Genomic DNA, 57,545 nt, shown 5'->3' with positions numbered 1-57,545 from the left:
TGGCAACCGTTTTATCAGGCGGTAAGCCTTGCGAGGCGCGTCGTCCACGAGTGCGCGCTAAAAATGCTTCGTCCTCTTTAGCGAAACACGCTTTGGTTCGCGCAACGTTCACGTAAGCGAATCTTTATATGTGTGACGGGCAAGCTTAAAGTCCGGCGCCGCGTCATGGACTTTATGAAGCGAGCTTTTATGCGTCCCGATTTGATGGCATAGTTCAGCACAAACATTCCAAAGGAACTGCGCCATGACGACCATCAAGCAGATTCAATCGAGAATACAAAAGCTGCAAAAGCAGGCCGATGCCATCATCGCAAAGCAGGCGCAGAAGGTGGTCGACCAGATTCGCAATCTCATGCTCGAGCATGGGCTCACTACGTCCGACATTGAAAACGCCGCGCGCAAACGCAGACAGGGCACGGCGCTCGCATCGAAGGACACGGGCGATCAAACCGGGTCGGCTGGCAATAGCAAAGTCGCGGTCAAATATCGCAATCCGAAAACCGGCGAAACATGGAGCGGCCGCGCAAGACCGCCGAAATGGATTGCGAGCGTGAAGAATCGCAGCAAATTTCTGATTGATAAGAGCGAGGCTTTAGCGAGCAGCGTCGTCAAGACGGGCGCCAAAAAGCGCGCTTCCAGCAAAAACGCAGGCGTCGCGCAATATAGAGATCCCGAGAGCGGCGCGACTTGGACCGGACATGGCCGCGCACCTGGCTGGATCGCAAGCGCAAGCGATAGTTCTGTTTATCTAATCGGCAAAGCGGCTAAGACTGCTAAAAAAGCCGTGGGAAAGAAAGCGGTCGTCAAGAAAACCGCAGCAAAGAAAGCGGCTGTTAGACAAACCGCCGTAAAGAAAACAGCGGCAAAGAAAACAGCGGCAAAGAAAACAGCGGCAAAGAAAACCAAAGCCAACGCGGCAAGCAAGACGGCACGCAAGGCACCGACCGCGACAAAGCGCGTCGCGGTACCGCGAAAGAAATCGGCCGCGAGTAAACCAACTGGCGCGCTCGATCCGCAGAACGGCGCCGCATCGTCCACGCCCGAGAGCAACCAGGCGTCCGCGGCCTGAAGTCAACGAGCATCGCTGTCGCGCAATAGCGGCGCGTAATCACTAAAGAACTGAAATTGTTTGCCGATAAGCAGTGCTGGTGCTGCATCGGCAAATTGCGTCGCGACACCGCAGCCGATCCAGTCCAACAACAAACACAAACATAACGAGCGAAGCGCAAGTGCGACGAATCGGGCTTGCTTCCCTGCTGGCGGGTTTCTTGAGCCTGATACTGCTGTCCTTCGCGGGCTGCCGTCAGGACGACCGCGCCACGTCCGCTGATTCCGCGAATAACGCGGCGGCCGCGCACGAGGTCACGACGATCTCCACGCTCGTCTGGGCGCCCGACTGGACGGAAGAAATGCTCCAGATCGCGGCGCAATTCAGCAAGTTGAATCCGGATATCCGCGTGAACGTGCAGTTCATGATCGGCAATTCGGTTGAAGAAAATATCAAGCCGCGCGTGGCATCGGGCAATCTGCCGGATTTCGTGAGCGTCAATCCAAACGCTTACGCCGCCGAACTGGCCGATCAAGGCATTCTCGCGGATGTCGGGAATACGGCGGCTTGGAAAGCCATGCTCACGCCGCTCAAGAGCGATTGGACGAGCCGTCAAGGCCGGCACTTCGGCATATCCGGCGGCGTGGCGACGACGCTCATCTATTACAACGAGGCGATGTTCGCACTCGCCGGCATAAAACAGGCGCCGACAAATTTCCGCGAGTTTCTCGCCGCCTGCGCGCAACTCAAGCGCGCGGGATTCACACCGATCATGTGGAACGGCGGTTTTCCGAACATGCTCGGTAATGGTCCTTTCGGCTCCGGCTTCGCGGATAACGTCGTAGCCCGCGATCCGGCATGGAAAGCGAGAATCGCGGACGGTACGCTCGATCTGAATACGCCCGAAGTCGCCGATATCTTCTCGAAGATTCTTTTATTGCCCGCGCGTCACTACGTGCAGGACGGTTATATGGCAACCGATTACGACGAAGGCATCCGTCTATTCAAGGACGGCGAAGTTGCAATGGCGTTTCACGGAAGCTGGGCCGCCGGTCTTTTGCTGCACGGCAATCCCTTCGAAGTCGGCGTTTTCGTGCCGCCGTGGAATGCGCCGGGCAAGGAAGCGGTGCCGGTCGTCGGCAGCGAGACGGGCTTCGCGGTTTGCGAAACGGCCAATAAGGCGGCTGCCACGCGTTTCCTGGATTTCATCGCGGGCAAGGGCTTTTCGGTGATGCAGAGAAAACGCCGCAATATCGCGCCATTCACGCAGGCGTCGGACGCCAGTCTGAGCGATCCGAAAATCGCCGAGTACACCGTCATGGTCAGTCATTACCCCGTGACATCCAGCCCGTATTATTCGGTGCTGCCGTCCAATTCGATCGAGCGGCTGCATCGTCTGATGCAGGATGTGCTGCTCGGAAAGATCACGCCCCGGCAGGCCGCGCGCCTCCTGGATGAGTCAGTAAAGAACGAAGCAAAGATGCATTACAAATGAGCTCAATCCTTGGTTCGCTACGACGCGCGTTCGAATTGCTGTCTCTAGATCTTCTGAGACGCGTCGAGATTCGCTATCGCCTGATCGCTGCATTCATTCTGGTTGCGCTGCTGCCCATTCTGATTTCGGGCTATATCTCCTACGTGGAATCGACGGCCGCGATCAAACAGAATGCGGAGATGTTTTCGAAGGAAGTGGTGAAGCAGGTATCGCGCAATATCGCGCTGCGCATGGAGCAACTGGAAACGGAAAGTGCATTGCTCGTGTTGTCGGATCGCGTGCAGGGTGCATTGACCAAGGCTGCGAATGGCAGCCCAAAGGAACGCAGCGAAGCGCGGCAGGACATGACGCGCCTCTTGCTGGATCACTATGGTTCGCTCGGTTATATCAACCAGAAGTATTTGCTGGATCAGCATAACCGCATCATGGATACACAGGCGTTCGCGCAATTGTCGCGCGGCGTCACGCGTCTCGTCGCTCAGGTGCCCGATCGTAACGGACGCCCTTATTGGGGCAGTTATGACGACGGCGTCGGCCAGCAAAATCTCGGCATGGTGCGCGCGATCTTTGGCAAGAACAATAATCGGCAAATCGGGAATCTCGTGCTGGTGATTCGCCCCGAGCATTTCTCGACGATCTTCTCCGACGTCGCGCTCGGCAACAAGACCGAAATCTATGTACTCGATGCCGGCAACAACAAGGTGATCGTCCGCGCGGAAGGCGGCGCGAGCACCGATGCATCCGCCGCAAAAGACCTCGTCGAGAAAATCGCGCACACGCGGGATGGCGCGCAGCCGAACGGCTTCGTGCCCTTCGAAGGCACGCGGCAGGACCGCTATTTCGCGGCTTACACGCGCATTCCCGGCACCAACTGGTTCGTGGTCAGCACCATTCCCGAGGAGAAACTGACCGCGCAAGTGCAGTCCGTGCGCAACCAGATCATGCTGGTCGGTATCTCGGGCTTTCTGCTTTCGATCATCCTCGCGTACTTCATCTCTTACAGCATCTCGGCGCCGCTCAAGGACCTCGTGCGCAAGATGAACGATGCCGGCACCGACGCAGGCGCGCCTTCGCAAGACCATACGGACGACGCGAAAGACGAACTCGGCCGGCTCGCGCAACGCTTCGAGAAAATGCGCGAAGCGATCAAGCAGAAGATCCAGAAGATCAACGAGATCAACACGACGCTCGAACAGGCTGTCATCGAACGCACGGCGGAACTGGTGACGCGCGAACAGGAATCGCGCACGCTCATCACGAACTCGCCCGACACGATCACGCGATACGACCGCAATTTGAGGCGTATCTATGCCAATCCGGCGTTCTGTGCGTGGACCGGGCGCAATCCTGGCGAACTGCTCGGCAGGCGGCCTTCCGAGATTCCGGGCGGTCCGAACGCGCAACTCTACGAGGAACGCGTACGCGAAGTGATTGCGAGCGCACGAAGCGCGCAATTCGAACTGCGCGCGGTGACGAGCGACGGCGAGGAGCAGTGCACGCACTTTCGCCTGACGCCGGAAATCGACTGGTCGGGCAAGGTAATCTCCGTGCTCGTGGTGGGCCGCGATATCTCCGAGCGCGTGGCTTTCGAAGCGACCATCTGGAAGCAGGCCAATTTCGATGCGCTCACGCATCTTCCCAACCGGCAGATGTTCCTGAGCCGGCTGGAATACGAAGCGCGCATGTCGCGTCTGTCGGGGCGGCGCATGGCGCTGATGTTGATCGACCTCGACCGCTTCAAGGAAGTGAACGACTCGCTTGGTCACGACACGGGCGATGTCCTGCTGATCGAAGCCGCGCGCCGCATCACGTCCTGCGTGCGCGGCACCGATACGGTCGCCCGTCTGGGCGGCGACGAATTCACGGTAATCGTGCCGAACGTGGATGACGACAGCGAAAGCATCGAAGAGATGGCGCGCACGATCATCGACACCTTGGCGGAGCCGTTCACGCTCGGTCCCGACGAGGCGTTCATTTCCGCAAGCGTGGGCGTGACGTTTTATCCGGACGACGCGGGCGAACTCGACGTGCTCTTCAAGAATGCCGATCAGGCGATGTACGCGGCCAAGAACGCCGGGCGCAATCGCTTCAGCTACTTCACGCCCGACCTGCAAGTGGCAGCGGAAAAGCGCCTGCGGCTTACGAGCGATCTGCGCACCGCCTTGGCCGAAGAGCAATTCCGCGTCTACTATCAACCGATCGTCGATCTCGCGACCGGGGAAATTCATAAGGCCGAGGCGCTGATTCGCTGGCTGCATCCGGAACGCGGCACCATCAGCCCGCTGGAGTTCATTCCGCTTGCCGAGGATACGGGGCTGATCGTGCCCATCGGCGACTGGGTGTTCAGGCAGGCGGCGCATCAGGCGCGCGACTGGCGCGAGCGCTTTCATCAAGACTTCCAGATCAGTATCAACATGTCGCCGGTGCAGATTCGGCACGACAGCCAGATTTGCACGGAGTGGTCCGACTATCTCGCCCGCCACGGCATGTCCGCGCAAAGCGTCGCGGTGGAGATCACCGAAGGTCTGTTGCTGCATGCCGAAGCAAACATCGACGAAAAGCTGCTGGCTTTCCGCGATGCGGGCATCCGCATTTCCATCGACGACTTCGGCACCGGCTATTCATCGCTGGCTTACCTGACGCGCTTCGACATCGATTATCTGAAGATCGACCGCTCGTTCGTGCACAACCTCGATTCCGACCGCGACAACCAGGCGCTTTGCGAAGCGATGGTCGGACTCGCGCACAAGCTCGGCCTGAAGGTGATTGCCGAAGGCGTGGAGACGATCGAGCAACGCGATTTCCTCGCGGCCGTGGGCTGCGATTTCGCGCAAGGTTTCCTATATTCGGAGCCCGTGCCGCCCGCGCAGTTCGAGCTGCTGATGTGGCCCGACGCGGTGATCGTCGACGTTTGAACTTCACGAAGCGCCGGATAAACGGCGTGAAAAAGCCCCTAATCGGCGAATTGGTTTTCATTCGAGAACGTTAGAGTGCGATGCAAGAAACCCCCGTTGCGTCGCCAGACAGCGCAACGGTTCATCGCAACCGTAACGAGCATTCGACCGATCGTGAATACATGGCATGTAGCGCCGCTGCCCGCGAACGAAAAAAAGAGGCTGCGATTATTGCGGAGTATCGACGTGCTCGATACGCCGCCAGAAGAAGTATTCGACCGCATTACGCGCGTCGTCGCGGAGCTGTTGCAGGTGCCTATCGTGCTGGTGTCGCTCGTCGATGAACACCGGCAGTGGTTCAAGTCGCGAGTAGGGCTCGACGTGTGCGAAACCGCGCGCGACGTATCGTTCTGTTCGCATGCGGTGCATTCCGAGGCGCTTCTCGTCGTCGATGATGCCCTCGCGGATGAACGCTTCGCGAGCAATCCGCTCGTCACGGGCGAGCCCTTCGTGCGCTTTTATGCGGGCGTGCCGCTGCGTTCGGCCGAAGGTCTCGTGCTCGGCACACTCTGCGCCATCGATACGAAGCCGCGCACGTTGTCCGCCAATCTGCGTGCCGCGCTGTGCGATCTGGCGGCGACAGTCGAGCGCGAACTCGTGCAACGCGAAGCGGCCCGCGATACGCGCGAAGTCCAGGAGAACGACCGCCGCCGTTTGAGGCTTTCGGAAACGCGCTTCCATACGATCTTCCAGCAGACGCCGACGGGCAAGGCTATCGTCGATCTCGACGGACGCTTCATCGAAGTGAATCCGAAGCTGTGCGAGATCACCGGCTACAGCGCGAGCGAACTCGTGCACATGACCTTCCAGGAGATCACGGAAGAAGCGGATCTTGCCGCCGACTTGCAACTCGTCGCGGAACTGCTGAGTGGTGCGCGTCAAACGTATTCGCTTGAAAAACGCTATCGCAAACGAGATGGCGGCACCGTGTGGATTCACCTGAGCGTCGCGCTATTGCGTGATCACGACGGCACGCCGAGCCACTTCGTGAGTGTCATGCAGGACATCACGAGCCGCAAACATAGTGAGCAGCTTTTGCGCGACTATCAGCAGGAACTCGAACGCCGCGTACTCGAACGCACCTGCGAACTGACGAGCAGCCGCATGGCGTTGCAGACGATCACGGACAACCTGCCGATTCTGATCGCTCACGTCGATGCGAATCTCTGCTACCGCTTCAACAACGAGGTGTATCGCGATGTATTCGGCTTCGATCCCATGGCGCTGCGCGGCAAGTCTGTTCGCGAGACCGTGGGCGATGAAGTTTTCGAGCGCAGTTATCCGCTGTTCCAGCGCGTGCTGGCAGGCGAGCGCGTGACGCATGAGGATATCGTCTACAACGTGGAATCCGGACGTGTGTGGAGCGCGACTTATATTCCCGACATGGAGCGCGGCAAGGTGGTCGGCTTCTATGTGATGTCGCAGGACATCACGGAGCGCAAGCAGCGCGAGAATCAAATGCATTCGGAAATCATGCTCGATGCATTGACCGGCCTGCCGAACCGCCGCGCGTTACAAGAGCAGCTGTCGCTGGCGGTGCACTCCGCGCGCGATGAGGAAATTCCGTTTGCGCTCTTCTTCATGGACCTCGACGGTTTTAAAGCCATCAACGACCGGTACGGTCACGACGCGGGCGATGCCTTGCTGAGACAAGTCGCGCACCGCCTGAAGAAAGCGACGCGCGCGACCGATCTGGTCTGCCGCCTCGCGGGCGACGAGTTTGTTTTGCTGGCGCGCGACATTGCATCGGCGAGTGCTTGCAGCCGTATCGCGCAGGATATCTGCCGCGCTATCGGCAAGACGTTCGATCTGGGTCAGCGCGAGGCGCAGCTCGGCACGAGCGTGGGTATCGCGATGTGCGCGGCAGGTTATGCGACATCCACGGAAACGATGCTCGCGGAAGCCGACCGCGCCATGTACGAAGCGAAGCGCAAGGGCCGCAACGGCTTTCGCTTCGCGCCCATATCGGCCGAAGCCGAACTCGCGACGCCGCGCATGGCGGCCGTCAGCGCCGCGGCGTAGTTCCTCACAGCGCTGCGCTGGCCATGCTTGCCGGGCGATGCGAGCGCGCCGCATCCGCGACGCGTTTTGCATCGTCGGCAATAGCCTGCTGCGCGTTCGGCGAAAACTTCTGCTGCGTCATCAGGCTCTGCGCATTCGCGGCCTGACCGCTCGCGAGCAGATACAACGCCACATTGCTCATGGTCTTCGTGCTGTTCGGCGCGAGTTCGGACGCCTTCATCAGCGGCACGCGCGCGCCCTCCACATCGCCTGCACGCAGCAGTGCATAACCGAGATCGGAAAGAATCGGCGCATCGGTCGGGGCGAGATCGGAGGCGTGCGCGAATTGCGCGGCGGCCGCGTCGAAATCGCCTGACTGACCCGACAGCAAGCCCAGTCCACGATAGCCACGCGCGGCGAGCGGCGTCGACAAAAGCGCTTCGTACGCGGCGCGGCTCGCGGCCGCTTGTCCCGTCTGCCGCAATGCATCGGCGCGGCGCAAGGTGGAATCGGCGGAGCGGTTGAAGCGCTTCTCGTAAGCGTCGATATGCGCGAGCGATGCATAGAACATCCCTTCGCTCTGCATCTTGTCGATCAACGCCAGATACATACCAGGCGTGTCGGGCAACGCGCTCTCACGGTTCGTGCGTTCGAGCGTTGCTTCGTGCTCGGCCTGCGCGCCGAGACCATAGCCGCGATCCTGCTTCGAGGCGCATGCGCCAAGCAAGGCACAGAGAAGAATGGCGCCGATGCGCGCGTGGGTCGTGAAGTTCATGTCTGATCTCGTTGAAAAGGTTGGCCGCGTTACCTGTGCAAGCCGGCCAGCGAATGGAATACGGCGATGAAGCCCGGCCCCGCCGTCATGATGAGAAGCGCGGGCAAGAGCGTCAGCACCATCACGCCCGTCATCTTCACGGTCAATTTGCCGATGCGTTCGCGCAGGCCCGTGCGGCGCATTTCGCGCAGCCGGTCGCCGAATTGCCGCAGCGGTTCCTGCACCGCGCCGCCATGCTGTTCGATTTGAATCATGAGGCGCAGCACGGCGGCGAGATCGTCGCTTTCGTAGCTCGTGGCAAGGCGTTTCATGGCCTGCTCACGCGTGCGGCCCGTTGCGTATTGCCGTTGCGCGAGCGCGAGTTCCTGCGTGAGAATCGGCATCACCTTGGCGAAGTCGCTGACGATGACCGAGATGCTCTGATCGAGCGAAAGTCCCACGCCCTGAAGAATGCGCAACAGGTCGACGAACATTGGCAATTCACCGATGATCGACCGTTGCCGCTTCGTTGCCTTGCGCTTCACATACCACTTCGGCGCCATGAAGCCTACGAGGAGCGCGGCGAAGCACGTCAGCATGAAGCGCGAGCCGTGCACATTGCCGTGCGATGCGAACACGACGAAGGCCGGTAGCACGATCGATGCAACGAGCCGCGCGGCGAGAAAACGGGCGCGGGAGCTTGCATCGGTATGGCCGCAGCGGTCGAGCAGGCGGCGGTCTTCGTCGGCGACGATCATCCGTCCGAGCCGCGATTCGAGCCACTTCGAGCCGACGACATGAGCCATTCCCGTGAGCGAGAAAAAGCGCGGAAATGGTCGCCGATTTGCGTCGTCTTTTTGCACGGGCGCACTCTGACGGTCGAGCGCGCGTTCGAGCACGCCGGACGCGCGGCGCGAGCGTAAGGTCCGCGAGAACGCGTTCACGCCGATAAGCACGCAACCGAGTGCGGCGGCGACGGCGGCAAGCGCGATAACGAATTGAGCGGGCACGATGCTGTTGTCCATGTGTTGTTTCAATCGCGCAGACGCGCGAGGCGATACAGCAGGAACGCGCCGAGCGTCTGCAGAGCGAACGCGCCGTAGACGAGCTTCTTGCCGAGCACGTCCGTCCACATTGCATCGAAATAGGCGGGGTTCAGCAGGATGATCGCGGCGCCGAGTCCGACCGGCAGCGAGCCGAGTACCCACGACGAAAGCCGCGTCTCGGTGGATAGCGCGACGAGTTCACGATCCGCCTGTTCGAGATCGCGCATGAACGCGGCCATGCGTTCGAGCATTACGTCCGAGCGGCCACCGAATTTGACCGAGATGCGCAACACCGAGCCGATCAGTTCGAACTGCTCCACGCGATACATGCGCGCGACGGCCGTCAACGCCTGATCGATATCCGCGCCGCCCTTCAGACGCGGCATGACCTGTTCGAGGCACTCGCGCAATGGATCGTCGGCGGATGCGGCCGCGCCCTGAAAGGCCGCCGGAACGCTATTGCCGATGGTCACGAGCCGCACGATGCCTTCGAGAAACGAAGGCAACTGGCGCACGATGCGCTGATTGCGTTTCTGCGCGCGCCACGTGAGGATCGCGTAGAAGCCGACCGCCGACATCGCGATGGCAACGAGCGCCATCACCATGCCGATACGCGTCCAGCATACGAGCGCCGCCACGCCAGTGAACGCCGCCCACATGGTGAGCGCCGCGCGCGGCTTGCGCACGCTTGCGCGGTGAAAGAGCGCGCCGAGTTCGCCCATGACGCGCTCTATCGCGCGATGAACGTCGCTGCGCGGCGCGACGGCTTCACCCGCTTGCCGATGCTGCGCTTGCGCCACGCGCGCGGAAAGCGGCGGCAACGGTGTCTGCGTACCTGCCGTTTGCATCTGACGCGTGAAGAAATGCTGCGCGAGGCGTGCGTCGCGTTTTTGCAAGCCGCGCATCCACAGCAGCATGCCGCTTGCGGCGCACAGCACGGCGATCATGCAGACGAGTGCGATTCCGCTAGACACCGAAGCCTCCGCTGAAATTGAAGCGGCCTTCTTGCGGCGGGAAGTCTTCGGCGCGCGTCAAGGCGGCAAGCGACTGACGGAACTTCGCGAGCTTCGGTGAATGCGGTTGCAGTCCGAGCGAGGCCCAGTTGTCCGTATCGACGCCATCCGCCGACGTGACCGCTTCATAGTGATAAAGCTCTTGCGTCGCGATGATGTCGTCTGACAGGCCGGTCACTTCCGTCACCGAGAGAATGCGCCGCTTGCCGTTCGAGAGCCGCCCGATTTGCACGATTAAGTCGATGGCATTGGCGATCTGCCGGCGCAAGCTGGCTTCGGTGCCCTGAAAGCCGGCAAAACCCGCAAGCATCTCCAGTCGATAAAGACACTCGCGCGGCGAACTCGCGTGCACGGTTCCCATCGAGCCATCGTGGCCGGTGTTCATCGCCTGAAGCATTTCGAGCACTTCGCCGCCGCGCACTTCGCCCACGATGATGCGGTCCGGCCGCATCCGCAACGTATTGCGCAAGAGATCGCGGATAGCGACGACGCCCGCGCCATCGAAGCCGCCCGGACGGCTTTCGAGCCGCACCACATGCGGATGATTGAGCGACAACTCGGCCGTGTCCTCGATAGTCACGACGCGTTCGTGCTTCGGAATGAAGAACGCGAGCGCGTTGAGCAGCGATGTCTTGCCCGAACTCGTGCCGCCCGAGACCAAAATATTGCAGCGCGCTTCGACGGCAGCCTTCAGCACCGCCGAGATGTTTTCATCGAACGTGCCGTTGGCTAGCAGATCGTCGGGACGCAAAGGGTCGCGGCGAAACTTGCGGATGGAGATTACTGGTCCGTCTATCGACAACGGTTCGATGATCACGTTCAGGCGGCCGCCATCGGGCAGACGCGCGTCGACCATCGGGTTCGACTCGTCGAGCCGTCTGCCGATAGGCGCGAGAATGCGCCGCACGATACGCAGCAAATGCGCATTGTCCGCGAAACGCACGGGCACTTTTTCGAGCATGCCGTGACGCGAAACGTACACGTCGCTATAGCCGTTGATGAGGATGTCTTCCACGGCGGCATCGGCGAGCAAGTCTTCTATCGGGCCGAAACCTGCGAGCTCTTTAGTCAACGCGGCGGCGACCAGGCGCACTTCGCTTTCGTTGAGCGGTATGCGCCGTTGCCGCACGAAGCTGTCCATTTCCGTATCGACGAACTGTTGAATCGTCTGACGCGACCAGCGGCCGAACTCGGCGCCCAATTCCTCGATGCGCGTAAGCAGATGCTCGTGCGCGGCGCTCGCCACATCCTGGAACTGTTGCGAGTGAGCGAAGGCCACGGTTTCGGGGCCTGCTTCGCTCGCGAAGGCAACATCCTGATCGAAGGAAGAGATCATCGCTTAGGCTCGCTTGAAAAGTCTGGCCGATAAACGCGCGAGGCTTGCCGGCGCGACATCGTTCGACGCGCGCACGGGCTCTCCCGCGAGTTGCGCGGCAAGGGCATCGACGGCGCGGACGTAGGGATCGGCGGGCGCGGTATCGCCGAGCAATTGACCTTGATTCACCGCGCGCACGAGTGCTTGCGCACGCGCGGGCAACGTCGCCACGAGCGGCAGCCCAAGACGCGCGGCGAGCGCCTCGGGTCGGAGATTGCAGGCCGGATCGTGCTTGTTGACGATGAGTTCCGGCTTGCGATGACTCGTGCTTTCGGCATCGCGCGCGCTTTCGAGCGCCGTGCAAAGACTCGCCGCCGATACCGCCGACGCGATGTTGGCATCGCAGACGAGCCAGAGCGTGTCGGCGGCTTCGATCAGATGGCTCACGAATTCGAGATTCGAAAAGCCACCGAGATCGACGACCTGATGATCGAAGAACGCGCGCAAGCGTTCGAGCGTTTTGACGGCGGCCGCGTAAGAGACGGTGCGCATCTCGGCGAGATCGGCGGGCAGCGTCATCAACGCAAGGCCGCTCGCGTGACGCGCGAATGCGGTATGCACGAAGGTTTCATCGAAGCGGCGCAGGTTGTGCACCGCGTCGTGAAAATGCAGTTCGCTGCGCGTGTCGAGCAGCAGCGTGCTGTCGGCGGCGGGCAGGCCGAGGTCGAGCAGCGCCGCGCCCTGGTTGCGTTTGCCAAGGCGTTTTTGCAGCAGCACCGAAAGGTTCGCCGCAAGCGTGCTGACGCCCGCGCCCGTGCGTGCGCCGAGCAGTACCGTGAGCTTGCCGCGCCTTGCAGGCGCGCTCATTGCCGATGCTTGCGCCATGATGCGGCTCACCATGTCGAGCGCGCGCAAGGCGGCGATCTGCATGGCTTCGGGCGTCGCGTGGCGGGGTTCGATGTCGAGCAGATCGCGTGCGCCCGCGCGCATTGCGGCAAGCGCGATTTCACCGACGGCTTCCGAACCGAGCGCGATCACGGGCAGCAATGGAAACGCGCGATGAACCTCGGCGACGAGCATCGTGGCTTCCACGGGCGTATCGAAGTCGATGAACACGAGCGCGGGCGCGGCCGATGCAATCTCTTGCACGAGTTGCGCGGCAACGGTCGAGGCGAGCATGACTTCGCCTACCGTGGCGAGCGCGGCGGCGAGACGCGCGATGCGTCCGGGTTGCGCGCTTGCACACAGAAGTCGAGGGCGTGCGCGCTCATCCGCCGATACGGCTTCAGGCGCGAAGCTTTGCGTGGCTGCGGTCATTTGGAGAACCCCGGTGCTTCGTCATCGGATGCCGCGCCTGCCGCGAAGCTGCGCCACACGTTGCCGTCGCGTTGCTCGGACGCGCCCGGCAACGGCGGCACGGCTGCGCCCTTCGCGATAGGCGTGACGAGATGCGGCGTGACGAGAATCACGAGTTCGCGATCCGTCTGCGAGTACTGCAAAGTCTTGAAAAACGTGCCGATGATCGGCAGATCGCCGAGCAGCGGCACCTTGCTCACGTTCGATGCGGTCTCGCGATCCACGAGTCCGCCGATCACGAAGCTCTCGCCATCGCCGAGTTCGACGGTGGTTTCGGCGCGGCGCGTGGTGAGCGCCGGCACCGAGACGCCATCCAGCGTGATGGCGTGTGCGAAGTCGAGCTGGCTTGCTTCGGGCGCGACCTTGAGCGCAATGCGATGCGGTCCGAGCACGGTCGGTGTCAACGTGAGACCCACGCCATACGGCTTGTATGTGATGGTCGTGGTGCCGAGCGACTGCGGCACCGGCACGGGAATTTCACCGCCTGCGAGGAAGTTGGCGCTTTGTCCGGAGAGCGCGACGAGCGTCGGTTGCGCGAGCACGCGCGCGAGATTATTGCTTTCCAGAAGGCTCAGATTGGCGAACAGACCACGCGAACTCGAATTGAGCAGCAGGTTGAACGCGGCGCCGATGGGCGAGGCGGACGTGACATCGAGCGTGCCGCCCGCATTGCGCGACGCGCTGCCGAGTGAACTCGGCGCGAACGTACCGAACGCGAAGCCGGCGTTGTTCTGCGAGAACAGGTTGAAGCCCGCTTCCTTCAACACCGACTTGCTGAACTCGACCACTTTGACATCGACCTGAACGACGCTCTTGGTGGCAACGATGGAGGTATCGACGACCGCGCCGTCCTTGCCCACCGACGCCTTCGCCGCCGCGACCGCGCGTTCATGCGTTTCCATCGTCGCGGCCGAGCCTTGCACGAGCGCCGTGTTGCCGAGCACGTTGACGGTGGGCGTCGCGCCATCGACGAGTGCCGCGCTTGCTTGAGACTCGACTTGCACATGCCAGGTGAGCGGCGTCTTGCGGCCTTGTTCCCACAGCATGACGTCGGTGTTGCCGGGCGCTTTGCCGACCAGCATCACGCCGTCGTTGCCCTTCAGTACGAGCACGTCCGCGACGGCTGGATCGCCCACGGCGACGCGTTGCAACGCGCGTCCCAGCATGAGCGGCTTTTGTGCGCCGCTGGTCAGTTTGATGGCTTCGGCTTGCGCGGGCGACTGGTTTGGCGTCGTCTGCGGCTTCTGTGCGTTCGGCTTCTTCGAGGACGCGTGCGAATGACGCGCTTCTGCGGGCATTGCCGCAAGCATCGAGAGTGCGCAGGCGAATGCGATACGACGCACGGCGCGGGAAAGAGGAAGTTGATACATGATCTCGATGGCCAATCAGGGGTTCGACACGGTTTCGCTATGCGAGCCGCGAATGACTTCGATGCCGCTCGCCGACGCGACCTTGCGCGACGCAACTGCACCGCCGGTTGCGAGCGCGGCGGGAAGCGGCGGGAGCATCGGCGCGGCGGCGAGCATCGCGGAAGCTGGTGGCGCAGGGCGCGATGTGCCGCCCGAAAGTGTCGCGAGCGAGACGCCCGCCGCGGCGCGCGCTATCGGCGACTGAGCGGATGCATTGCGTGCCTGCGAATCCGTGCTGGCCGTATCGGCGGGATTACGCAGCGCGAGCAAGAGACGGCCGCTGTTTTCTGCAAGCGTGAGCGTGTCGATGTCGTCGACGCGCACGCCGAGCACGGCGGTACGCGCGGCCGTTGCATGGTTCGTTGCGTTGGTGGCGTTAGCGGCATTAGTGGCCGCATCGCCCGCGATGACGCTGTCGCCAAAGCCGAGCACGCGCACTTTCGAAAGCAGCAAGCGTGCGTGGCTCGCGGGGATTTCTCCGTCCGTCACGGAATCGCGCTTGAGCACGACGAAGACATCGACGGCATCGCCCGGCTTCACGAGATTGTTCACCGCGTTCGATTCGTCGACGCGAATCGCGATTGCGCGCTCGCCCGGTTCGATAGCCGCCGTGAGTCCGCCCGCGAGCACACCATCGGTCAACGCGCTGCCAGCCGGAACGCGTACAACCGGCACACGGCCAAGCAATATGGATGCCGAACTAAATGCGTCCGTGGGCAGAACGGCTTGCGTCTGCATGGTGAGATCGTCGGCGGTGAGCGCCTTGCCGGGCAAGAGATCGTGCGCCGCGACGATCACCGTCACCGCAGGCGAACCGGCCGGCATGACGAGTGGCGCGCGTGACGCGGGCGCGGCGCGCGTCAACGTGACGGCATAGAGGCCGAGCAGTGCAGCCAGCGCGAACAGCGCGATTGCAATGATGCGGGAAACGTTGGCCATGACATCGGTTCTTCAAAAAAAGTCAGCGTTCAAAGCACGCTGTCGGGATTGAGTTGCACGCTCGCGTTCGCCGTGAGTTTCGCCGGCAACGCTAGCGATAAAAGCGGCAGCGTCGGTACGAGCGGATTCGATGCGTAGTCGTAAGACAGCGCGACGGCGACGCATTGCATCGTCGTGTCGTAGGTACACGGCGCGCGGCTTGCCGTACACGTCGATGCAGAGCCAAGCCAGTTTTTCAGGCCGTTAGCCGTGGTGCAGGTTGCAGCTGTGCGTAGATCGAGCGCTTGCGCCGCGTTGGTCGCGCCACGCTGATAACGCAACGCGGCGCGCGCACCTTCTTCCGCCGAGAGCGTGAGCGACTGCTGCGCGACGAAGATGAGGCTATAGGTGACGATCGCGTAGAAGATGAGAAAGAAGAGCGGAAACACGATCGCGAATTCGAGGGCCGTGGCGCCTTCTTCATCACGCGCGAAACGCGGCACGAAGCGACTTGCGGTCGATTCGTCGTGCGTGTTTCGGATCGTGGTGTCGTTCATGGTTCTCTGCTCGCCAATGCTCTGTTATGTTCGACTGCTAATAACTACTTAACGGTACTGAGTACCTGTCCTTGAGCGCGATAAACGCCGTAGAAACAGGCCTTATCGCTCAATTCAACTGGTACGAGAATGTCGCGTTGACACGCGGACTACGCGATGAACTTTCGATGGGCGCATCGCCTATGGCACGCGCCACCGAGAGGTCGATGTTGTAGTGCTTCGCATCCGAAATGCGGAAGCCGATGCCCACCGAAGACAAGCGACGCGGCGTCGGCGTACCGCCATGCAGGAAGATGCGCGCCATGTCGACGGATGCATACGGCGTGAGCGATTTCAAATACGCCCATTCGAGTGGCAGCGGCCGGTTCACTTCGAAGGACGCGCCCCAGCCCGAATCGCCCGACACTTCGCCCGGTTGATAGCCCAGCGCGAAGCGCTGTGCACCGAACGAAATCTGTTCGGAGGTCGGCAAGGTATCCGGCGAGAACTGCCCCGTCATGGCGACCACCGTGCCGATCTTGAACGGCCAGTCGTTGGTCTGCGTGTAGGTGGCGCCCGTGCGCAGGAAGGTCAGCGAAACCGGGTTCTGCAGTTGCAGGCCGACGATGTTGCTTTCCGCCGTCTTCGATGCGCCGAGCACATCGAATGCCTTCGCTATCTGAACATTCACACGACGCGTGACGCCTGTCTGAATGCCGGTGTAGTCGAGCGACAACTGCGCGACGCGAATTTGCGAACGTTGCGTAAGTTGCGGATTGCCCGCGACAATCATGTTCTTCAAGCGGTCTTCGTCATGCGTGGCATACACGGTCGCCGTGCCGAGCAGACTCTTCGAGTTGCTCAAAATGAACGGATAGATCGCCGACAGCGCGAGCTTGTCGTTCACCACGGTGCGCTCGATATACGAAGGCAGGCCGGGGTTATCGACTGGATGGCCGTAGTAATGCGAGGCATCGACTTTCATTGCGAAGCCGTCGGAACCGACGGGCGCCATCGCATTGATGCCGTAGTAAGTCGAATCGTTGCGGCCCTTCGGTGCGAGCGCGGATGCCGTGATCGATTCGCCGAGTCCCAGCAGCCCGTTCTCCGTCGCACTGAAAATGCCCTGCAGCCCCGGATGATTCACGTCGATACCCGTGCTCACGTTGAAGCGCTTGCGCGTGACGTTGAGCTCCATCGTCGTGGCGCCGTTGGTGTTCTGCGGCGGCGCGACGGTGGCATCGATCTTCGCGCCGGGAATCATGCCGAGCACGTTGATATAGCGCTCGAAGGTGGCTTGACGCAAGGGACGGTCGGCGGCAATGCGCTCTGCGATCGCACGAATGCGCTTCTCGAGATTGCCGGGCTCGCCCTTGATCTTGATGTCCGATACGTAGCCCTCGACGATCGTCACGCGCACGACGCCTTTCTCGAAGGTCTGCGCTGGCACGAACGCGAACGAGAGTGCGTAGCCGCGTTCCTTGTAGAGCGCGGTCACGCCGTTCGCGGTTTCCACCAGTTGCCCGATGGTGATGTCGGTGCCCACGAACGACGTGAAACGTTTGGCGACTTCATCGAAGGGAATCGACTTCACGCCTTCGATCTGAATCGACGATGGCGTGATGTGCCGCGCGAGCAGCTCCTGAAGCTGTTGTTGCGGCGCCTTGACTTCGACTTCGACCGAGGGCGGTCGCGCCGGAGCGTTCACTTGCGGTAAAGCGTCGAGCGGGTTGCTGCCGACGCTCGAGCGCGGCGCGGCGGCCGGTGTCTGGGCGTGCGCAATCTGCGTCATTGCGAGTGCGGCCACGAGTGCGGTCGTTTTCCAGGTACCCATTTCAGTTCCGATTCTCTTCGTATGTCGTCTGACTGTTGATCGCGCGACGCACGCCTCGCGAAGTTGCGGTGATTTGCAGCTTCGCGAGGCTGCGTGTCTTGCTTCGTGCTTCGTTGCTTCGACTTAGCGACGCAGGCCGCCGAGCGCGCCGCCGAGCGTCGTGGTGACGCCCGTCAGCAGGCCGCCCACGACGCCGCCGTTGGTCGAACCCGTGCTCGCCGTTGCGCCCACGCCAGCAGTGACAGTTGCCGTCGTGGTCGTGGCGGCGGCTGCGGGCGCGGTCGTCGTCGCGGGCGCGGTTCTTACGCCGCTTGCGACCGGCGCGAGCACCGTGCTGACCACGGTCGTGACCGGAGCCAGCAGCGAGGTCGTCGCAGGCGATGACGTCACGGTGTTGACGGTGCCCGCCACGGTGGATACGACACCGCTCACGACGCCCGCGACCGGTGTGGTGCCGGTTGCAGTCGTCACGCCGGTGACGGTGTTGCCAAGCGAAGTGCCGAGCGTCGTTGCCGGTTTGCCGCCGACGAGCGTGCCCGTGGTCGCGACCGTCGTGCCGACAGCCGAAACCAGCGTGCCCGTGCCGGACGTGACCGGATTCGAGCTCGCGGTCAGCTTCTGGCCGCCCGCGGCGAGGTTCGAACCGAGCGCAGTCAAAAGACCAGCGGCAGGTGCGCCGACACCGGTTGCCGTGCCGACGGTCTGCGTCGCGGTGCCGATCATCGAGGTGATCGGAGCGATGGCGGTCGTCGCTTGCGTCGTCAGTTGCTGGACAGGTGCGCTGGACAACGCGGCCGTCAGATTGCCGCCGGTTTGCGAGACCACGCCGCCGACACCGCTCGTGAGCGCGCCAACGGGCGTCGTGATGGCGGCGAGCGGAGCAAGCGGGCCGCTGCCGAGGCCCGTGACGGCGCTTCCGCCGCTCGTGACGGCATCGCCGAGTTTTTGCACCACGCCGCCGACGCTTGTCACGGTCGTGCCGACTGCGTTCGGGTTGGAGCCGAGCGAGCCGATGCCATTGCCCACGCCGTCGCCGAGCGTCGAGACCGCCGCGCCCACGTTTTGCACGACGCCGCCGAGGTTCTTGGTGGTGCCGTCGGAGAGGCCGGGCACTTTTGCACCGCCAACAGCCGTGCCGAGACCGGTGACGGTTTCGCCTGCGGCGGTCACGATGTTGCTAGCCTTGTCGACCACTTGCGCGACCGGCTGCGGCGTGACGGTGGGCGTGCCGCCGTTGCCACCATTGCCGCCGCCACCGCCTCCGCCGCCGTTACCACCACCGCCATTACCGTTACCGCCACCGCCGTTACCGCCGCCCGTACCGGTCTTGACCGTCGCGCCGACAGTACCGCCTGCGCTGGCTTCGATTGTCGTGGCGTTTGCGTCGGTGTTCGACGCGGTGCTGGTATCGCGTGCGCCCGTCGTGGGATGCTCCTGCTGCGTGCCGTCGGTCGAAGCGGTGGCAGCCGGATGGCTGGCTGCTCCGCCCGTCGATTTGTTGACCGAGCCCGAGCCCCCGCAGGCGCTCAACGCCAGAAGCAGGGCCACGGCCGCGGCTGCCCCGGTCATGCGAATGGTTTCGCCTTTGAGACTGGATGTCTTCATTTTTCTCTCAGATATATATTTTTGATTCGACGGCTATCCGAGGTAATTGCATCGAGCAAATACCGGTTTGAATGCCGCTTTTTAAAAGCACGTCATTTGCGCGCGGATGAAATCGGAGATTCGATTGCGCGTAAATAAACGCGCGCCGGCCTGCGGAATGGCTACAGGCGTGCACGGACCACCGCGACTTGTGATCGCGGTTCATCGACGGCAAGGCGCTTCCCGACGGAAATGGCGGGAGTACGACGTCCGGACTTAATGGACGGTCGCTAGCTTGGCCGTGATGCTGTTGAAAGTGGTCTCGAGTTGACCGGCAAGGCCGCCGACAGCGGTCATGATGCCAAGCGCAAGTACGCCGGCGATCAAGCCGTATTCGATGGCGGTAATGCCGCGCGTATCCTTGAGATAGCGCTTGAAGAAGTGCGTCATGATGATCCTCGGGTTCTACGTTTTGCTGTCTTCTGCCCGGTGCACGGGAGTCTTCGTCTGCATCGGTAGCCGCCTCTCTCAGTTGACGGATCCGAAGTTTGTGTGTGCGCAGACGCTTCGTCTAATGCCCAGGCCTCTCTAAGGCTCTGGTATTACTCTCGCCCGCTATGTCGGACGACTAGAAGTAACGGTTATCGAGTTCGGCATGCTGCTGGCGGAACCGCAACCTGACTTCATATTTTTGATTACGGCCGTCAACTTGAGGACATTAGGTTTTTTGTGGAAATTTTTGGACCGCATGGTTAACGCTTACTTCGTTTTTACCGATTAGCCGTTTTCAAAGACTTGTCTTGTTGTAAATCCTGTCTTTTGGCTTGAATCAGCCGATAAAACATATATCGGCGCGCGTTGATTTGGCACGTGCGTCCGAATTTTCTGTTTAACGCGGATATTCAAAAATGAAACGGCTTATATTCAGCTTGATGGGCGCTGCGCTGGTAACGAACGCAGGCGCTGTCTTTTCGGAAGAGCAAGAAGCGAGAATAGGCGATGCCGCCAGCGCGTGGTTTGCCATGCAGGCGCAGGGAAGCGCGTCGGCACCATATGAACCGATGCTCGGTGTGGAGGCGAGCGCCGCCCGTGCGCGCTACCTCAAAACCTTCGAAAAAGAGATTCCAGATCGGTTCGGATCGACGGTGAAAGACAGCAGCGCGTCGAACGGCGGAGGTTGAGCCTTATGGTTCACGGCGGGGAGAACCGGGCGGCGTCTCGTTGAGCACGGCCCAGAACATCCCCAGATCGCTGATCGCGCGGAAGAACTCGGCAAGCTCGACCGGCTTCACGACGTAGGCGTTCACGCCGAGTTCATAGCTGCGGATGAGATCGCGTTCTTCGCGCGACGAAGTCAGCATGACGACGGGAATGGTTTTCAGCGACGCGTTCGCGCGGATCAGCTGCAGCAATTCGAGTCCGTCGATTTTCGGCAGCTTCAGATCGAGCAGGATGACGGCGGGATTGCCCGGCACGCGTTCGCGCCACTCGCCATCGCCAAGAAGATAGTCGAGGCCTTCCTGGCCGTCACGCGCCACCACGATGTCGTTGGCGAGATGGGTCTTTGCAAGCGCAAGCAGCGTGAGTTCGAGATCATTCGGGTTGTCCTCGACGAGCAGGATCGGCTTGAACATCATGGTCTCTGCGGTGGCGGCTCGTGAGGGTGCGCGCATTATGGCGCAAGTGGCGTGTGCTTCAAACTGTTGTGCAACGTTCCGTCCGCCGTGTTTGCATAACAAGCGGCAAGACCCGGCAAATACGCCTCATATCAAGTTACTTTCGGTCAATATGACGGCCATAGCGGCGTCACGGATTGCATCGCATGCACGTTCTGCGTTAAAAGAAACGATGCCCGCCGAATCTGGAATCATTCTCAGACGAGCGCGGCCAAAGCAAGCATGCAAATCACGACTGGGAGACGGGGACAATGAGGGTTCGCGCAACTGTGCTGGTGGTCCGCCATGACGCGGTGTTGCTCGTCAGGCAACGCGGTGGCCCGTGGTATCTGCCGGGCGGTGAAGTAAGGCATAACGAGTTGGTGATGGCCGCGGCGATTCGCGAACTGCACGAGGGAACCGGCGCCGAGGCGAGCGCGGCGGCCTTTATGTGGCAGCACGTATCCGCGCAGCATCTGCACCACGTTTTTCGCGTCGCCATTCCAGCGGATGCTCGGCTGTTCACGAATCCGGGGCAGGGCGTCGACGAGGTGCGCTGGGTCAACATCCCCCTGCTGCACACCATGCCGGTTACGCCCGGCACCAAGGCGATCCTTGCACGCGCCGCCGGTATCAACGGCAGCGTGGGTCGTGCACCGCCGTGGGCGAACAAGGGTTTCGGCGCGGGCAGACCGGCCGACTTCTGAAGCCGGCGCGGTCCGCCCGCTCTCTGCATCACCTCGGGTTGCTCTGCACGAAGCTCCGGTAGGCCCAGTACGCGTCCTTCTGCGTCTTGCCGTCCGCTTGCAGCATGCCGTAGTTGCCTTCGCTGTCGTCGTATAGCTCGTACGCCTGGATCGACTGGATGTTGTACTTCGACGCCACGCTCACGAACTGCGCCATCATGTCGTTGCCCGTCAGATACGACGCGATCTGCTGATCCGAGCCATAGTTCGGACGCACGCCAAACTCGTTGATCCAGATCGGTTTGCCCATGTTGTGAAGCACGGCGAGCACATCGTGACAGCCCGTGCCGCCGCATGCGTTCGTGATGTCGCCTTCATTCGAATACCAGTGCCATGCGGTGATGTCCCAGCTAACCGTTGGATGGCCCCATGTGCCGTCAGGCTGCGAGCCGTCCGCGAGCATCTGGTAGAACGAGTAGTGCAGCCACGTTCCGCCAAGCACGATCTGTCCGCCGCTATCCACCGAGCGCACGCCCGCAATCAGGCCGCGAATGACACCGCGTGCAACTTGATACTGGTGGTTGTTGTACTGCTGCCAGAAAACGCCGTCGACGTTGCCATTCAGCGTATTGGCTTCGAGTTCGTTGGAGATCTCGTAGTACGGGTAGTGATACGCGTTGGCCGTTTGCTGGCCGAGCGTGAACGCGGCGTTGTAGGCGTCGTCTTCGCTGTTGAAGTCGATTCCCATCATCATCACGGGATACACCGTCACGCCGCCGTCGGCCATCGTCTTTGCAATGCCGGCGAGCTTCGTCGCGGATGCCTGGTTGTACACCTCGTTGCGATAAATCTTCGCGCCCAAATCCTGCAATTGCGACAACTGTTGCTGCGGGCTGGATGCGTCGTAGGCGCCGCCGCCGTTGTTGTGGCCGTTCATGCCGTAGAAAATAGAGCCATTGTTCGCGGCTTTCGACGTGGCTTTGAGCTCGGACGCGCTCTTGCCCGTGGCGGCATCCACCGCGCTGTCGCTGCTGCCGCCGCATGCCGCGAGCAACAGGTTCGTCGCGACGGCTGCAGCGATTACCGTGGCCTTAGGCGTGGCGAAGTAAGGAAAAACCGGAAGCGATGTAAGTTTCTTCATAAGAGTTCGGCGTACTAATGAAAGTATGGACGTCCATGCGCGAAAAGGCGCTTGCCGATGCTGCATGCGGCAGTATGGATGCCTCGACGACCGCCAACCACATGTCCCATTACTACGGGATGCGAACGGTCGTTAGCAGAACGAACGATTCGTTTCTGCAGTTGAAAAGGGGCTGACCTGCGCCAGACGGATAAACGTTGGCGGGCAACCGCGGCGGCAATACGTATGTGCTGATGCGGCTCATGCCTGCCGCTGCCCGACGGATGACAGCCTGTGAAGCGCATGTCTTCAAAGGCTCGTCGAAGGTCGTGCAAGACGGTCGAGGAGATACGCGCGAAGTCCGCCAGTCATGGCAGCCCGCCCGTGTACCGCACTGCAAACAGCAATGTTGCTGTTGAAGATTTACCGATTTTTCCGCTGCTTCGGCAAGGCTTGCCGAAACTCCTGCAGCGGTCGAAAGAGTACTGCCTCCAGAACTCGATGTAAACCGATGTCACATTTTTTACGCATTATTCCGTCACCGACCAGCCATTTTTGCTTGGTCATATCATCAGTTGGAAACTGTTAAATCCGGTAATTAATAAATCGGAAAACTAATCAATTTACCAAATGGCCGAGATGTATCGACATGGTTACATTTGAGAAACTGAATGATGCGGGAAAGAATCGTCATATTGCTTACATAAGCGACCGATAAGCTTCCCGGCGCTGTGAGACCTTCACGCGCTTTGCGGGAGCCAGATCATGTCGACTTCATCACGTCGCTACTTCAGCGTGGCGCGCTTCGCTATTTGCGCCTGCGCAATCGTTGGCCTGAGTGCCTGCGGCGATTCGAACTCGACCGACATCAAGCCGCCGGCATCCGTCTCAGCAGCCAGCAGCGAAGCGCCCACGACAAACGCAACGAGCAACCTTGAGGACTGGGCGAAACAAGCCACGTCCGGTGCTCCGGTGCAAGCCGAGCAAAGAGGTATTGCGCGGGCTTCATCGGAAGCGCTCGCAACCCCGGTGATCCATACGGTCGACTAGCATCCCTTCTACTTCCCCACTACTCAAATGACGAAGAACCGACGTGAATTTCTGCGCACGGCGATGGAGGCCGCAGGCGCAGCGGCAGCGCTCAACGTAATGCCGCTCGGCATTCGCCAGGCGCTTGCCATTCCAGCGAATCAGCGACATGGCTCGATCGAGGATATCGAGCATATCGTCGTGTTGATGCAGGAGAACCGCTCGTTCGATCATTACTTCGGAACCTTGCGCGGCGTGCGCGGATTCGGCGATAAAGCCGCCGTCACACTGCCGAATGGCAAGCCGGTTTATCACCAGCCTATCGCGGCGGGTGCGGGCGAAGTACTGCCGTTTCATCCGGGCGCATCGAATCTCGGCTTGCAGTTTCTGCAGGACTTGCCGCATGACTGGGTAAGCGGACAGGGCGCGTTCCATAACGGTCTTTACGATCAGTGGGTGCCATACAAAGGCACGACGACGATGGCGCATCTGCGTCGCGACGACATCCCGTTCCACTATCAACTCGCCGACGCCTTCACGATCTGCGACGCGTATCACTGCTCGACGAATACATCCACCGATCCGAATCGCTATTACATGTGGACCGGTTATGTGGGCAACGACGGCACGGGGGGCGGCCCGGTGGTCGATAACGCAGAAGCGGGCTACGGCTGGTCCACGTTTCCCGAAGTGCTGGAACGTGCGGGCATCTCGTGGAAGGTCTATCAGGATCAGGGCACGGGACTGGATTCGAAAGGTTCGTGGGGCTGGACCGACGACGCCTATATCGGCAACTACGGCGACAACTCGCTTCTCTACTTCACGCAATATCAGAACGCGCAGCCCGGCAATCCGCTCTATGAAAAGGCGCGGCGCGGCACGAATGCCGCCGCGGGCGACGACTATTTCTCCATTCTGAAAAACGACGTGCAGAGCGGCTCGCTGCCGCAAGTCTCGTGGATCGTCGCGCCCGAAGCCTTCTCCGAGCATCCAAACTGGCCCGCGAACTATGGTGCGTGGTACATCGATCAAGTGCTACAAGTGCTGACGTCGAATCCGGAGGTGTGGAGCAAGACGGCGCTGCTCATCAACTACGACGAGAACGATGGTTTCTTCGACCATATCGTGCCGCCGTTCCCGCCTTCATCGAACGCGAACGGTCTTTCCACTGTCGATACGAGTCTCGAGATTTTCCCCGGCAGCGCGAAGTATGCGAGCGGCCCGTATGGCCTCGGCGCACGCGTGCCGATGCTCGTCGTCTCGCCGTGGTCCAGAGGCGGCTGGGTGTGTTCGGAGACGTTCGACCACACGTCCGTGATCCGCTTCATTCAGAAGCGCTTCGGCCGCGCGCATGGACTGGCCGAGCCGAATATCTCGCCGTGGCGTCGCGCGATTTGCGGCGATCTGACCTCCGCGTTCGACTTCCGTAATCCCAACAGCAAGCTGCCGACGCTGCCTGCCACGACCTCTTACGTTCCGCCCGACAAGGCGCGTCATCCGGATTACGTGCCGCTGCCGCCCGTCGATCAGAGACTGCCCGTGCAAGAGCCCGGCGTGCGTCCGTCGCGTGCATTGCCTTACGAATTGTTCGTGCGCTCGAAGCCGGATGCATCGAAGGGCGCGGTGTCGTTCGACTTCATCAACACGGGCGATGCAGGCGCGGTCTTTTTGCTGTATCGCAATGCCAGTACTGCTGTTCCGCACACTTACACGGTCGAAGCGCACAAGCGCCTGTCGGATCGTATCGATGCAAACGCGGATGGCAGCTTCGACTTCGTCGTGCATGGGCCGAACGGTTTCTTGCGCCGTGTCGCGGGCAAGGCGAAGGCGCAACATGGCGGCTGGTGGTCGCACGATGACGCCGCGCCGGAAGTCGCGGAAGGCTACGACGTCGCTAACGGCAACCTGCAATTGAGGCTGGAAAACAAGGGCTCGGGCGCGTGCACCTTCAGTATCGTGAATGCCTACGATGCCGCGAAGACCATCACCAAGCGTGTGCGAGGCGGCGACACCGCGCAGCTGTATCTCGACTTGCGCAGCGCGCACGGCTGGTACGACATCGAGGTCAAGGTGGACACGGACAGCGCCTTTCTGCGCCGTTTTGCGGGCCACGTCGAAACGGGCAAGGACAGCCTGAGCGATCCGGCACTGGGCGGCTGATCGCGCCGACGCGCCGCGCGAACAGTCTCGCGCGGCGTTTTTCACGTTCGGGCATATCATTGCGTATCGTCTCCGCGATACCGCAACCATGAACCGACGCACCGCTCCACAGAATTCCGACTGGGTCCGCCATGCCGAATCATCGGCGGGCATCGAACGGATCGAAGCCTTTTTCGGCGGCAAGGCATACGGCTGGCATCGGCACGACACCTATGCCATCGGCCGCACCATGACGGGCGTGCAGAGCTTCAATTACCGGCGCGAATTGCGTCACAGCTTGCCCGGCCAGACGATGGTGCTTCATCCCGACGAAGCACATGACGGCCACGCCGGCACCGGCGATGGCTTTCGGTATCGCATGCTCTATGTGGAACCCGCGATGATCCAGGCCGCGCTCGGCGGTCGCGCGTTGCCGTTCATCTCCGGTGGAACGACGATGGATGCGCGCGTCAGCGCCGCCACCGAAGCGCTGCTCGCACAGACGCTGCGCGAACCGCTCGCACAAAACGATGCGCTCGCCGAACTCGCATTCGCGCTGGCACAAGCAGCGAGCGTGACCACCTCGCGCGACACGGGCGACTACGCAAGCGCCGTGCTGGCGAAGGACTTTCTGCACGCCAATTGCGATCGTATCGTCACGATGGAGGAACTCGAACGCGCGACGGGACGCGACCGCTACAGCTTGTCGCGCGATTTCAGGCTCTTTTTCGGCACGAGCCCTTACCGCTATCTGACAATGCGCCGTCTCGATGTCGCGCGCCGTCTCGTGCTCACGGGCGCATCGTTGGCGGATGTCGCCGCGAGCGCCGGTTTCGCCGATCAAAGCCATATGACGCGGCAATTCACACGCACCTTCGGCATGCCGCCCGCGCGTTGGCGGGCCTGTGTTAGTACGCGTTAGAGCTTGCACGATCGTTCAAGACCCTTTAGGTGTGACAGCGGTAGCCTTGAACGAATTCATCGTCAGGGAGCCGCATCATGCAAACACACGCAGCGACAGCCGAAGCTACACGTGGCCAGCGCGCCGCCATCGATCCATTAAAAAAAGCGCGTTTGATCGACGGCTTCTGGCAGCAACGCGTGATCGCTGAGATGAACGACTATCAGTTCAAGGTCGCGCGTCTGGAAGGCGAGTTCCTGTGGCACGCGCACGCCGATACCGATGAGACGTTCATCGTGCTGGAAGGCGAATTGCGCATCGACTTTCGCGATGGCGAGATGGTGCTCAGAGCAGGGGAGATGGGAATCGTGCCGAAAGGCGTCGAGCATAAACCCCATGCCGCGCGCGAAGTGAAGATCATGCTGATCGAGCCGCGCGGCGTCGTCAACACCGGCGACTCGCGAAACGAGCGCACGGTGCCGAACGACTTGTGGATCTGAAGCGAAAGCCGCTTAGAAGCGATACGTCACGCCGACCTTGACGATCGGATAAAAGCGCAACTTGTCGGCCTTGTCCTGCAAGTCCTGCTTTTCCTGATCGACGAAAGCCTGACCGGTGATCGCGACGACTTCGGCGGGCACGTCGTAATCGACATGCGGACGGCCAAAAGCCACGCCTGCATCGAAGAACGCGGAGAAGCCTTTCTGCGCCACCGGCGTGTGACCGAAGCCGATGCCGACATACGGGCGCACGGTCGGGAATCGCGCCTTCGCGTGAATCTGCTCGCCGGCCACGTTGTAGGTCGTGCCGTGATACGTGTAGGTGTCGGTCGGGCTCGTCGCGACGGCGTCCACGTTGTCGCCGCCGATCAGCGCGCCAGCGGTCAGGCGGAAGGCCACCGTGTTCGGTGCGGGAAAGAAGTCGAGATAAAGACCGCCGTGATAGATGTGCGCGGTGCCGTCGTAATGCAGCCCGCCCGCATTGAAGTTGTGCGAGAAGGCGATGCCGTTGAATTCGGCGCGCACGTTATCACGCGTGCCAAGCGGTTCCGAATAGCCGATACCCACGCCTTCGGTGCCGACTTGTCCATAGATTTCGCGTGCGTGCGCGAGAGGGGCGGAAAGCGCGGCGATACCCGCCGCAAGCGCGACCAACGTTTTCATCATTGCAAGAATTCCTTGAGGATAAGACCCGAGCGCGTCTGTGCGATATGGCAAGAATTGCGCCGGAGAGGCGGACGCCATGATTCACGCGGTCATGTCAGGAGACATCCGAGTTAACGGAGCGGTACAAGGAAACTTTAGAAAACGTTTGCTAACCTTATTCCTGACGTGTCGGCGAGGCCGGTTCCGCAGGCGCGGGAAGTATCGGCGGCAATGTGTCGAAGACGGGCGGCTGCGCTTTTTCTTCCGTGACTTCAGCAGCGGGCGCGGTACGCGTGACGGGTGAACGACGCGCGCGCGGTGCGTGCTGAGGCGTCTGCGCGGGTTTCGGCGCTTTCGAAAACGTCTCGGCAAACCACGTCTTCACACGCGTCGCCATGATGTCCCACATGCCCGGCACTTCCTGCGTATCGAAGCGTGCACGGGCATCGATCAGATGCGAACGCATCGCCCGTTGCGTGAAGTCGCCGATCATCGGCAATGCGCTATGTGCGCCTTGTCCCCAGTAATCGCTACGCAAGGTCACGCGGCTGTCGTTGAAGCCGACCCAAGCGCCCGCCACGAGTTTCGGCTGCATCAGGATGAACCAGCCGTCCGCGTTGTCTTGCGTCGTGCCGGTCTTTCCCGCGACGTCGCCGCGAATGCCGAAGCGCGTGCGGATCAGCGTGCCCGTGCCGCGATTGATGACATCGCGCATGACGTCGACGAGCTTGCGCGTGGCATCGACCGACAGCGCGCGTTCCGGCTTGCTTTCGAATTGCGCGAGCACCTCGCCATCCTTGTTCTCGATGCGCGTCACGAGCAGCGGCTCCATGTAGTTGCCGTCGTTGGCAATGGTGCCGTAAGCCGCCACCATCTCCTTGAGCGTCACCGGACTCGTGCCGAGCGCAAGCGAAGGCACCACGTCGAGATGACTTTCGCGCACGCCCATGTCGCGCGCGAGTCGCGCCACGCGCGCCGGGCCCACCTGCTGCATCAGTTGCGCGGTGATGCGGTTCTTCGAATACGCGATGCCGTCGCGCAGACTCACCGGCCGGCCGCTTGGCGGCGAATCGTCGGTGGGACGCCAGGTTTCCTCGCCCTTGATGGGAATCTCCACCGCCTGATCGATGATCGTATCCGTGGGCTTCGAGCCGCGCGCGAAGGCCGCGCCGTACACGAACGGCTTGAATGTCGAGCCCGGCTGACGGCGCGCCTGTTGCACATGATCGAACGGGTCTTGCGTGAAGTCGCGGCTGCCGACCCACGCCTTGATCTGCCCGTTGCGCGGATCTAGCGCTAAAAAGCCGGCCTGCACGCGCGTCTTGTTCTCGCATAACGCCTGCATGAACGTGCGATTCGCGCTAAGGCTCTTGATGACGTCGGCGTCGTTCGCTCCGCCATCGCGCGCCACGTGATACTCGCTCGTCTCGCGGATGAACGCATGTGCAAGGTCCGCGTTCGCATTCGCGCAGCCACCGCGCCCGCCCCAAGCCGCATTGGCGATGGACTGCAACTGATTGCCTTGCCACGTAAGCGATTGCGTGGCCATCGTCTGCAAACGCGAGTCGAGCGTCGTGCGCACGACGAGACCATCGGAATAGATGTTGAAGTCGTTGTCGTCGGCCCACGCGATCAGCCACTTGCGTAACTGTTGCGCGAAATGCGGCGCGCGTCCCGGCTCCTCGGTCTGACGTTCGAAGTCGATGCGCAACGGCTTCTTCTGCAACGCTTCGAGCTTCGCAGGCGCGAGATGGCCGAAGCGCACCATCTGCCCGAGCACGATATTGCGTCTGTCGAGCGCGCGTTCGGGGTTGATCACAGGGTTGTAGTAGCTGTTGCCCTTCAGCATGCCGATAAGCGTCGCGCTTTCGAGCACGTCGAGTTCGCTCGCGGATTTATCGAAGTAAGTGCGTGCGGCCATCTCGATGCCATACGCGTTATACAAGAACGGCACCGTGTTCAGATACGTTTCGAGAATCTCTTCCTTCGAATAGACCGCTTCGATCTTGAACGCGGTGATGGCCTCCTTCACTTTGCGCGTGAGCGTCTGCGAGCGGCCGATGTCATCGGGATAAAGATTGCGCGCGAGCTGCTGCGTAAGCGTGGAACCGCCCTGTTTCTGGCCTTTGAACGTATGCAGCGCGGCCGATGCCGTGCGTCGCCAGTCAATACCATGATGCTCATGAAATCGCCTGTCTTCAGTTGCGATGAGCGCGTCGATCACTTGCGGCGAGACGTCTTTGAGGCTCACCCATTCGCGATGCGTTGGCTTGAATTCGGCGAGCAGCTTGCCATCGGCGGAATAGATTTGCGCGGGTTGATCCACCTTCGCGCGGCGCAGGTCGCGAATGCCGGGCGTAAAGGGAATCAGCACCAGCACATAGAGCACGAAAAGCGCGGGCAATAGCAGCAGCGTGCGCACACGCGCATGCGGGCGAAGCTTGACGGCAAGGCGAACGAGGAATGCGCGCGCCAGGGCTTTGAATTCAGAAGCGGTCACGAAGATACGGCGGGCTTGCGAAGAAAACGTGCATCGTAGCGTATTCTTTCTACACCCTTGCACAAGCGCTTTTTCCGCGACTTTCCAGAACGAGCCGCATCATGCCGAAAATCGATCTTGCCAATGTGCCCGAGCACCAAGGCTCCGGCTATCCACCGCCTTACGATCAACCATGCGCCGCGCGCATCCGTCGGCGTCTTGGCGATGCTGGCGGCTTGACGGACTTCGGCGTGAATCTGATGCACTTGCCGCCGGGAAGCTGGTCGAGTCAGCGTCACTGGCATTCGCACGAGGACGAGTTCGTATATGTGCTGCAGGGCGAACTCGTGCTGATCGAAGACGAAGGCGAAACCATGTTGCGTGCGGGCGATTGCGCCGCGTTCGCTAAAGGCACGGGCAACGGGCATCACATGATCAACCGGTCGCGGGAAATGGCGGTGTATCTCGAAGTCGGCTCGCGCGCGTGGCCCGATCTCACCACGTGTTCCGACATCGACATGATGAGTGCCAACGCCGATGGCCGGTTCGTGCGCAAGGACGGCTCGCCGATCGAAGCGTAGTCGTATCTGCTCAAACGGTCGTAGAATGAATCACCGTCCGCGATGACGTGATCACTCGAATATAACGATCCGGAGACAGCATCATGCGACGTTGCACTGCAGCAGGCTTGACCCTTTCCCTTTGTTTCGTCGCGGTGCTTGCCGCTTGCGGCGGCTCATCCGACGATCACAACGCATACACGAACGCGCCGAAGATCGTGATCGACTCCGACTTCAACACCATGGGCGACGACGGCCAGCTCTTCGCCATGACCACGCAGTTGATGGGACAGGGCAAGGTGAATCTGCTCGGCCTGTGCGTGGTGACGGGCAATGACTGGTTGCTGCAAGAAGAAGCCGATGCGTTGAAGGCCGTCGAACGCATGGGCGTGCAGAACAAAGTCGGCGTGTACGGCGGCGCGGATTATCCGCTGCAATACGATGTGACGAGCATCCGCGCGCAGCAGGCCGCGAATCCGAACGGATACTTCGGCGCGTGGTCGCGTCCCGAGCCGACTTCGCAAGCGCAGCTCACCGCGCCGCCGGACGGCTTCGCAACCTCGACCAAGCTACAGACGCAAGCCGCCGCCGACTTTCTCGTCGACACGATCAAACGTTATCCACATGAAGTGACGATTCTCGAAGTCGGGCCGCCGACCAATCTCGCGACGGCGGTGCAGAAGGCGCCGGAGATCGTGCCGCTCATCAAGCAGATCGTCTACATGGGCGGCGCGATGAACGTGCCGGGCAACGCCAATGCAGTCGGCGAGCTCAACTGGTGGTTCGATCCGCTCGCGGTGCGCACGCTCTTGCAGACGTCGATTCCGCAAACTGTCATTCCGCTCGATGTGACCAACACCGTGCCGTTGACCGAGAGCATCTACAACCAGATCGTCAACCCGCCGACCGGGCAGACGGCCGTGACGAAGGCGTATGCAACCGTGAATGCGGGTGCGTTCGCATCGAGCACGGATCTCTACGACACGCTGACGATCGCTTACTTCAGCGATCCAACTTACGCGACGCAGACTCAGAGCGCGTACCTGGATATCGACACGACGCCCGGCGAGGATCAGGGTCATGTGCGGGTGTATCCGGACACGCCTGCTGCGGGGGCATCGCCGCAAAAGATCACGTATGTCACGAAGTTCGATAATGATCGATTCTTCAAGCTGTACGTGGACTTGCTGACGAGGCCGGTGCCAGTGGTGTTTCAGTGAGCGGTCTGGCTTCGAAGCTCGCCTGAACACGGCGACAAGCAAGCGCAAATTTTTGTAAGGCTCGCGCGTCCTGACTTTTCAAGTGCAGGTCGCGCGTGTATCGTCTGCTGCCCGAATTAAACGATTTTTTAAACGTCGTTCGCGTTCGGTAATTCGAGTCCGCTTCCATGTGGACAGATACAACAGCAACTAAAGCAAGACATGGAATTCGATAACAACGAAGGCATCAAGGGAACGGTTACGACTGCGGCAGCGGCTGGCTTGGATAAGGATATGGCCGCTTTTGTCGGAAAGAACGTGGAGTATTACGCGGGCAAGTGGTCAGCCAAGGACAAAAATGGAAACATTAAGCCGACGTGGAATGTCGCGGCGTTCTTTGGCGGTCCCGTATGGTTTGCGTATCGCAAGATGTACTGGCAGGCGGTCGCGGTCTTCGTTGGCGGCACGTTTCTGAACCTGCTGCTCGGCTTGATGAGCGATTCGCTTGGCGAGGTGTCGAGTTACGCATTGATGTTCGCGTGGGCTTTTTCAGGCAACTTGATTTATCGCGCGCATGTCGAGAAAGCAGTCGAACGGATCAAGGCTGAGGTGTTGCTGCCGGGCGAGCGCGCAGAGCAACTGAAGCTGCGCGGCGGAACGAGCGCGATGGCCGGCTGGATAGCGTCGGCAGTCTCTCTCGCGATTCTCATCTTCAGCGTCTGGTCGATGATCGGTGCTGTCTGACCGTAGGCGCCGAGAAAAACGGCCAATCATGCCGGATCAGCCGCTTCGCCCCTAGCCTCTAAACCAGGTCAAAGATAACTGCAAACATAATCCAGCGTCTCGACCACTTCTATATCGAAGCGGCTCTTTCCCGGCACCGAGAAAGACTCGCCGGCGCCGTAGGTCTTCCATTCATCGCTACCTTGAAGACGGATACGGCATTGGCCCGCCTGCACTTCCATCAGTTCCGGCGCATCGGTGCCGAAGTCGAGCGTGCCGGGCAGAATCACGCCAAGCGTCTTCTTCGAGCCGTCGGCGAAAAGCACCGTATGCGAGACGCACTTGCCATCGAAATAAACGTTCGCGCGCTTGATGACGGAAACCTGATCGAATTGCGATGCTGCGCTCATGGCGATGAATCCTCGAATGATGGTGGTCCGCCATCATACAGAAGCGCCGCCTGTGTACGCGTCAGCGATCGCTCCACGGCGCCATTGCCTGAAACACGCCGTCGCGCCGGACGAGCGCATGAAACAGCGCCGCCGCGAGATGCACGACGATCAGCGCGAAGAAGCAAAGCGCCAGGTACTTGTGCGCGTCCCAAAGCAGCGAATGCAGCGAGTTGCTATGCGGAAGAATGGAGGGCAATCGCACGCCGAACACCACGACCGGATAATCCGCCGCCGACAACATGCCATAGCCGATGAGCGGCAAGCCGATCATCAGCGCATAAAACGCGAGATGCGAGAGGTGGGCGGCGAGCTTCATCGGCTCCGGCATATTGGCGGGCAACGGTGGCGCGCCGCGCAAGAGCCGCACGACCAGCCGGATCAGTGCGAGCACGAGAATCGTCACGCCGAGCGGCTTGTGGATCGACACCAGCGTGAGATAGTCGGGCCGCACGGTGGACACCATGCCGACGCCGATGAACAGCATTGCCAGAATGCAAATCGCCATGAGCCAGTGCAGCGCGCGTTGCAGGGGCGAGAAGCGTGTGTGGATCGTGCTCATTGATTCGCTCCTTGCGCCGGTTGATGCGGATAGTCCTTGTCCTCGGCGGTTCTCCGGTTGAACGACACCGAATAGGCAGCCGAACGCGCGGCAGGGAACGGATCGTCGGAAACGTGCATGCCGGGCGGAAGCACCACCGGATCGAAATTCAGATCGCGGCATGGGCCATCCGGCTCGGCCTCGATCGCGGTGACGACCAGTGTGCCCGCTTCGACCTTCTGGCGATCGTCCGGCCACGCCTTGCTCGGGTCCGCCGTGGGGTCGCCGGGATTGGCCACCGTCACGACCATGGTCCAGCGTTGCGGCCCGCTCTGCACGCGCTGCGTGATGTCGGCATCGAGAAAGTTCGCGCCTTTCTGCTTCAACTGATCGCCCGTCAAGGTCTCGGGCTTGGCCACCGGCACGAACGACCAGCGCACGACGCGGTCTTGCCCGGAGGCGTCCGTGAAGACGAAGCTATTGAGGCTGTTGTACTGATCGTCCGCGAAGGAGCCGGTGAACGGCGCGCTCGACGCCCATTTGCCGAATGCGCCGATCTCCGGATGCGCGGCGGCGAACTGCTTCATCGCGTCGGGATCGTCCTTGCGGGCGGATGCGCGCTGCAGTTCATAGAACGCTTCCGGCGTGGCGACGGGGAAGAAGGGCGCGTCGATCATCGCGGAGCGCCACTCGCTGTGGTCCGGCATGATGATTCGCAAGCTCAGTCCGCGCACGCGCGCCGATGAATCGGCGGTCTTCGGGTCGGGCGTCGCAAGGTTGAATCGGCCGGTCACGGGGTAATTGCCAGGCGCGAAAAGCTGCGCCTTGGATAGCGAAGCCGCGCCGCCATTCGACTCGAAGTTGCCCGTGAAGCAGATGCCCTTCGCATGGTTGCGTCTGAAGCCGAGCGCGGGTCCGCCCGGTGGCGCGAGGCTATCGACGATCTTCGCAGGCGTGAGTCGCGTAGGCGACAGCCAGCCGGCGGTGTACGCGAACGCGGCGACCACGACGGCCACGACGATAGCGATAAGAATGAGCGGGCGTATTGGGGATGCGGGTTGTTCAGCCATCGGATTCTCTCGATCGGTGGTTTGGCTGGCCCCTAATTTAACAGCAGAAGAAAAACCGCGCCTGAATCCTGCACAGTCGCGGCTCGAGCGCCATGCAAAAGACATCGGCACCTTTGAAGTGTCGATGTCTCGTCTATCCAAGGTCGCGTTATTGCAGGTTATTGCGCGTGCTTTGCGGCGTCCTCGATCACTGCGGCCACCTTAACCGGCTGCGATTCGTACACCGAGTGGCTCGCGCCCGGAATCACGGTCATGTGGCTATGCGCGCGCTCGTAGTACCAGCGCTCCAGATCCGGATTGATGATCTTGTCCGCGCCCGCGACGATGCCCCAGCTCGGCTTCGTGGTCCACGCAGCGGACGTGAGCGGCTCCGAGAAGACTTTCGCTGCGGTCAGCATTTGCGAATGCGCTTCGAAGGTCGCTTCCTTTGGAGAAAGATCGGCGGCAAAGTCCTTGGGGAACGCGGAAGGATTCAGGAACGTATAACCGTCGCTTGTCTTCTCGATCGCGCCGGCCTGCTTGGAGGTGAAGCTCGGCTTGCCCTTGCCGAGCGTGCTTTCGTCCTCGCCGACATTCGGCGCATGCGCGGCCACGTACACGAGTCCGACCACATCCGGATGCTCGCCTGCCTCGGTGATCACCGAACCGCCATAACTGTGTCCGACGAGGATCGTCGGTCCGTGCTGCAAGTCGAGCACGCGCTTGGTGGCGGCGACGTCGTCATCGAGCGAAGTCAGCGGCTCCTGCACGATACTGACGTGGTAGCCGTCCTTCTTCAGAATGTCGTAGACCGGCTGCCAGCCGGAACCGTCGACCCAGGCGCCGTGCACGAGCACGATGTTCTTCACGGGCTTTTCGACTTGCGCCATGACGGGCGCCGAGGTGAGAAAAGCGGCGGATACCGCGAACATCGCGGCAGCGAGCAACAGGTTTTTCATGTGGAACTCCGAGTGGCATTCAGTACGCGTGTGCGGTCCGGCATGACGCAGTGACCGGCGCCAGACCGCTTGGCTTTAGCTGCCGAAATACGGCACGCAGTAGTCCGCGGGGCCGACGCAGTTTCTGGAAGCGGCGGACACCTTCGAGCCGCTGGCGGACGCACCGGTCAATGCCACGCCGCCTACATCGCTCGTGCCATGCGTCGCCGCGTAGCTCGCCGCGACCTTGGCTTCGGCTGCCTGGATGTCTGCGGGGTAGGTTGCGTCGTCGTTCACTGCGGGCTTGTACCCGGCCTTCTCCAGGCGCACGAGATCGGCGCGCACTTCGGCGCGCGTCACCGGCTGATTCGACTGCGCATACGACATGGCGGGAGCGGCAACGGCGCTGACTGCGAAAGCGAGACTGACGAGAAACTTGTTCATGGTGATACTCCTTTAAAGGCTCGGCGTTTCCGTGTGGAGCCGAATGACGTAATGGACAGATGGCATTACTTAGGAAGCCGATTCACTGGCTTCGCATACGATGAGGTCGTCTGCTTGAGCGGTGAGGCTTTCGTTGCTGCGACCTTGGAGTAACTTTATGTCCGGATGCGCGGTGAGCCTATCCCTACGTGCGTTCGCTCATGCGGCCGTTAGAGATGACGCGCCTAAACCTTTGCATGAGTAGTCGGCACGGCGTCGTTGCCTGCGCCGAATGGTTAGGCCGCGCGTATGAAGCGGTATGAGACGCAAGGTTAAGCGGCTCATACGAAGGTATTAGACCGGCTTCGTCTCATACATAAATATGATTTTCACGTCCGATGCTTTTACTTAACATGGCATCACGGTCGACGGCCCGCCGCCTGGTTTATCGCCGCCACCGCACACTAGGCCCGAGGACTTTGTTGCGTGTTCAATAACCCAGTCGTTTCGATCATCGACGATGACGAATCCGTCCGCATCGCGACCTCAAGCCTGGTTCGCTCGCTTGGCTGGGAGGTTCGGCTCTACGACTCCGGCGAAGCGTTCCTGAATTCGGGTTCGATCGCGGATGTCGCGTGTATCATTTCGGATGTCCAGATGCCAGGCATCTCGGGCGTGGAGATGTACCGCAGACTCGTCGATCGCGGCGTCGCGCCACCTATCATCTTCATCTCCGCGTTCGCTTCGGACGCCATGCGCAAACAGGCGCTGGAGGTCGGCGCGCTGTGCGTGCTCGGCAAGCCTGTCGACGGCGCACAGGTAATGCACTGTCTCGACGACATCCGGGCCAGCGGCGCTGGCGCTCATCCTTGAAGTGGCCCGCTTTCCGGGCTCAGGCTCTCTCGTCCTATGAAAGATCCGCGCAATGTGAATCTGGGCAGTCCGTTACTCGGGCCATCGGGCATGAATGAGCGGCCGCTTTCCGCAATGAGGCCGCGATGAAGCTCGACCAGGCAGCCGAGCAGTCTTTCCTCGGCAATCCCACCACCCTCAAGGCGATGGCCACGGTAGTCGGCCTCGCGGTGTTTCTCATCGACGCATTCACGCCGCTCGATATCGCCATTGCCGTGCTGTATGTCGTGGTGGTGCTGCTCGTGGCTTCGGTCGCATCGCGGCCTGTCACGATTGCAGTCGCGTGGGCCTGCGTCGCGGCGACGGTGCTCGGCTTCATGCTCTCGCACAACGCGCAGGACCCTGGCAGTTCCATCGCGCGTTGCGGTGTGAGTCTCATCGCCATTCTGACCGTGTCGTTTCTCGCGCTGCGCAATCAGACGAGCACCGCCACCTTGCGCAAGCAGGTCGAACTCCTCAATCTCACGCACGACGCGGTGGTCGTGTACGACATGGACGACCGCATCACGTTCTGGAATCAGGGCGCGGAACGGCTGTACGGATGGACTTCCGAGCAGGCTATCGGCCAGCCCATTCACGGACTCACGCAGACGGATGCGGCCATGCCCGTCGACGACATTCGCCGCGAAACGCTTACGCGTGGAAGCTGGCAAGGCGAACTCAAGCGCGTGAAGAAGAGCGGCGAGACGGTGGTCGTGTCGAGCCGCTGGACGCTTTCGCGCGACAAATGGGGCAAGCCGCTCGCCATTCTCGCGACGAACAACGACATCACCGACGCCAAGCGCATGGAAGGCGAGCTATTGCGCCAGAAGAACGAACTGCGCGCGACCATCGACGCCATTCCCGGCATGGTGTGGAGTTCATCGAACGATGGCCGCCTCATTTATCTCAACCGCCGCTGGAACGAGTACGGCGTGAAGCTCGCGGACGACGGCCACGACATCTGGCAGGAGATCGTGCATGCGGAAGACTTCGCCGCGTTGCAGGCCGCGTGGCGCGAAGCGCTCGCCACCAGCAGCGGCTTCGAAGTGACGGCGCGCATCCGGCGCGGCGACGGCGTGTTTCGCTGGATGCACATCGGTGCCGCGCCGCTGCGCGATTCCGAAGGCAATCTCGTGCGCTGGTATGGCGTGAACACCGACATCGAGGAACGCAAGCGCGCGGAACAGGCGCTCGACCGCTCGCGCTCGGAACTCGCGCATGTCACGCGCGTGACGACGCTCGGTGAGATGGCCGCGTCGATTGCGCACGAAGTTACGCAGCCGCTCGCCGCCATCGTAACCGCGGGCGACGCCGCGTTGCGCTGGCTCAACCGTCAGCCGCCGAATGTGCACGAGGCGGTGCAGTCGATCAGTCAGATGACGAGCGACGCCAAGCGCGCGACGGACATCATTCGCCAGATTCGTTCCATGGCGCAAAAGCGCGATCCGCAACCCGCGCTGGTCGATCTGAATATGATCGTGAGAGAATCGGTCGAACTCGTGCGGCGCGAATTGCAAAGCCAGCGCGTCGAGCTTTCCGCTACGTTTGCCGAGCCCGCGCCAGTGGTTTGCGGCGACCGCGTGCAGCTTCAGCAAGTCGTCATCAATCTGCTGATGAACGGCGTGCAGGCCATGTCCGGCGTGAGCGGACGCAAGCGCGTCATGCGCGTCGCCACCCGGCTCGCGGACGAGCGTCACGCGCAGCTTTCGGTCGAAGATTCGGGCATTGGCATCAGCGAGAAAGATGCGGGCTCGCTCTTCAACCCGTTTTTCACCACCAAGAAAGATGGCATGGGCATGGGGCTGTCGATCTGCCGATCCATCGTCGAGGCACACGGCGGCCGCATCTGGGCCGAATCGCAGGAAGGTCAGGGCGCGTCGATGCAGTTCGTCTTGCCGCTCGAAGAGGAGACATGCAGTGAGCCACGAAACTGAGGAAGGCGCGAGCCAGTCGATCGCCTACGTGGTCGACGACGACGACTCCATGCGCACCGCGCTCACCATGCTGCTGCGCTCGGTCGGCCTGCAGGTGCAGGCGTTCGCGTCCGCGCAGGAGTTCATGGCCTTCGACATGCCGGACGTTCCAAGCTGCCTCATTCTCGACGTGCGCCTCAAAGGGCAGAGCGGGCTTGCCGTGCAGGAGCAGATTGCGGCGGGCGACCTTTCCGTGCCGATCATCTTCATCACGGCGCACGGCGATATCGCCATGTCGGTGAAGGCGATGAAAGGCGGCGCCATCGACTTTCTCGCCAAGCCGTTCCGCGATCAGGACATGCTCGACGCCGTGGCGAACGCGCTCGCGAAAGACGAAGTGCGGCGCAACGAAGACCGCTCCGTGGCGGACTTGCGCCGCTGCTACGCTCGCCTTACGCCGCGTGAGCGCGAGGTGATGGCATTCGTCGCGAGTGGTCTGATGAACAAGCAGATCGCCGCCGAGATGAACCTGAGCGAGATCACGGTGAAGATTCATCGCGGTGCGGCGATGAAGAAGATGGAATCGCGCTCGCTCGCCGACTTCGTGCTCAAGGCCGAAGCGCTCGGCGTGAAGCCATCCGCGTCCGCGACCACGCCGTCGCGCGTGCAGCGCACCTGAGCATCAACCACACTAAACCTTGATATAGGTTGTCCAAACCTTTCAGCGACGCCGGCAACCCAAGGTACGGCTAGTCGCAGCGGGTCCGTTTGATTAACTTTGATGCATGGGTTCCGGTCTTCCGACCGAGCCGGCAAGCCTCAAGGAAACGAACGGATTCGCCATGATTCTCTTCCAGCAAACTTCAGGCAGCGGCGATGCGCGTCACCGCATCGCGAAGCGCGCACGTCATTCGGTGCGGTGCATCGAACAGGCGCGAGAACTGCTCTTGTTATCGCAGCACATCATCGATATCGCGCTTTCGTGCGGTATTCGTTTTCAGCCTCGTCACACCTCGGCATTCAAGCGAACGAACGGTCAGCGCCACATCAGCGGGCGCGTGAAGACGCGCGCTCTGGTCTGACGTTTCATACGCCATTTGCAAATTCTTAATCGAGCAGGTTCATCCATTTTTGAGGAGTCAGACCATGCAGGCAAGCGCGAAGATCATGGACCCGTGGGCACGGACCATTTTCATGCTGGGCGTGAAGACAGAAGATGCGAGTTTGAGCGGCATCTTGAAGAAGCCGCCCGAGCGTCTGACCAAAAGCGATCTGCTGGAAAAGCGCGGGTTGTCGATCAGCCTGATCGAACGTCCTTCGTCGACGACGGCGATCATCGCGTGGCGCGATTCCACGCACTGCTGTTATGGCGATCAGATGTGGCGCGTCTCGCATGCACGCACCACCGGCGTCTGCGCAATGAGCGGCCAGCCGGTATTGATCGGCGACGCGGTGTATCGGCCGAGTCGGCGCACCGCGCCACGCAACGCCCACGCGATGATTCTGGCATCGGTTCTCGAAGGCGAACTGGTGGCGTGAGCAACATGAACGCGCGATGCCGATTGGACCTTCGCGCTTCGACAAAAACTTGCTCCCTCCAAAAGTGGTTCAGTCTTGAACACTTTTTGCCGATATCCCCGAAGAGCCGCAGCGCTCTTGTGCGCGATGCAACACTTTCAGCAATTTCGCTTGCGGGCCGCCTGGCATCGTTCACAACCCGCCAGGCAAACGGTCGAAGTCGCGCCGAGCGCGCCTCACCGGGCTACTGGCCACATTCTTGCTCGTGCTCCGCGACTCGCGCCTTCGCGGAATGAACAGGTTTGCAACATTTTTGGCCGTTCCCGCTGACGCCTGCTTCCAGGCACGTTTGCATCGCGCGCAATCTACGTTTGATAAGGTGAAACGCGCCGGAAACCTAAGCCCGGCAAGGCATCCCACAGACGAAAGCCGTTTCGGCCGGTAGTGCCCCGCCGTTTGCGCCCCTTCAGCAAATGTTCAGAATTGAATCAAAAATGCATCGCGCGCTTGGCCGCCGGCCGCGCATCTTCCGTGCATCGCCGTCTATGCCTTATCGGACATAGATCGGACACTTCCTGGCACGTCTCTCGCTTATGTACGACAAAGCACGAACATCACTGTAGCCGGTGACGGCACGAAGCGGCGATGCAAGGCTCACGGGGCTGGCCCCACATGTTTCGATGTACGCCACCAGATGCGCTCACGAAACCTGCGAGCGGACCAGATAAAAGTACGGCGCGAAAGCGCTCTTATAAAGCGAATAAAAAATGTTGACCCTTCAATCCGATCTGCATGGCAACCATCTGCTGGCCGCACTTCCGACTCAGGAATGGCAGGCTCTCGCTCCCCATCTGGAACTCGTCCAGTTGCGCACGGAGCAGTTGCTTTGCGATTCCGGACAACGCATTCACCACGTGTACTTCCCGACCACGGCTATCGTCTCGCTTCTGCATACGATGGAAGACGGCGGCTCGGTGGAAGTCGCGGCAGTGGGCCGTGAAGGCATGACGGGCGTTCCGGTGCTCACGGGCGGCGACACCATGCCGACGCGCGTTCAAGTGCAGTGCGCGGGTTTTGCGTATCGCATGAGCGCGGGCGCATTGCGTGAACACTTCGGCAAGTCGGACTTTCTGCGCCGTGTGATGCTGCTGTATATGCAAGCCCTGCTGACGCAAGTCGCGCAAACGGCCGCTTGCAATCGTCACCATTCGCTCTCGAAGCAACTGTGCCGCTGGCTGCTGATTCAAACAGACCGCACCCCGTCGGCTCAGTTGCGCGTGACGCAGCAAATGATCGCGGACATGCTCGGCGTGCGTCGCGAAGGCGTGACGGAAGCCGCAGGCAAGCTGCACGACGCAGGTCTGATCCATCACAGCCGCGGCTGCATCAAGGTGCTCGACCGCGCTGGTCTCGAAGAGCGCGCGTGCGAATGCTACGGCATCGTCAAGCGTGAATTCGACCGGATGCTGCCGCGCGCCGCCCGCCAGAACGAAGCGACGTTTGCCTGAACGACGCGTCTCACGCGGTCAGTCGCGCGCCACGATCTTCACGTTGGCTTCGGCGGCGACCGCATCCAGCCCGGCGATGGTATCGGCGGGCAGCCACAATCCTTCTTCGAGTTGAGTCTGCTGGGCGCGCGTTTCTTTCTCGCCCGGATAGAACACTTCGTCGACACCCTCGGCGGGCGGCGCGGCCTTGAGCGCTTCCACATAGCGCTCCATGCGCGCGTTGAACTCGTCGAGCGGCTGAAATGCGGCGACATTCAGCGCGATCATCAGATGCCCCGCGCGGCTGCGATTCACCGGATCGTACGGACCGTGCACGTCCGTCAGACACCCGCTGCCCGAGAGGACGCCGGAAAGCACGTCGACCATCGTGCCGATGGCATACCCTTTGTGCTCTGCCATCGGCAGGATGAAACCTTTGAGGCCTTCCACAGGGTCGGTCGTCGGGCGGCCGCGTGAATCCACGGCCCAGCCGAGTGGAATCGGTTCGTGACGCATCTGCGCGAGAAAGATCTTGCCGCGCGCGACGCCCGAGTTCGCCACGTCCATCACCATCGGTTCATAACGTCCGGCGGGCGCGGCCACGGACCACGGATTGGTGCCGATCATCTTCTTGAGCCCGCCCCACGGCGCCATGTTCGGGCCGCCGTTGGTCATGCACAGCATGATGCAGCCGTCTTTCGCCGCCATCCGCGTGAAATACATGCACGTGCCGAAATGATTAGAGTTGCGCACCGATACCGCACCGATGCCATGCGCCTTCGCGCGGCGGATTGCGTCGAGCGTCGCCGCGCGTCCCACCACCGGACCTATGCTGTCGCCGCCGTCCATGACCGCGACGGCGCCTGCATCGACGGGAAAACTCAGGCTGGTCGACGCCTTCATGGCGCCCGAACGCAACCGCGCGTAGTACCAGCCGAGCCGCAACACCCCATGCGACTGATGACCCCAGAGGTCGGCCTGCACCATTGCATCGGCGGCGACGTGCGCGTCCTCGGTGTTCGCGCCCACGCTTCTATAAACCTCGGCGACGAACGCGCGCAAGGCGTCCGGATTCACGCGATAACGCGTGGCGTCGTTCATGTGGTGTCTCCTTGAGTGAGCAAGCGTGCTGGTCTTATCTCTACCAGCTTCAGCTTTCGCGCGCCCTGATGCCTTCGTCGGCGAAATGAAGGGTTGCCGTAGTCCGTTCGCTCGACATCATGTCAAAAAATAGTAACGCTACGTTTGCAACGGACACTTTATTTGCGCTGAAAATTCGCCGAAAGGCTTGCTGCACATAGTATTGCAGCGCGTCAGCTAGTAAACCCTATCTTGTCGCCCGCCCACAGCGTTTTGTATATTTTGTTCGTATTACTACGGTCAAAAAGAAATTTACTACCTGACCCAAGGCGCAAGTCCCGTGGCGAATGTCGCTGCCATATCGGTGTTGAGGAGACAACAACTATGGAAGAAGCACTGGAAGTCGCATCGCGTAGAAAGTTCCTGGCGGGACTTGCCGCAACGGCCGGTTCGGTCGCGCTTTCGTCGGTCTCGGGCAAGGCTTTCGCCCAGCAGAAAGTGTTCGTCCCGTACAGCAACAAGAGTCTGGATTACTACTTCTTCGCCACGCAGCAGGAAGCGGTGAAGCGCGCCGTCGAAGCGAAGGGCTGGACGTTTCAGGCCGTCAACGCCAACTTCAGCAACACGACGCAGCTCGAACAGTGGAACAGCCTGATGTTGAAGAACCCGTCGGCGATCATCGCGGACCCGATCGACAGCCAGGCTATCGTCAGCGTCATCAAGAAGTACAACATGAAAAAGATCCCCGTCGGCATTATCGATACCCCCGCGCTCGGCGGCGATGTCGCGGTGACGGTGGACTTCGACAATCATCAGGGCGGCATCATGGCGGCGGAAGCCATTGTCGGTCTGCTCAAGAAGAAGCACGGGTCGGCGAAAGGCTCGGTGCTCAACTGCTACGGCGCGCTGCAATCGGTGGCGTGGCGGCTGCGCAAGGAAGGCTTCGAGGAGACGATGAAGAAGTATCCGGACGTCAAGCTCATCAGCCGTCCGACCGAAGGGCTTCTGAAGAACATGTTGTCCGTCACGCTCTCGACACTCTCCGAGTATCCCGATCTCGACGCCGTCCACGCGCCGAGCGATTCGCCCGCGCGCGGCATCGTCACGGCCTTGCAGCAAAAGGGCAAGTGGAAGAAGGTCGGCGAGCAGGGACACGTGATCTTCGTGAATATCGACGGCGAGCCGGCCGCGCTGCAGTGGATCGCGGACGGCTACATGGATGCGGTGGTTTCGCAAGACCCGATCGCCTACGCGCAGATCACCGTCGACATGCTCGACAAGTATTCGCTGAAGGGCCAGCCGGTGCCGCTCGGGCCGTATCAGAACAGCCAGTACTTTTGGGAGAAAGCGCAGATCACCAAATCGGAGACCGGCCCGAGTCTCGTGATCCAGCCGTTTATCGTCGATGCCTCCTCGGTGAAGGACAAACGCCAGTGGGGCAACATCGCCTATAACGAATGGGGACTGCGTTACTCCTGATGCACCGGTGATTCACGTTGAGCAGGGCGGCGCGCGAGCTTCGCGCGCCATCGCCAAACGGAGGTTCGCTTCATGGCGGATATGAGCAGCAACGAGTACATCCTGAGAACGCACGATGTCGTCAAGCGCTACAAGGCGGTAGTCGCGCTGGATCGCGTGTCGGTCAACATCCGGCGCGGCACCATTCACGGTCTGCTCGGCGAAAACGGCGCGGGCAAATCGACGCTCGTGCGGCTCATTTCCGGCCAGACCGCGCCGACCGAAGGCAGCATCACCTTCGACGGCGAGGACATGCAAGGCTCGGACGTCAAGCAGATGGAAGCGCGCGGCGTGTTCCTCGTGACGCAGGAACCGATGATCGTCGACTCCATGTCGGTCGCCGACAATCTCATGCTGGGCCGCTGGCCCGTCAAGCGCGGCCTCTTGAAACAGGTGGACCAGCGCGCGCAGATGCAAAGCGTCGAGATCGCGCTCGAAGGAACGGGTTTCGATCCACGCATGCCCGCGCGTTTGCTGTCGGCGGTCGCCAAGCGCAAGCTCAACATCCTGCGTGCGCTGCATAGCGGCGGCAAGCTGCTGATTCTCGACGAACCCACGACCGCGCTGACGCTCGCCGACCGCGAGCATCTGTTCGACTTCATGCGCAGCCTGAAGGCGCGCGGCGTGACCTTCGTCTTCATCTCGCATTACAACGAAGAGATTCTCGATATCTGCGACGGCGTCTCCGTGCTGCGCAACGGCAAACTCGCGGGCGAGCACGACGACCTCTCGCAGATCGACTCCGACGGCCTGTCCGAACTCGTGATCGGCCGCGACGTGCCGCTTTTCTATCGCGACCGCGAAGCCACCCGTGCACGCGGCGCAGGCGACGCGGCGGGCGCCGCGTGGCTCGTCGAAGACCTGGTCGCACCGGGCGTGGACGTGGAGCGCTTCTCGATTGCGCCGGGGGAGATCGTCGGCTTCGCGGGCTTGCCAGGATCGGGCGCGAAGGAGTTCGCGCTGGCGCTCTTCGGCCTGAATCGCGCAAAAAGCGGTCGCGTCTCGCACGACGGCCGCACAAGCGTCATGCCGAATCATCCGGGTCCGGCGTTCGAGCGCGGCATCGCGTATTTGTCGGACGACCGGCATCGCGATGGCCTCGTCGGTCTGCAGAGCATCGCGCACAACATCACGCTGTCGAGTCTCGCGGATGTCTCGCACGGCGGCGTGATCGACGCGGGCGCGGAACGTCACGTCGTCAAACGCTATTTCGAACACTTTCGCGTGAAGGCGGCCACGCCCGAAGTGCTGCTCGGCACGCTCTCGGGCGGCAATCAGCAAAAGGTGTGTCTCGGCCGCGTGCTCGCCACGTCGCCGCGCCTTCTGATTCTCGATGAACCCACGCGCGGCATCGACGTCGGCGTGAAGGAAGAAGTCCACCGAATCATCGATACGCTGACGCGCGAAGGCCTCTCGGTGATCGTCATCACGAGCGATCTCGACGAGATGGTGCGCATGGTGGACCGCGTCTGCGTGTTCGTGGGCGGGCGCATCGAGCGTGAATACACGGGCGCGCAGATAGAGAAGGACGCGATCCTGCAATCGGCGTTCAACGTCGAAACCGCGTCGGTACAAACCGAGCCGGAACCGCTCGCGAGCCAAACATGAGGAGAGAGTCCATGCAATCAGGTAGCGATATCACGCCGGCGCCGGCCACGTTGTCGAAGGCGAACGCGGCGCCGGGCACGAAGCGCAGCAGAGCGGGCGTGCAGTGGGTCTTTCAGAACGTCGTGTGGCTCTGGCTCGCGGCGCTCGTGATCGTGTTCGGCGTACTCAATCCGTTCTTCTTCACGCTCTCGAATCTGCAGAACGTGCTCGTGCAGGCTACCGTGCTCGGCTTGCTCGCGCTCGCGGTTTCGTTGCCGCTGATGGTCGCGGAAATCGACCTCTCGATAGCCAGCAACATGGGCTTTTCGGCGGCCATCGGCGCGATCGTTTCGACGCGGCTCGGCTTGTCGCCCGCTGTCGGCGTGCCGGTGGGCATCGCGGCGGCGACGGCTATCGGTTTTTTCAACGGCATGTGCGTGACGCGCCTCAAGATGGTCTCGCTGATCCAGACGCTCGCCGTGATGATCGTGCTGCAAGGCTCGCTGCTTGCGGTCACGCAGGGCAACACCATCTCCGATATGTCCGCCGGCTATATCTGGATCGGGCAGTACACCATCAACAACTGGCCTGTCATGCCTATCGTGTTTCTCGTCGTGCTGCTAGGCATGGGCTTTTTGCTGCGCAAGACCGTGCTCGGACGTTATCTGTATGCGACCGGCGGCAACGCGCTCGCGGCCAACTCGGCGGGCATTCGCGTGAATCGCGTGAAGGTGATCGCCTTTACGTTGTCGGGCTTTCTTTCGGGCGTCGCGGGCTATCTGCTTGCCGCGTGGCAAATGGCCATTACCTCGGATCAGGGCGAAGGCTTCCTGCTGTATGCGATTGCCGCGCCGATCATCGGTGGCGTGAGCGTGTTCGGCGGACGCGGCGGCGCGCTCGGCATTCTCGGCGGCGTGCTGCTGCTCACGGTGATCCACGTTGGTCTCGCGATCACCGAAGTGCCGTCGTTCTACGTGCAGATGATCGGCGGCATTTTGATTTTCGTCGCGGTGGCCGTCGACGCGATCCGCGTCAACTTCGTCTCGCAATAAACGCATTCACCACTTTTTCGCCATGACAGAACCACGACACTGCGAGATGTATATCGATGGACGCTTCACGAAAGAAGGCGTGAGCGAATGGATCGACGTAACGAATCCGAGCACGGAGCAAGTCGTTTCCCGCGCGCCGGATGCGAGCCAGGACGTAATCGATTCCGCAATCGAAGCCGCCTCGCGCGCGTTCAAAACATGGCGGCGCGTGAATCCGTTCGAACGCTCGCGCCTGCTGCACGCTATCGCCGACGAAATCGCGAAGGACGAACGCGCGATTGCCATGTCGATCACGGTGGAAATGGGCAAGCCATTGGCAGAAGCACAAGGCGAAGCGCGCAAACTCGCGAAGGCGTTTCACTATTACGCGGAAGAGGCGGTGCGTATCTATGGCGAAACCATTCCGAACGAAGAGGATGGCTTCGTCAGTTTCGTGGAGAAGGAACCGGTCGGCGTGGTCGCGGCCATTGCGCCGTGGAATTATCCGGTCGAACTGATCGGCTGGAAGCTCGCGGCTTCGCTGGCGGCGGGTTGCACGATCGTCGTGAAGCCTTCCGAGTACACGCCTTCGAGCGCGGAAGCCGTGTTTCGCTGCGTGGATCGCGCGGGCTTGCCAGCGGGCGTCGCCAATCTGGTGATGGGCGCGCGCGAGGCGGGCAAGCGGCTCGTCGGGCATCCGCGTATCGATAAGGTGGCGTTCACGGGTTCGGGCACGGCGGGCGAGGACATCTATCGCACGGTGCGCGGCATCACAGGTCTGTCGCTGGAACTCGGCGGCAGTTGTCCGCTCATCGTGACCGCGCATGCCGATATCGATCTCGCCGTCGCGGGCACGTTGCGGCGCGCGTTTCGCAATGCCGGGCAAATCTGCATCTCGATCAATCGCGCGTATGTGCAAGAGTCGGTCTACGACGCGTTTCTCGCACGGCTAACCGAAGGCGCGAACAAACTCGTCGTCGCCGATGGCGTGGCCAACGAACGCGCGGATATCGGACCAATGGCCACGCGCGCGGGCGTCGTCAAGGTAGAGCGGCATCTGGACGATGCACGCGAGCGCGGCGCGCGCATTCTCTGCGGCGGCGGGCGTCCTTCCGCGCTCGGTTCCGGCGCGGGCCTGTTTCTCGCGCCGACCGTCATCGCCGATGGCACGCCCGAGATGCTCGTCATGCACGAGGAAACCTTCGGCCCGGTGATCGGCGTTGCACCTTACAAGACGCTCGACGAAGCCATCGATGCAGCCAACGGCACGCCCGCCGGACTCGCGGCCTATGCGTACACGGAGCACGTGAAGGAGAGCTTCACGCTTTCGCGCGAACTCGACTTCGGCAACGTCGCCATCAATCACGTCGATGCGGGCATCATGAACGCGCCCTACGGCGGCCGCAAACAGAGCGGCACGGGCTACGAGCACGGCCGCGAAGGCATGGAAGGGTATCTGCATCTGAAGCACGTGCGTTTGCGACACGGCGCCTGAGCGGAGAGCGACGATGGAACGCTATCTTCTCGGCATCGACGTGGGGACGTCCGCGTGCAAGGTCATCGCGGTGGATGGCAATGGGCGCGTGGCGGCGAAGGCGCTTGCGTCTTATCCGCTCGTCTCGCCGCGTCCGGGCTGGGCGGAACAGGACCCGGAGCACTGGTGGCAGGCCACGCAAAGCGCGCTGGCCGAAGTGCTCGCCGCGCTGCCGGATCGCCGTGCGGTGGCGGGTATCGGCCTGTCGGGTCAGATGCATGGTCTCGCCGCGCTCGACGAAGCCGACAACGTCCTGCGCCCCGCGATTCTCTGGTGCGACCAACGCGCGGCGCCCCATTGCGATGAGATCACCGCGCGCGCGGGCGGTCTCGACGGCTTGCTTGCGATGGTTCAGAACCGCATGCTGCCGGGTTTCACTGCGGGCAAGCTCTTGTGGATGCGCGAGCACGAGCCCGAACTCTTCGCGCGCATGAGGCGCATGCTGAACCCGAAGGATTATCTGCGCCTGCGTCTGACGGGCGAACATATCACCGATGTTTCCGATGCATCCGGTACCGGCCTCTTCGATGTAAAGCGCCGCGCCTGGTCGCAAGCGCTGCTCTCGCTGCTCGACCTGCCCGCGAGCCTCGTGCCGGAGGTCGTGGAATCGACCGAACGCGCGGGCGTCTTGCGGCTTGAGCTTGCGCAAGCGTGGGGCCTGTCCGCCGACACACCCGTCTTCGGCGGCGGCGGCGATTCGGTAATCCAGACCACGTCGATGGGCGCGATCGATACCGGACCGCTCGGCGTGACCATCGGCACGGCGGGTATCGTCGCGGGCGGCATGCGGGAGTGTCCGGTGGCGACAGGCCAGTTGCAGATTTCGTGCGGCAACGCGCCGGGCCGCTGGCATGTGATGGGCGTGACGCTGTCGGCGGGCGGCGCGTTCGAATGGCTGCGCGGTGCGCTAAGACGCATGACGCCCGCGCTGTCGTTCTCGGAGATGACCGATCTCGCCAAAGCCGCCGCGCCCGGATCGGACGGCTTGCTGTTTTTGCCTTATCTGCTTGGCGAACGCTGTCCGCACGTTGCCGCCGACGGCCGTGCCGCGTGGATCGGCCTCACCTCGATGCACGACGCCTCGCACCTCGTGCGCAGCGTCATGGAAGGCGTGTTGTTGAACATTCGCGCCATCGCGGCGCTGGGGTCAAGCGCAGGCCTCGCATGCGACGAAGTGCGGGTGTCCGGTGGCGCGACCGCCGAACCCTTCTGGCTGCGCCTGCTTGCCGACGTGCTGCAACGCGAAGTCACCACCGTCACGGGCGCGTCGGAAGGCGGCGCATACGGCGCGGTGCTCGCGGCCGGCGTGGGCGCGGGCTGGTGGACCACGCTCGACGAAGCCGTCAGCACCTTGCGCGTGACGGAGCGCATCAGTCCCGACGCGCGACTCGGGCCGCTCTACGACGCACGTTTCGAAACCTTCCGCACGCTGTACGACACGTTGCGCCTGGTCTATGAGCGTATCGCAGCCGAACCCGCCTACCCGGAGAGCACCAACCGATGACCGTCAATCTCGCGGAAGTTCCTGTCGATGCCATCGTGTTCGACCTCGATGGCACGCTCGTCGACACGGCGCCCGATATCGCCAACGCGGTGAATCGTCTGCTCGCGACGCATGGCCTGCCGCCGCAGACGGTGAGCTTCGTGGCGCAGTACATCGGCGAAGGCTCGTTCGGGCTGATCGACAAGTTGTACAAGGGCTTGGGTCTCACGCTCGATCATGATCGCGTGAGCGCCGACGTCGAAGCGTATTTGTCCATTTACAAGCAGCACCCGGTTGGCGAAGCGACCGTGTACGCCGACGCGCTCACCGCGATTCCCGCGCTGCATGCGGCGGGCATCAAGCTCGGCGTATGCACGAACAAGGCACAGCATCTGGCGCAGGCGGTGCTCGCGCATTTCGGCATCGAGCAGTACTTCAGCTCGGTGATCGGAGGCGATATGCTTGCACAGAGAAAGCCGCATCCCCGGCATCTGCTCGCGACGCTCGAAGCGCTCGACGTCGCGCCCGAGCATGCGCTCTATATCGGCGATACGCGCATCGACGCCGAATGCGCCGAACGTGCGCAGGTGCGTTGCCTGATCGTCAACTGGGGCACGGGACCCGACGTTCCCGTCGCCGAGGATGCCCGGCTCGACTCGTTCGCCGATCTAGTAACAAGGTGCGCCGCGCTCAATGCGTCGCGCCTGCCGGGAGCCTGATGAGAAACGACCTGTTGCGGCGCATTGCGCTCGAACACCCTGCGCTGACGGGCGCGACCTTGCGTATCGCCGATGTCCTGCTGGGCGCGCCCGAAGCCGCGCTCAAGATGAGCATGGCCGAATTGTCCGAAGCGGCGCAGACGAGCGACCCGACCGTGGTGCGCTTTTTCCGGCGCTTCGAGTGCGCGGATTATCAGGACTTCAAGGTGCGTCTGGGCCAGGGTCTGATTCCGCAAGCGCCCTTCGATTACGAAGCGATCACCAACGCCGACGCGCCCGAGAACGTCTGCAACAAGATCATCAACAACTCGCTGCACGCCATTCAGCGCTTCGCCAAGGATGTCGATGCGAGCGCCATCGAGCGCGCGGCCAAGTATCTGATCGAAGCGAAGGGCATCTTTCTGTTCGGCCTCGGCATCTCCGAAACCATTGCCTTCGATGCCGAACACAAGTTCTTTCGCTTGGGGCTGCATTGCCGCGTAGTGCTCGAAAGCCAGCGTCAGTTGCTGCTCGCGCCAACCTTGCGCAACGACGAAGTGGCCGTGTTCTTCTCGCATTCCGGCTCGACCAAGTCGCTCGTGATGGCCGCCGCCATGGCCAAGGGCAAGGGTGCAATCACCATCGCCATTTGCGCGCCCGGCTCGCGGCTCGCGCAGACGTGCGATCTGACCATTGCCGTGCCCGCCTATGAGAACACCGAGCTGTACACGCCGCTCACGGCGCGGATCAACCATCTGCTCGTGGTGAACATGCTCGTGGCGATGCTCGGCCTCGCTCAAGGCCGCGAGTTGCCCGACAATCTCGCCGCGCTCGACCCGTGGTTCACCGACAAATTCATGGACTAAGCAAGTCAACGGAGACGCAATTGGCTACGTATATCGAACCGGGCTATGCCCAGCTCAAACCCGCATCGAAACAGGACGAAGCAAAACTCGTGTCTGGCAACAAGGCGGTCGATCACTATCTGAAGCCGGGCATGAAGGTGGGTCTCGGTTCGGGCACGACCTCGCACTGGTTCGTGCGTGCGCTCGCGCCGCGCGTGAAGGACGGGCTGGATATCGTCGGCGTGCCGACGTCGAACGCCACGCGTGAGCTTGCGCTCGAACTCGGTGTGCCGTTGACCGATCTAGGGCAGATCGACCGGCTCGACGTGACTATCGACGGTGCGGACGAGATCGATCATCAGGGCAGCATGATCAAGGGCGGCGGCGCGTGTCTTCTGTGGGAAAAGATCGTGGCGGCGGCATCGCGCAAGATGGTCGCTGTCGTCGACGATAAGAAAGTCTTCGATACGCTGGGACGCTTTCCCTTGCCTATCGAGATCATCCAGTTCGGCTGGCAGAGCACGGAGCGTTTGCTGCGCGATCTGTTCGTCTCGGCGGGCTTCGACGAAAGCGTGCGTATCGAGCGGCGCGTGAAGAACGGCGAACTCGTCGTCACCGACAGCGGCAACTGGATTCTCGACTGTCATCTCGAAGCCATTCCCGAGCCGCTCGCGCTGTCGCCGCGCTTCAACGCCATTCCGGGCGTGGTCGAACACGGCCTCTTCACCGGCATTGCAAGCGAGATGATCGTCGGTCACGCGGATGGCTCGGCGGATATCGTCGTCTTCGAAGGAGCGCGCACATGAGTTCGACACTGGATGCCTTCCGTCTGGATGGCGATGTCTGCGTGGTGACGGGCGCGGCGCAAGGCATCGGCTTCGCGATTGCGACAGGCTTGAAGAGCGCGGGCGCGACGGTCGTCGTCGCGGATCGCGATGAAGCGCTCGGACAGAAGGCCGCGCAGGAAATCGGCGGCACGTTCGTCGCACTGGACGTGACGGATTCATCGTCTGTCGATCAAGCCTTCGATACCGTCGTCGCGCGTCACGGCAAGCTCGACGTGCTCGTGAACAACGCTGGCATCGTAAAGAATGCCTCCGCGCTCGAAACCGACGATGCCGCCTGGCGCGCGGTGCTCGCGGTCAATCTAGACGGCGTGTTCTATTGCTGCCGAAGCGCCGCGCGGCACATGACGCGGCAGAAGTCCGGGCGCATTGTGAACATCGCGAGCATGAGCGGGTCGATCGCCAACAAGCCGCAGCCGCAGGCGTCGTACAACGCATCGAAGGCGGGCGTGATTCATTTGACGCGCTCGCTCGCGGCGGAATGGGCCGCGGATGGCGTGCGCGTCAATTCGATATCGCCGGGATATGTCGGCACCGAACTCACCAAACGAGGCTTCGAGAACGAAACGTGGCGCAAGGTGTGGATCGACGGCACGCCGCTCGCCCGCATGGCGACGCCCGATGAAATCGCGCCCGGGGTGGTGTTCCTCGCTTCGCGCGCAAGCGCCTTCGTGACCGGTTCGGACCTCGTCATGGACGGTGGCTACACTGTCTGGTGATCCGCAAAAACAGCATGGAGACGAGCATCAAATGACCGCACGCGAAGCAGTGAGCGCCTTGCGCGAAACCCTTGGCGCGGAAGTCGTCGCGTTGCCCGAAGAGTTCGGCGACCGGCGCGTCGTGGACTGGAGCGGGTTGCCGGGCGCGACGCCTTCGGCCATCGTCCGGCCGCGCAACACAGAGGAAGCCGCCAAGGCGCTCGCTCTCTGCACGAAATACAAGCAGGCGGTCGTTACGCAAGGCGGGCTCACCGGGCTCGTGGGCGGCGCGAACGTGCTGACGGACGAAGTCGTGCTCAGTCTCGACCGCATGAACCGCATCCTCGAGATCGATGAAGTCTCCGCGACCATGACGGTGGAAGCGGGCACGCCGTTGCAAGTGGTGCAGGAAGCGGCGAGCGCGGCGGGCTTTTACTTTCCGCTGGATCTCGGCGCGCGCGGCAGTTGTTCCATTGGCGGCAATCTTGCCACCAACGCGGGCGGCAACCGCGTCATCAAGTACGGGATGATGCGCGATCAGGTACTCGGCGTCGAAGCGGTGCTGGCGAGCGGCAAGGTCATCGGCGACTTGAACAAGATGATCAAGAACAACAGCGGCTATGACTTGCGGCATTTGTTGATCGGCAGCGAAGGCACGCTCGCGATCATCACGCGTGTCGTGCTGCGATTGCGGCCGAAGCCAACGGCGACCGCCACCGCGTGGTGCGGCTTGCCGGACTTTCACGCGGTGACCACGCTGCTGACGCGTGCGCAGGCGGGGCTGGCCGCGGGGGTATCCGCGTTCGAAGTGATGTGGGCGGGTTATCACGATGCCGTTATCGGCAACCTCAGGAACCTGCGCGCGCCGCTCGCGGATGCGCATCCGTTCTACGTGCTGTTGGAGAGCGTCGGCACCGATCCGGTCCGTCACGGCGATGCCTTTGAAGAGTTTCTCGGCGCGATGCTGGAAGACGGCGTGGTGACGGACGCCGCGATTGCGTCGTCGGAAGCGCACGCGCGCGACTTCTGGTCGATTCGCGATGCGCCCGGCGAGTATCAGCGCTTCATTCCGAATCACGCGGCGTACGACGTGAGCTTTTCGATCGCGCAGGTGGGCGATGCCGCGCAGAAGTGCGAGGCGCGGTTGCGCGAACGCTGGCCGCAGGCGCTCGTCCTGACGTATGGGCATCTTGGCGATGGCAACATTCATATTGTCGTGGACGTGCCGGGCATGGGCAAGCACGATCACGACGATATCGACAGTGTGATCTACGACGTGACGCGCGAGTTCGCGGGATCGATTTCGGCCGAGCATGGAATCGGCGTGAAGAAGCGGCACTTCTTGCCGCAGAGCCGTCGCGAGACCGATCTCGAAGCCATGCGCGCGATCAAGGCGGCGCTCGATCCGGATGGGATTCTCAATCCGGGGAAGGTGATTTAGGGCTTTGTTTGGCAGTTCAGACGGTGGTTTGGGCAGATCCGGGGAATCGGTTATCTTGCCCGATCGCAATTAATACGTTCGACGTGATTCCGCCGTTTAGCATGAACGTGACAACGGCTACTTGGTGCCATGAAGTCGATTGGGTCTCTCGGTCGTGGATGCAGACTTATCGGCTTCCATAAGTTTTGGCGGCCGCGCGTCGTAGTGGCAATTTTCTGGGGCCTGCTTGCCGACCTTGCGAGCACTGAGCGTTCCTTTGGGTCGCGCTCGTAGCGTGTCTCGACACCAGCTTCCGTCGATGCCGCCAGCCGGCCGGCATCGTCCCGCAGAAATAGTTGATGTTGCGCACGTAAAACCCGGTCTGCTCGTACCTGCCCGAGCGCGTGATCTCACGATCAGAGCTAGTCAATCAATCGAGCCATGATCGCCCAAGGCAATTATTCGACTGCCGCACGCTGTGAGATGGCCATCCAGCGCAACGTGTTTGCCGTTGGTGTCGGTGAGCATGTCCGAGCCTTGAATGATGGGATTGACGCCGTGTTCGGGACATGACACGAGATCGCCCACTCGCGCGCCTTTGCGTCCGTCGATGTCCATCGTGTCTGATCCGGTGATGATGCGGCCGCCGTGGGTGGTGCTGTCGCCTACGCAAGCAATTGATGTCATTTTGTCTCTAACTTAGATCATGAAAATTGTTATGGTCGGCATAGTGATTGAGGCATTGAATCACTTCCTCCGTGGTCGCCTTTGGCTTTTGCTTATGGGCTAAATCAACAACCGCCTGAAAATTCTCGCCAGGGTAAAGAAAGGCGAGGCTGCGGTCGTTCACTTGGTCTGGCAACGTCCCGAGCAGCCGCTTTTATCCGTGGCTCAAACTCGCCGGGGCGATGGATCGAGCAGGCCGGAATCAGAGCAGGGTAGCGCGTCAAGATCAATGTTGAACACGGCGGCTAACCATTACCGCCGAATAAGAGAATGAAGGACCGCAAGCAGCCCTTCATTCGTCTTAATCAAAGGAATTCTACGTCTATACGATCAACTTTCACGGATACCATTTTCCCCGTCATATACCCGTAATCGCTCAGGAACCGTTGCTCCCGAAATTTGACTCCTGCGTCAAGAACGTCGTCGTGAAGCAGCCCTGTCACCGTGTAGGCAAAACTATTTGCGATTTGACTAAGAGATGGGCGAGAATCATTAGATTCGAGCAATTCTACCTCGTTAAAAAACTCAAGATTTATATCAACTGGATAGGTTTTTCCCTTTTCCACTTGATAGGGTGAATATCCCATAAAGCAAACGAGACGAACATCATTTATTCGCAACGTCACCTCTTCCTCGACATCTTCACCAATATCCTCAACGATCGCATTAACCACTACATCCTCTCCCTTTCGAGTTAATTGTCTTATCCCGCCCGTCACCATTAAGCGTTTTCCATAGATCTTTGCCACTCTTGGTATGGATCGTGGTTATTTGACCGTCTGAGTTTGTCCCGACAAAGACAAACTTGGCATCTCCTCTTGATGAATTACCCATGTATTGCACGTACCCCGTTCGCGTTTCTCCTTTATAGGAATACTCGACCTTATCGCCACTCATGATGGCGTCATGTCCTATGCTTAGATATTCTTCTGGACTTTTCACGCCAAATTCAGCGCCGTGTTTCTCAAAGTGACTTTGTGATTTATCAAGTGAACCGAATTTTGGGCACAGCCCAAGCGGATCAACCCAAGTGACCGGATTAGGCGCGTACTGGAACGGATTCAGTCCACCGGCCAACCCAATCGGGTCCTGCGAGATATAGCGCCCTGTCGCCGGATCGTAGTAACGGTTTCGATTGTAGTGCAGCCCCGTCTCTTCATCATGGTACTGCCCCTGAAACCGGATCGCGTTATCCGTCTCAGCCGGGTCTTCCTTACCATAGGGCGCACCCTTTCGCCCGCCCCACGCCTTATAGCGCGCAAGCCAAACCACCTTGCCAGACTCATCGAGCAACTCCTGCGGTGTGCCCAGATGATCGTTCTGATAGAACACCGTCGCATGCTTCGACTTCGCGGGCACCTGCACAAAACGCCCGTCCGTGCCGGTGGCGAGGAACGCCGGTTCGACCAGTTTCTCATCGAGCCGCGCCAGCGGCACGAACGTCCCCGGCTCATGCAGATAGAGCAAGGCGCGCGTCCACTGGTACTCCGCGTCGAGCGTGTGCATGCGCTGCGCGACCGGTAGCGAGTACGCGTCCTGCGCATCCTCCCGCACCATCGCGTACCGCGCATTCTCCGATCTGCGCTCGAAGCCGCGTTCACGCGGCAACGCCTCGAAGCGCTCTTCCATCAAGAGCACGTCGCCATCCCACGTGAAGACCGTCAGTTCGGCGGGGCCGCTTGCGCGCTGGACGTCCTTGGCAATGCGCCGGCCAAACGCGTCGTAGGAGAACCGAACCACGAGTTCGGGCTTGGGCGGACTGTCGTCCCGTGGCGCATGGTGGCTGCGTTCCCACGGCGCGGGCGGTCGCGCATGGCGGCTGGCCTCTATTAGCCGGTTTTGTTCGTCATATCGGTATCGCCACGGCGCGTGAGCGCCGCCCGATTTCGTGATCAGATTGCCGCGCTCGTCGTAGTCGTAGCTCGTCGAGTCCAATTCCCTCAGTACGTTGCCGATGCACTTGGGCAGC

53 protein-coding genes are annotated in these 57,545 nt (G+C 61.5%); 29 read left to right on the top strand and 24 right to left on the bottom strand.

The annotated features are described in order from the left end of the window. Positions 1-244: 244 nt before the first annotated feature. From QCE79_RS39355 to QCE79_RS17740, 4 genes are all read left to right on the top strand, one after another. Positions 245-1,069: an H-NS family nucleoid-associated regulatory protein gene (locus tag QCE79_RS39355; RefSeq protein ID WP_404989373.1), complete on the top strand. Its 825-nt coding sequence runs from the start codon at positions 245-247 to the stop codon at positions 1,067-1,069. Between the two features lie 199 nt (positions 1,070-1,268). Further along, the gene (locus tag QCE79_RS17750; protein ID WP_309846437.1) at positions 1,269-2,543 is read left to right on the top strand and encodes an extracellular solute-binding protein; all 1,275 of its coding nucleotides are present in this window, start codon (positions 1,269-1,271) and stop codon (positions 2,541-2,543) included. Then, entirely contained in the window at positions 2,540-5,458 is a 2,919-nt protein-coding gene (locus QCE79_RS17745) for an EAL domain-containing protein (RefSeq protein WP_309846435.1), read from the top strand. Before QCE79_RS17750 ends, QCE79_RS17745 begins: the two co-directional genes overlap by 4 nt. Before the next feature lie 225 nt (positions 5,459-5,683). Beyond that, the gene (locus QCE79_RS17740) at positions 5,684-7,519 is read left to right on the top strand and encodes a diguanylate cyclase domain-containing protein (RefSeq protein WP_309846433.1); all 1,836 of its coding nucleotides are present in this window, start codon (positions 5,684-5,686) and stop codon (positions 7,517-7,519) included. 4 nt (positions 7,520-7,523) lie between these two features. Here QCE79_RS17740 and QCE79_RS17735 read toward each other — a convergent pair whose 3' ends face one another. The 11 genes from QCE79_RS17735 to QCE79_RS17685 form a co-directional block, all read right to left on the bottom strand. Continuing rightward, positions 7,524-8,273, bottom strand: a complete 750-nt coding sequence (locus tag QCE79_RS17735; protein ID WP_250493826.1) for a tetratricopeptide repeat protein — start codon at positions 8,271-8,273, stop codon at positions 7,524-7,526. A 29-nt stretch (positions 8,274-8,302) separates the two neighbouring features. After that, positions 8,303-9,277, bottom strand: a complete 975-nt coding sequence (locus QCE79_RS17730) for a type II secretion system F family protein (RefSeq protein ID WP_244831923.1) — start codon at positions 9,275-9,277, stop codon at positions 8,303-8,305. An 8-nt stretch (positions 9,278-9,285) separates the two neighbouring features. After that, on the bottom strand, positions 9,286-10,272 hold the full coding sequence (locus QCE79_RS17725) for a type II secretion system F family protein (protein WP_250467770.1): 987 nt from the start codon (positions 10,270-10,272) through the stop codon (positions 9,286-9,288). Next, positions 10,265-11,647, bottom strand: a complete 1,383-nt coding sequence (locus QCE79_RS17720) for a CpaF family protein (RefSeq protein ID WP_309846428.1) — start codon at positions 11,645-11,647, stop codon at positions 10,265-10,267. The genes QCE79_RS17725 and QCE79_RS17720 overlap by 8 nt, the downstream gene beginning before the upstream one ends. A gap of 3 nt (positions 11,648-11,650) precedes the next feature. Continuing rightward, positions 11,651-12,943 carry a fimbrial protein gene (locus QCE79_RS17715; protein ID WP_309846425.1) on the bottom strand — a complete coding sequence of 431 codons (1,293 nt, stop codon included), beginning with the start codon at positions 12,941-12,943 and terminating at the stop codon, positions 11,651-11,653. Further along, positions 12,940-14,352 (bottom strand): type II and III secretion system protein family protein, encoded by a 1,413-nt coding sequence (locus tag QCE79_RS17710; protein ID WP_309846422.1) that lies wholly within the window; start codon positions 14,350-14,352, stop codon positions 12,940-12,942. Before QCE79_RS17710 ends, QCE79_RS17715 begins: the two co-directional genes overlap by 4 nt. A 15-nt stretch (positions 14,353-14,367) precedes the next feature. Further along, complete coding sequence (gene cpaB / locus QCE79_RS17705; protein WP_250511404.1) at positions 14,368-15,330, bottom strand: Flp pilus assembly protein CpaB; 963 nt, start codon at positions 15,328-15,330, stop codon at positions 14,368-14,370. Positions 15,331-15,359: 29 nt separating this feature from the next. Further along, the gene (locus QCE79_RS17700; protein ID WP_309846418.1) at positions 15,360-15,866 is read right to left on the bottom strand and encodes a pilus assembly protein; all 507 of its coding nucleotides are present in this window, start codon (positions 15,864-15,866) and stop codon (positions 15,360-15,362) included. 109 nt (positions 15,867-15,975) lie between these two features. Then, the gene (locus tag QCE79_RS17695; protein ID WP_404989381.1) at positions 15,976-17,691 is read right to left on the bottom strand and encodes a ShlB/FhaC/HecB family hemolysin secretion/activation protein; all 1,716 of its coding nucleotides are present in this window, start codon (positions 17,689-17,691) and stop codon (positions 15,976-15,978) included. A 111-nt stretch (positions 17,692-17,802) separates the two neighbouring features. After that, entirely contained in the window at positions 17,803-19,284 is a 1,482-nt protein-coding gene (locus tag QCE79_RS17690) for a collagen-like triple helix repeat-containing protein (RefSeq protein ID WP_250467765.1), read from the bottom strand. 255 nt (positions 19,285-19,539) lie between these two features. Next, on the bottom strand, positions 19,540-19,713 hold the full coding sequence (locus tag QCE79_RS17685; RefSeq protein WP_244831914.1) for a Flp family type IVb pilin: 174 nt from the start codon (positions 19,711-19,713) through the stop codon (positions 19,540-19,542). A 482-nt stretch (positions 19,714-20,195) separates the two neighbouring features. Between QCE79_RS17685 and QCE79_RS17680 the strand changes: the two genes are divergently transcribed. Continuing rightward, the gene (locus tag QCE79_RS17680) at positions 20,196-20,444 is read left to right on the top strand and encodes a DUF3613 domain-containing protein (protein WP_309846415.1); all 249 of its coding nucleotides are present in this window, start codon (positions 20,196-20,198) and stop codon (positions 20,442-20,444) included. Positions 20,445-20,447: 3 nt separating this feature from the next. Here QCE79_RS17680 and QCE79_RS17675 read toward each other — a convergent pair whose 3' ends face one another. Continuing rightward, positions 20,448-20,897, bottom strand: coding sequence for a response regulator (locus QCE79_RS17675; protein ID WP_250494053.1), 450 nt, complete (start codon positions 20,895-20,897; stop codon positions 20,448-20,450). Between the two features lie 293 nt (positions 20,898-21,190). Here QCE79_RS17675 and QCE79_RS17670 point away from each other — a divergent pair, with 293 nt between their 5' ends. Then, positions 21,191-21,625, top strand: coding sequence for an NUDIX domain-containing protein (locus QCE79_RS17670; protein ID WP_250493819.1), 435 nt, complete (start codon positions 21,191-21,193; stop codon positions 21,623-21,625). Positions 21,626-21,653: 28 nt separating this feature from the next. Here the strand turns inward: QCE79_RS17670 and QCE79_RS17665 are convergent, their stop codons facing one another. Next, entirely contained in the window at positions 21,654-22,745 is a 1,092-nt protein-coding gene (locus QCE79_RS17665) for a lipopolysaccharide biosynthesis protein (protein WP_309846411.1), read from the bottom strand. Positions 22,746-23,489: 744 nt separating this feature from the next. On the opposite strand from QCE79_RS17665, the gene QCE79_RS17660 reads away from it, so the two are divergent. The 4 genes from QCE79_RS17660 to QCE79_RS17645 all read left to right on the top strand — a co-directional run bounded on the left by QCE79_RS17660 (position 23,490) and on the right by QCE79_RS17645 (position 27,293). Continuing rightward, complete coding sequence (locus tag QCE79_RS17660; RefSeq protein WP_309846409.1) at positions 23,490-23,774, top strand: hypothetical protein; 285 nt, start codon at positions 23,490-23,492, stop codon at positions 23,772-23,774. Positions 23,775-23,801: 27 nt separating this feature from the next. Then, the gene (locus QCE79_RS17655) at positions 23,802-25,913 is read left to right on the top strand and encodes a phosphocholine-specific phospholipase C (RefSeq protein WP_309846406.1); all 2,112 of its coding nucleotides are present in this window, start codon (positions 23,802-23,804) and stop codon (positions 25,911-25,913) included. A gap of 88 nt (positions 25,914-26,001) precedes the next feature. Beyond that, positions 26,002-26,814: an AraC family transcriptional regulator gene (locus QCE79_RS17650; RefSeq protein ID WP_309846404.1), complete on the top strand. Its 813-nt coding sequence runs from the start codon at positions 26,002-26,004 to the stop codon at positions 26,812-26,814. A gap of 77 nt (positions 26,815-26,891) precedes the next feature. Continuing rightward, entirely contained in the window at positions 26,892-27,293 is a 402-nt protein-coding gene (locus tag QCE79_RS17645; RefSeq protein WP_244831906.1) for a cupin domain-containing protein, read from the top strand. Between the two features lie 12 nt (positions 27,294-27,305). On the opposite strand, the gene QCE79_RS17640 is transcribed toward QCE79_RS17645, so the two are convergent. Continuing rightward, positions 27,306-27,959, bottom strand: a complete 654-nt coding sequence (locus QCE79_RS17640; protein WP_244831905.1) for a hypothetical protein — start codon at positions 27,957-27,959, stop codon at positions 27,306-27,308. Positions 27,960-28,113: 154 nt separating this feature from the next. Beyond that, positions 28,114-30,438: a transglycosylase domain-containing protein gene (locus tag QCE79_RS17635; protein WP_309846398.1), complete on the bottom strand. Its 2,325-nt coding sequence runs from the start codon at positions 30,436-30,438 to the stop codon at positions 28,114-28,116. A 101-nt stretch (positions 30,439-30,539) separates the two neighbouring features. On the opposite strand from QCE79_RS17635, the gene QCE79_RS17630 reads away from it, so the two are divergent. From QCE79_RS17630 to QCE79_RS17620, 3 genes are all read left to right on the top strand, one after another. Beyond that, positions 30,540-30,998 (top strand): cupin domain-containing protein, encoded by a 459-nt coding sequence (locus QCE79_RS17630; protein WP_244831903.1) that lies wholly within the window; start codon positions 30,540-30,542, stop codon positions 30,996-30,998. A gap of 83 nt (positions 30,999-31,081) precedes the next feature. Beyond that, positions 31,082-32,197 carry a nucleoside hydrolase gene (locus tag QCE79_RS17625; protein WP_309846394.1) on the top strand — a complete coding sequence of 372 codons (1,116 nt, stop codon included), beginning with the start codon at positions 31,082-31,084 and terminating at the stop codon, positions 32,195-32,197. 201 nt (positions 32,198-32,398) lie between these two features. Next, positions 32,399-32,920 (top strand): DUF2628 domain-containing protein, encoded by a 522-nt coding sequence (locus QCE79_RS17620; RefSeq protein ID WP_309846391.1) that lies wholly within the window; start codon positions 32,399-32,401, stop codon positions 32,918-32,920. 68 nt (positions 32,921-32,988) lie between these two features. Here the strand turns inward: QCE79_RS17620 and QCE79_RS17615 are convergent, their stop codons facing one another. The 5 genes from QCE79_RS17615 to QCE79_RS17595 form a co-directional block, all read right to left on the bottom strand. After that, positions 32,989-33,309 carry a pyrimidine/purine nucleoside phosphorylase gene (locus QCE79_RS17615; protein WP_250467757.1) on the bottom strand — a complete coding sequence of 107 codons (321 nt, stop codon included), beginning with the start codon at positions 33,307-33,309 and terminating at the stop codon, positions 32,989-32,991. Between the two features lie 61 nt (positions 33,310-33,370). Continuing rightward, a complete protein-coding gene (locus tag QCE79_RS17610) occupies positions 33,371-33,910 on the bottom strand; it encodes a cytochrome b (protein WP_309846388.1) in 540 nt (179 codons plus the stop codon). Continuing rightward, complete coding sequence (locus QCE79_RS17605) at positions 33,907-34,959, bottom strand: catalase family peroxidase (protein WP_309846386.1); 1,053 nt, start codon at positions 34,957-34,959, stop codon at positions 33,907-33,909. The genes QCE79_RS17610 and QCE79_RS17605 overlap by 4 nt, the downstream gene beginning before the upstream one ends. Positions 34,960-35,117: 158 nt before the next feature. Beyond that, complete coding sequence (locus QCE79_RS17600; protein ID WP_309846382.1) at positions 35,118-35,897, bottom strand: alpha/beta hydrolase; 780 nt, start codon at positions 35,895-35,897, stop codon at positions 35,118-35,120. Positions 35,898-35,972: 75 nt separating this feature from the next. Then, positions 35,973-36,320 (bottom strand): DUF4148 domain-containing protein, encoded by a 348-nt coding sequence (locus QCE79_RS17595; RefSeq protein WP_244831897.1) that lies wholly within the window; start codon positions 36,318-36,320, stop codon positions 35,973-35,975. A gap of 465 nt (positions 36,321-36,785) precedes the next feature. On the opposite strand from QCE79_RS17595, the gene QCE79_RS17590 reads away from it, so the two are divergent. The 6 genes from QCE79_RS17590 to QCE79_RS17565 all read left to right on the top strand — a co-directional run bounded on the left by QCE79_RS17590 (position 36,786) and on the right by QCE79_RS17565 (position 42,132). Beyond that, on the top strand, positions 36,786-37,172 hold the full coding sequence (locus tag QCE79_RS17590; protein WP_309846380.1) for a response regulator: 387 nt from the start codon (positions 36,786-36,788) through the stop codon (positions 37,170-37,172). A 125-nt stretch (positions 37,173-37,297) separates the two neighbouring features. Continuing rightward, positions 37,298-39,127 carry a PAS domain-containing sensor histidine kinase gene (locus QCE79_RS17585; RefSeq protein ID WP_244831895.1) on the top strand — a complete coding sequence of 610 codons (1,830 nt, stop codon included), beginning with the start codon at positions 37,298-37,300 and terminating at the stop codon, positions 39,125-39,127. Beyond that, positions 39,111-39,785, top strand: coding sequence for a response regulator (locus tag QCE79_RS17580; protein ID WP_309846378.1), 675 nt, complete (start codon positions 39,111-39,113; stop codon positions 39,783-39,785). The genes QCE79_RS17585 and QCE79_RS17580 overlap by 17 nt, the downstream gene beginning before the upstream one ends. Positions 39,786-39,948: 163 nt before the next feature. Then, positions 39,949-40,188 carry a hypothetical protein gene (locus QCE79_RS17575; RefSeq protein WP_309846376.1) on the top strand — a complete coding sequence of 80 codons (240 nt, stop codon included), beginning with the start codon at positions 39,949-39,951 and terminating at the stop codon, positions 40,186-40,188. Positions 40,189-40,252: 64 nt separating this feature from the next. Beyond that, the gene (locus tag QCE79_RS17570) at positions 40,253-40,645 is read left to right on the top strand and encodes a DUF3331 domain-containing protein (RefSeq protein WP_309846375.1); all 393 of its coding nucleotides are present in this window, start codon (positions 40,253-40,255) and stop codon (positions 40,643-40,645) included. A 746-nt stretch (positions 40,646-41,391) separates the two neighbouring features. Then, on the top strand, positions 41,392-42,132 hold the full coding sequence (locus tag QCE79_RS17565; RefSeq protein WP_309846373.1) for a Crp/Fnr family transcriptional regulator: 741 nt from the start codon (positions 41,392-41,394) through the stop codon (positions 42,130-42,132). An 18-nt stretch (positions 42,133-42,150) separates the two neighbouring features. Here QCE79_RS17565 and QCE79_RS17560 read toward each other — a convergent pair whose 3' ends face one another. Further along, positions 42,151-43,212, bottom strand: coding sequence for an Ldh family oxidoreductase (locus tag QCE79_RS17560; RefSeq protein WP_309846371.1), 1,062 nt, complete (start codon positions 43,210-43,212; stop codon positions 42,151-42,153). A gap of 363 nt (positions 43,213-43,575) precedes the next feature. Between QCE79_RS17560 and QCE79_RS17555 the strand changes: the two genes are divergently transcribed. The 10 genes from QCE79_RS17555 to QCE79_RS17510 all read left to right on the top strand — a co-directional run bounded on the left by QCE79_RS17555 (position 43,576) and on the right by QCE79_RS17510 (position 54,871). Then, complete coding sequence (locus tag QCE79_RS17555) at positions 43,576-44,670, top strand: sugar ABC transporter substrate-binding protein (RefSeq protein ID WP_244831890.1); 1,095 nt, start codon at positions 43,576-43,578, stop codon at positions 44,668-44,670. A 72-nt stretch (positions 44,671-44,742) separates the two neighbouring features. After that, positions 44,743-46,317, top strand: a complete 1,575-nt coding sequence (locus tag QCE79_RS17550) for a sugar ABC transporter ATP-binding protein (RefSeq protein WP_244831889.1) — start codon at positions 44,743-44,745, stop codon at positions 46,315-46,317. Positions 46,318-46,328: 11 nt separating this feature from the next. Continuing rightward, positions 46,329-47,348, top strand: a complete 1,020-nt coding sequence (locus tag QCE79_RS17545; protein WP_244831888.1) for an ABC transporter permease — start codon at positions 46,329-46,331, stop codon at positions 47,346-47,348. 22 nt (positions 47,349-47,370) lie between these two features. Then, positions 47,371-48,822, top strand: coding sequence for an aldehyde dehydrogenase (locus QCE79_RS17540; RefSeq protein ID WP_250511742.1), 1,452 nt, complete (start codon positions 47,371-47,373; stop codon positions 48,820-48,822). Positions 48,823-48,835: 13 nt separating this feature from the next. Continuing rightward, a complete protein-coding gene (gene xylB / locus QCE79_RS17535) occupies positions 48,836-50,365 on the top strand; it encodes a xylulokinase (RefSeq protein ID WP_309846366.1) in 1,530 nt (509 codons plus the stop codon). Beyond that, a complete protein-coding gene (locus QCE79_RS17530) occupies positions 50,362-51,063 on the top strand; it encodes an HAD-IA family hydrolase (protein ID WP_244831885.1) in 702 nt (233 codons plus the stop codon). Before xylB ends, QCE79_RS17530 begins: the two co-directional genes overlap by 4 nt. Continuing rightward, positions 51,063-51,908 (top strand): MurR/RpiR family transcriptional regulator, encoded by an 846-nt coding sequence (locus tag QCE79_RS17525; protein WP_244831884.1) that lies wholly within the window; start codon positions 51,063-51,065, stop codon positions 51,906-51,908. Before QCE79_RS17530 ends, QCE79_RS17525 begins: the two co-directional genes overlap by 1 nt. A 20-nt stretch (positions 51,909-51,928) precedes the next feature. Continuing rightward, entirely contained in the window at positions 51,929-52,693 is a 765-nt protein-coding gene (gene rpiA, locus QCE79_RS17520; protein WP_309846365.1) for a ribose-5-phosphate isomerase RpiA, read from the top strand. Next, the gene (locus tag QCE79_RS17515; protein ID WP_250468129.1) at positions 52,690-53,451 is read left to right on the top strand and encodes an SDR family NAD(P)-dependent oxidoreductase; all 762 of its coding nucleotides are present in this window, start codon (positions 52,690-52,692) and stop codon (positions 53,449-53,451) included. The genes rpiA and QCE79_RS17515 overlap by 4 nt, the downstream gene beginning before the upstream one ends. 31 nt (positions 53,452-53,482) lie before the next feature. Next, positions 53,483-54,871: an FAD-binding oxidoreductase gene (locus QCE79_RS17510; RefSeq protein WP_309846362.1), complete on the top strand. Its 1,389-nt coding sequence runs from the start codon at positions 53,483-53,485 to the stop codon at positions 54,869-54,871. Positions 54,872-55,276: 405 nt separating this feature from the next. Here QCE79_RS17510 and QCE79_RS17505 read toward each other — a convergent pair whose 3' ends face one another. The 3 genes from QCE79_RS17505 to QCE79_RS17495 form a co-directional block, all read right to left on the bottom strand. Continuing rightward, on the bottom strand, positions 55,277-55,537 hold the full coding sequence (locus QCE79_RS17505; protein WP_309846361.1) for a PAAR domain-containing protein: 261 nt from the start codon (positions 55,535-55,537) through the stop codon (positions 55,277-55,279). Between the two features lie 344 nt (positions 55,538-55,881). Continuing rightward, entirely contained in the window at positions 55,882-56,250 is a 369-nt protein-coding gene (locus QCE79_RS17500; RefSeq protein ID WP_309846359.1) for a hypothetical protein, read from the bottom strand. Then, positions 56,243-57,545 (bottom strand): RHS repeat-associated core domain-containing protein (locus tag QCE79_RS17495; RefSeq protein ID WP_309846357.1); only part of this gene is annotated, 1,303 nt, incomplete at its 5' end. The genes QCE79_RS17495 and QCE79_RS17500, both read right to left, overlap by 8 nt.

The organism is Caballeronia sp. LZ003 (assembly GCF_031451465.1).
Classification (GTDB): domain Bacteria; phylum Pseudomonadota; class Gammaproteobacteria; order Burkholderiales; family Burkholderiaceae; genus Caballeronia.
The sequence above is the reverse complement of the archived record's forward strand: the minus strand, read 5'-3'. Positions and strand labels throughout refer to the sequence as shown.

What these genes read in the sequence shown, in the direction of transcription:
- QCE79_RS17640 (WP_244831905.1), bottom strand. Translation starts at nt 27,959, where the DNA reads ATGATGAAAACGTTGGTCGCGCTTGCGGCGGGTATCGCCGCGCTTTCC.
- QCE79_RS17685 (WP_244831914.1), bottom strand. Translation starts at nt 19,713, where the DNA reads ATGACGCACTTCTTCAAGCGCTATCTCAAGGATACGCGCGGCATTACC.
- QCE79_RS17700 (WP_309846418.1), bottom strand. Translation starts at nt 15,866, where the DNA reads ATGAACGACACCACGATCCGAAACACGCACGACGAATCGACCGCAAGT.
- QCE79_RS17505 (WP_309846361.1), bottom strand. Translation starts at nt 55,537, where the DNA reads ATGACATCAATTGCTTGCGTAGGCGACAGCACCACCCACGGCGGCCGC.
- QCE79_RS17645 (WP_244831906.1), top strand. Translation starts at nt 26,892, where the DNA reads ATGCAAACACACGCAGCGACAGCCGAAGCTACACGTGGCCAGCGCGCC.
- QCE79_RS17550 (WP_244831889.1), top strand. Translation starts at nt 44,743, where the DNA reads ATGGCGGATATGAGCAGCAACGAGTACATCCTGAGAACGCACGATGTC.
- QCE79_RS17745 (WP_309846435.1), top strand. Translation starts at nt 2,540, where the DNA reads ATGAGCTCAATCCTTGGTTCGCTACGACGCGCGTTCGAATTGCTGTCT.
- QCE79_RS17560 (WP_309846371.1), bottom strand. Translation starts at nt 43,212, where the DNA reads ATGAACGACGCCACGCGTTATCGCGTGAATCCGGACGCCTTGCGCGCG.
- QCE79_RS17605 (WP_309846386.1), bottom strand. Translation starts at nt 34,959, where the DNA reads ATGGCTGAACAACCCGCATCCCCAATACGCCCGCTCATTCTTATCGCT.
- QCE79_RS17595 (WP_244831897.1), bottom strand. Translation starts at nt 36,320, where the DNA reads ATGAACAAGTTTCTCGTCAGTCTCGCTTTCGCAGTCAGCGCCGTTGCC.
- QCE79_RS17690 (WP_250467765.1), bottom strand. Translation starts at nt 19,284, where the DNA reads ATGAAGACATCCAGTCTCAAAGGCGAAACCATTCGCATGACCGGGGCA.
- QCE79_RS17540 (WP_250511742.1), top strand. Translation starts at nt 47,371, where the DNA reads ATGACAGAACCACGACACTGCGAGATGTATATCGATGGACGCTTCACG.
- QCE79_RS17530 (WP_244831885.1), top strand. Translation starts at nt 50,362, where the DNA reads ATGACCGTCAATCTCGCGGAAGTTCCTGTCGATGCCATCGTGTTCGAC.
- QCE79_RS17680 (WP_309846415.1), top strand. Translation starts at nt 20,196, where the DNA reads ATGGGCGCTGCGCTGGTAACGAACGCAGGCGCTGTCTTTTCGGAAGAG.
- QCE79_RS17555 (WP_244831890.1), top strand. Translation starts at nt 43,576, where the DNA reads ATGGAAGAAGCACTGGAAGTCGCATCGCGTAGAAAGTTCCTGGCGGGA.
- QCE79_RS17675 (WP_250494053.1), bottom strand. Translation starts at nt 20,897, where the DNA reads ATGTTCAAGCCGATCCTGCTCGTCGAGGACAACCCGAATGATCTCGAA.
- QCE79_RS17710 (WP_309846422.1), bottom strand. Translation starts at nt 14,352, where the DNA reads ATGTATCAACTTCCTCTTTCCCGCGCCGTGCGTCGTATCGCATTCGCC.
- QCE79_RS17565 (WP_309846373.1), top strand. Translation starts at nt 41,392, where the DNA reads ATGTTGACCCTTCAATCCGATCTGCATGGCAACCATCTGCTGGCCGCA.
- QCE79_RS17615 (WP_250467757.1), bottom strand. Translation starts at nt 33,309, where the DNA reads ATGAGCGCAGCATCGCAATTCGATCAGGTTTCCGTCATCAAGCGCGCG.
- QCE79_RS17585 (WP_244831895.1), top strand. Translation starts at nt 37,298, where the DNA reads ATGAAGCTCGACCAGGCAGCCGAGCAGTCTTTCCTCGGCAATCCCACC.
- QCE79_RS17610 (WP_309846388.1), bottom strand. Translation starts at nt 33,910, where the DNA reads ATGAGCACGATCCACACACGCTTCTCGCCCCTGCAACGCGCGCTGCAC.
- QCE79_RS17735 (WP_250493826.1), bottom strand. Translation starts at nt 8,273, where the DNA reads ATGAACTTCACGACCCACGCGCGCATCGGCGCCATTCTTCTCTGTGCC.
- QCE79_RS17510 (WP_309846362.1), top strand. Translation starts at nt 53,483, where the DNA reads ATGACCGCACGCGAAGCAGTGAGCGCCTTGCGCGAAACCCTTGGCGCG.
- QCE79_RS17730 (WP_244831923.1), bottom strand. Translation starts at nt 9,277, where the DNA reads ATGGACAACAGCATCGTGCCCGCTCAATTCGTTATCGCGCTTGCCGCC.
- QCE79_RS17625 (WP_309846394.1), top strand. Translation starts at nt 31,082, where the DNA reads ATGCGACGTTGCACTGCAGCAGGCTTGACCCTTTCCCTTTGTTTCGTC.
- QCE79_RS17670 (WP_250493819.1), top strand. Translation starts at nt 21,191, where the DNA reads ATGAGGGTTCGCGCAACTGTGCTGGTGGTCCGCCATGACGCGGTGTTG.
- QCE79_RS17720 (WP_309846428.1), bottom strand. Translation starts at nt 11,647, where the DNA reads ATGATCTCTTCCTTCGATCAGGATGTTGCCTTCGCGAGCGAAGCAGGC.
- QCE79_RS17575 (WP_309846376.1), top strand. Translation starts at nt 39,949, where the DNA reads ATGATTCTCTTCCAGCAAACTTCAGGCAGCGGCGATGCGCGTCACCGC.
- QCE79_RS17545 (WP_244831888.1), top strand. Translation starts at nt 46,329, where the DNA reads ATGCAATCAGGTAGCGATATCACGCCGGCGCCGGCCACGTTGTCGAAG.
- QCE79_RS17620 (WP_309846391.1), top strand. Translation starts at nt 32,399, where the DNA reads ATGGAATTCGATAACAACGAAGGCATCAAGGGAACGGTTACGACTGCG.
- QCE79_RS17665 (WP_309846411.1), bottom strand. Translation starts at nt 22,745, where the DNA reads ATGAAGAAACTTACATCGCTTCCGGTTTTTCCTTACTTCGCCACGCCT.
- QCE79_RS17570 (WP_309846375.1), top strand. Translation starts at nt 40,253, where the DNA reads ATGCAGGCAAGCGCGAAGATCATGGACCCGTGGGCACGGACCATTTTC.
- QCE79_RS17600 (WP_309846382.1), bottom strand. Translation starts at nt 35,897, where the DNA reads ATGAAAAACCTGTTGCTCGCTGCCGCGATGTTCGCGGTATCCGCCGCT.
- QCE79_RS17515 (WP_250468129.1), top strand. Translation starts at nt 52,690, where the DNA reads ATGAGTTCGACACTGGATGCCTTCCGTCTGGATGGCGATGTCTGCGTG.
- QCE79_RS17715 (WP_309846425.1), bottom strand. Translation starts at nt 12,943, where the DNA reads ATGACCGCAGCCACGCAAAGCTTCGCGCCTGAAGCCGTATCGGCGGAT.
- QCE79_RS17655 (WP_309846406.1), top strand. Translation starts at nt 23,802, where the DNA reads ATGACGAAGAACCGACGTGAATTTCTGCGCACGGCGATGGAGGCCGCA.
- QCE79_RS39355 (WP_404989373.1), top strand. Translation starts at nt 245, where the DNA reads ATGACGACCATCAAGCAGATTCAATCGAGAATACAAAAGCTGCAAAAG.
- QCE79_RS17525 (WP_244831884.1), top strand. Translation starts at nt 51,063, where the DNA reads ATGAGAAACGACCTGTTGCGGCGCATTGCGCTCGAACACCCTGCGCTG.
- cpaB (WP_250511404.1), bottom strand. Translation starts at nt 15,330, where the DNA reads ATGGCCAACGTTTCCCGCATCATTGCAATCGCGCTGTTCGCGCTGGCT.
- QCE79_RS17650 (WP_309846404.1), top strand. Translation starts at nt 26,002, where the DNA reads ATGAACCGACGCACCGCTCCACAGAATTCCGACTGGGTCCGCCATGCC.
- xylB (WP_309846366.1), top strand. Translation starts at nt 48,836, where the DNA reads ATGGAACGCTATCTTCTCGGCATCGACGTGGGGACGTCCGCGTGCAAG.
- QCE79_RS17660 (WP_309846409.1), top strand. Translation starts at nt 23,490, where the DNA reads ATGTCGACTTCATCACGTCGCTACTTCAGCGTGGCGCGCTTCGCTATT.
- QCE79_RS17630 (WP_244831903.1), top strand. Translation starts at nt 30,540, where the DNA reads ATGCCGAAAATCGATCTTGCCAATGTGCCCGAGCACCAAGGCTCCGGC.